This is a genomic window from Microbacterium aurum (assembly GCF_016907815.1).
In the GTDB taxonomy this organism is placed as follows: Bacteria; Actinomycetota; Actinomycetes; order Actinomycetales; family Microbacteriaceae; genus Microbacterium; species Microbacterium aurum.
In genome coordinates this window covers 2,027,902-2,081,878 of record NZ_JAFBCQ010000001.1, presented here as the reverse complement: position 1 = coordinate 2,081,878, position 53,977 = coordinate 2,027,902, and the positions used below count along the sequence as shown (strand labels likewise).

60 protein-coding genes, 1 tRNA gene and 1 other RNA gene (2 of these 62 running past the window's edge) are annotated in these 53,977 nt (G+C 70.8%); 11 read left to right on the top strand and 51 right to left on the bottom strand.

Annotation, left to right across the window (positions count from 1 at the left end):
- A protein-coding gene (locus tag JOD60_RS10340; RefSeq protein ID WP_076690535.1) for an MFS transporter crosses the window boundary here: on the bottom strand, positions 1-52 show its start. Its footprint begins 1,496 nt before the window's first position; the window shows 52 of its 1,548 coding nt (coding positions 1-52); the start codon lies at positions 50-52; the stop codon falls past the left edge of the window.
- Positions 53-118: 66 nt separating this feature from the next.
- On the opposite strand from JOD60_RS10340, the gene JOD60_RS10335 reads away from it, so the two are divergent.
- Complete coding sequence (locus JOD60_RS10335) at positions 119-673, top strand: TetR/AcrR family transcriptional regulator (protein ID WP_076690534.1); 555 nt, start codon at positions 119-121, stop codon at positions 671-673.
- Positions 674-705: 32 nt separating this feature from the next.
- On the opposite strand, the gene serA is transcribed toward JOD60_RS10335, so the two are convergent.
- The 9 genes from serA to JOD60_RS10290 form a co-directional block, all read right to left on the bottom strand.
- Positions 706-2,310 (bottom strand): phosphoglycerate dehydrogenase, encoded by a 1,605-nt coding sequence (gene serA / locus JOD60_RS10330; protein WP_076690533.1) that lies wholly within the window; start codon positions 2,308-2,310, stop codon positions 706-708.
- 169 nt (positions 2,311-2,479) lie between these two features.
- Complete coding sequence (locus JOD60_RS10325; RefSeq protein WP_076690532.1) at positions 2,480-2,833, bottom strand: bacitracin resistance protein; 354 nt, start codon at positions 2,831-2,833, stop codon at positions 2,480-2,482.
- Positions 2,830-3,333 (bottom strand): DNA polymerase III subunit gamma/tau, encoded by a 504-nt coding sequence (locus tag JOD60_RS10320; protein ID WP_076690531.1) that lies wholly within the window; start codon positions 3,331-3,333, stop codon positions 2,830-2,832. Before JOD60_RS10320 ends, JOD60_RS10325 begins: the two co-directional genes overlap by 4 nt.
- 158 nt (positions 3,334-3,491) lie before the next feature.
- Complete coding sequence (gene ilvC / locus JOD60_RS10315) at positions 3,492-4,517, bottom strand: ketol-acid reductoisomerase (protein ID WP_076690530.1); 1,026 nt, start codon at positions 4,515-4,517, stop codon at positions 3,492-3,494.
- 33 nt (positions 4,518-4,550) lie between these two features.
- Entirely contained in the window at positions 4,551-5,060 is a 510-nt protein-coding gene (ilvN, locus tag JOD60_RS10310) for an acetolactate synthase small subunit (RefSeq protein ID WP_076690529.1), read from the bottom strand.
- 1 nt (position 5,061) lies between these two features.
- Positions 5,062-6,864: an acetolactate synthase large subunit gene (locus JOD60_RS10305; RefSeq protein ID WP_076690528.1), complete on the bottom strand. Its 1,803-nt coding sequence runs from the start codon at positions 6,862-6,864 to the stop codon at positions 5,062-5,064.
- 63 nt (positions 6,865-6,927) lie between these two features.
- Positions 6,928-8,634, bottom strand: coding sequence for a dihydroxy-acid dehydratase (ilvD, locus tag JOD60_RS10300; protein ID WP_076690527.1), 1,707 nt, complete (start codon positions 8,632-8,634; stop codon positions 6,928-6,930).
- Between the two features lie 9 nt (positions 8,635-8,643).
- On the bottom strand, positions 8,644-9,429 hold the full coding sequence (otsB, locus tag JOD60_RS10295; protein ID WP_076690526.1) for a trehalose-phosphatase: 786 nt from the start codon (positions 9,427-9,429) through the stop codon (positions 8,644-8,646).
- Complete coding sequence (locus tag JOD60_RS10290; RefSeq protein WP_076690525.1) at positions 9,426-10,844, bottom strand: alpha,alpha-trehalose-phosphate synthase (UDP-forming); 1,419 nt, start codon at positions 10,842-10,844, stop codon at positions 9,426-9,428. Before JOD60_RS10290 ends, otsB begins: the two co-directional genes overlap by 4 nt.
- Before the next feature lie 43 nt (positions 10,845-10,887).
- Between JOD60_RS10290 and JOD60_RS10285 the strand changes: the two genes are divergently transcribed.
- Entirely contained in the window at positions 10,888-11,142 is a 255-nt protein-coding gene (locus tag JOD60_RS10285; RefSeq protein ID WP_076690524.1) for a hypothetical protein, read from the top strand.
- 3 nt (positions 11,143-11,145) lie between these two features.
- Here the strand turns inward: JOD60_RS10285 and JOD60_RS17395 are convergent, their stop codons facing one another.
- Genes JOD60_RS17395 through JOD60_RS10270 form a run of 4 tightly spaced genes read right to left on the bottom strand, consistent with a single transcriptional unit; the run spans position 11,146 to position 13,953 of the window.
- A complete protein-coding gene (locus JOD60_RS17395; protein ID WP_502709214.1) occupies positions 11,146-11,265 on the bottom strand; it encodes a DUF8730 family Cys-rich protein in 120 nt (39 codons plus the stop codon).
- A 51-nt stretch (positions 11,266-11,316) separates the two neighbouring features.
- Positions 11,317-12,501, bottom strand: coding sequence for an acetyl-CoA C-acetyltransferase (locus JOD60_RS10280; protein ID WP_076690523.1), 1,185 nt, complete (start codon positions 12,499-12,501; stop codon positions 11,317-11,319).
- Positions 12,498-13,151, bottom strand: a complete 654-nt coding sequence (locus JOD60_RS10275; RefSeq protein WP_198159155.1) for a 3-oxoacid CoA-transferase subunit B — start codon at positions 13,149-13,151, stop codon at positions 12,498-12,500. Before JOD60_RS10275 ends, JOD60_RS10280 begins: the two co-directional genes overlap by 4 nt.
- A 1-nt stretch (position 13,152) precedes the next feature.
- Positions 13,153-13,953 (bottom strand): CoA transferase subunit A, encoded by an 801-nt coding sequence (locus tag JOD60_RS10270; RefSeq protein ID WP_076690522.1) that lies wholly within the window; start codon positions 13,951-13,953, stop codon positions 13,153-13,155.
- A 119-nt stretch (positions 13,954-14,072) separates the two neighbouring features.
- On the opposite strand from JOD60_RS10270, the gene JOD60_RS10265 reads away from it, so the two are divergent.
- On the top strand, positions 14,073-14,864 hold the full coding sequence (locus JOD60_RS10265) for an IclR family transcriptional regulator (RefSeq protein WP_076690521.1): 792 nt from the start codon (positions 14,073-14,075) through the stop codon (positions 14,862-14,864).
- A 1-nt stretch (position 14,865) separates the two neighbouring features.
- On the opposite strand, the gene JOD60_RS10260 is transcribed toward JOD60_RS10265, so the two are convergent.
- Genes JOD60_RS10260 through JOD60_RS10220 form a run of 9 tightly spaced genes read right to left on the bottom strand, consistent with a single transcriptional unit; the run spans position 14,866 to position 23,551 of the window.
- Entirely contained in the window at positions 14,866-15,771 is a 906-nt protein-coding gene (locus JOD60_RS10260; RefSeq protein ID WP_076692171.1) for an alpha/beta fold hydrolase, read from the bottom strand.
- Positions 15,768-16,520, bottom strand: coding sequence for a 3-hydroxybutyrate dehydrogenase (locus tag JOD60_RS10255; protein WP_076690520.1), 753 nt, complete (start codon positions 16,518-16,520; stop codon positions 15,768-15,770). The genes JOD60_RS10260 and JOD60_RS10255 overlap by 4 nt, the downstream gene beginning before the upstream one ends.
- Entirely contained in the window at positions 16,513-17,208 is a 696-nt protein-coding gene (locus JOD60_RS10250; protein ID WP_084201981.1) for a TetR/AcrR family transcriptional regulator, read from the bottom strand. Before JOD60_RS10250 ends, JOD60_RS10255 begins: the two co-directional genes overlap by 8 nt.
- Entirely contained in the window at positions 17,205-18,764 is a 1,560-nt protein-coding gene (locus JOD60_RS10245; protein ID WP_076690519.1) for a class I adenylate-forming enzyme family protein, read from the bottom strand. Before JOD60_RS10245 ends, JOD60_RS10250 begins: the two co-directional genes overlap by 4 nt.
- Positions 18,761-19,921 carry a branched-chain amino acid ABC transporter permease gene (locus JOD60_RS10240; RefSeq protein ID WP_076690518.1) on the bottom strand — a complete coding sequence of 387 codons (1,161 nt, stop codon included), beginning with the start codon at positions 19,919-19,921 and terminating at the stop codon, positions 18,761-18,763. Before JOD60_RS10240 ends, JOD60_RS10245 begins: the two co-directional genes overlap by 4 nt.
- Complete coding sequence (locus JOD60_RS10235) at positions 19,918-20,793, bottom strand: branched-chain amino acid ABC transporter permease (RefSeq protein ID WP_076690517.1); 876 nt, start codon at positions 20,791-20,793, stop codon at positions 19,918-19,920. The genes JOD60_RS10240 and JOD60_RS10235 overlap by 4 nt, the downstream gene beginning before the upstream one ends.
- Positions 20,790-21,548, bottom strand: coding sequence for an ABC transporter ATP-binding protein (locus JOD60_RS10230; protein ID WP_076690516.1), 759 nt, complete (start codon positions 21,546-21,548; stop codon positions 20,790-20,792). The genes JOD60_RS10235 and JOD60_RS10230 overlap by 4 nt, the downstream gene beginning before the upstream one ends.
- Positions 21,545-22,312 carry an ABC transporter ATP-binding protein gene (locus JOD60_RS10225; protein ID WP_076690515.1) on the bottom strand — a complete coding sequence of 256 codons (768 nt, stop codon included), beginning with the start codon at positions 22,310-22,312 and terminating at the stop codon, positions 21,545-21,547. The genes JOD60_RS10230 and JOD60_RS10225 overlap by 4 nt, the downstream gene beginning before the upstream one ends.
- Before the next feature lie 24 nt (positions 22,313-22,336).
- The gene (locus tag JOD60_RS10220) at positions 22,337-23,551 is read right to left on the bottom strand and encodes a substrate-binding domain-containing protein (protein ID WP_076692170.1); all 1,215 of its coding nucleotides are present in this window, start codon (positions 23,549-23,551) and stop codon (positions 22,337-22,339) included.
- Positions 23,552-23,704: 153 nt separating this feature from the next.
- Here JOD60_RS10220 and JOD60_RS10215 point away from each other — a divergent pair, with 153 nt between their 5' ends.
- Positions 23,705-24,136, top strand: coding sequence for a MarR family winged helix-turn-helix transcriptional regulator (locus JOD60_RS10215; protein WP_076690514.1), 432 nt, complete (start codon positions 23,705-23,707; stop codon positions 24,134-24,136).
- Positions 24,133-25,356: an MFS transporter gene (locus JOD60_RS10210; RefSeq protein WP_076690513.1), complete on the top strand. Its 1,224-nt coding sequence runs from the start codon at positions 24,133-24,135 to the stop codon at positions 25,354-25,356. The genes JOD60_RS10215 and JOD60_RS10210 overlap by 4 nt, the downstream gene beginning before the upstream one ends.
- A 251-nt stretch (positions 25,357-25,607) precedes the next feature.
- Here JOD60_RS10210 and JOD60_RS10205 read toward each other — a convergent pair.
- Positions 25,608-25,683, bottom strand: a tRNA-Lys gene (locus JOD60_RS10205).
- A 104-nt stretch (positions 25,684-25,787) separates the two neighbouring features.
- Between JOD60_RS10205 and JOD60_RS10200 the strand changes: the two genes are divergently transcribed.
- Positions 25,788-26,627, top strand: a complete 840-nt coding sequence (locus JOD60_RS10200; RefSeq protein WP_076690512.1) for an inositol monophosphatase family protein — start codon at positions 25,788-25,790, stop codon at positions 26,625-26,627.
- 9 nt (positions 26,628-26,636) lie between these two features.
- On the top strand, positions 26,637-27,227 hold the full coding sequence (locus JOD60_RS10195; RefSeq protein ID WP_076690511.1) for a hypothetical protein: 591 nt from the start codon (positions 26,637-26,639) through the stop codon (positions 27,225-27,227).
- A 78-nt stretch (positions 27,228-27,305) separates the two neighbouring features.
- Here JOD60_RS10195 and ssrA read toward each other — a convergent pair.
- Positions 27,306-27,675: a transfer-messenger RNA gene (ssrA, locus tag JOD60_RS10190) on the bottom strand.
- Positions 27,676-27,775: 100 nt separating this feature from the next.
- Here ssrA and JOD60_RS10185 point away from each other — a divergent pair.
- Positions 27,776-28,438: an SIMPL domain-containing protein gene (locus tag JOD60_RS10185; RefSeq protein ID WP_076690510.1), complete on the top strand. Its 663-nt coding sequence runs from the start codon at positions 27,776-27,778 to the stop codon at positions 28,436-28,438.
- A 12-nt stretch (positions 28,439-28,450) separates the two neighbouring features.
- Here the strand turns inward: JOD60_RS10185 and smpB are convergent, their stop codons facing one another.
- The 4 genes from smpB to prfB all read right to left on the bottom strand — a co-directional run bounded on the left by smpB (position 28,451) and on the right by prfB (position 32,206).
- Entirely contained in the window at positions 28,451-28,927 is a 477-nt protein-coding gene (gene smpB, locus JOD60_RS10180; RefSeq protein WP_076690509.1) for an SsrA-binding protein SmpB, read from the bottom strand.
- A gap of 83 nt (positions 28,928-29,010) precedes the next feature.
- A complete protein-coding gene (gene ftsX, locus JOD60_RS10175) occupies positions 29,011-29,925 on the bottom strand; it encodes a permease-like cell division protein FtsX (RefSeq protein ID WP_076690508.1) in 915 nt (304 codons plus the stop codon).
- Complete coding sequence (gene ftsE, locus JOD60_RS10170) at positions 29,922-31,013, bottom strand: cell division ATP-binding protein FtsE (RefSeq protein WP_076690507.1); 1,092 nt, start codon at positions 31,011-31,013, stop codon at positions 29,922-29,924. The genes ftsX and ftsE overlap by 4 nt, the downstream gene beginning before the upstream one ends.
- An 80-nt stretch (positions 31,014-31,093) precedes the next feature.
- Positions 31,094-32,206: a peptide chain release factor 2 gene (gene prfB, locus JOD60_RS10165; protein WP_076690506.1), complete on the bottom strand. Its 1,113-nt coding sequence runs from the start codon at positions 32,204-32,206 to the stop codon at positions 31,094-31,096.
- 61 nt (positions 32,207-32,267) lie between these two features.
- Between prfB and JOD60_RS10160 the strand changes: the two genes are divergently transcribed.
- Positions 32,268-33,506, top strand: coding sequence for an MFS transporter (locus JOD60_RS10160; RefSeq protein WP_076692169.1), 1,239 nt, complete (start codon positions 32,268-32,270; stop codon positions 33,504-33,506).
- A gap of 30 nt (positions 33,507-33,536) precedes the next feature.
- Here the strand turns inward: JOD60_RS10160 and JOD60_RS10155 are convergent, their stop codons facing one another.
- Genes JOD60_RS10155 through JOD60_RS10125 form a run of 7 tightly spaced genes read right to left on the bottom strand, consistent with a single transcriptional unit; the run spans position 33,537 to position 37,435 of the window.
- Positions 33,537-33,947, bottom strand: a complete 411-nt coding sequence (locus JOD60_RS10155; protein ID WP_076690505.1) for a pilus assembly protein TadG-related protein — start codon at positions 33,945-33,947, stop codon at positions 33,537-33,539.
- Positions 33,948-33,955: 8 nt separating this feature from the next.
- Entirely contained in the window at positions 33,956-34,483 is a 528-nt protein-coding gene (locus JOD60_RS10150) for a TadE family protein (protein ID WP_307823864.1), read from the bottom strand.
- Positions 34,467-34,856 carry a TadE/TadG family type IV pilus assembly protein gene (locus JOD60_RS10145; protein ID WP_076690503.1) on the bottom strand — a complete coding sequence of 130 codons (390 nt, stop codon included), beginning with the start codon at positions 34,854-34,856 and terminating at the stop codon, positions 34,467-34,469. The genes JOD60_RS10150 and JOD60_RS10145 overlap by 17 nt, the downstream gene beginning before the upstream one ends.
- Before the next feature lie 34 nt (positions 34,857-34,890).
- Positions 34,891-35,070, bottom strand: a complete 180-nt coding sequence (locus JOD60_RS10140) for a hypothetical protein (protein WP_076690502.1) — start codon at positions 35,068-35,070, stop codon at positions 34,891-34,893.
- Between the two features lie 54 nt (positions 35,071-35,124).
- A complete protein-coding gene (locus JOD60_RS10135) occupies positions 35,125-36,042 on the bottom strand; it encodes a type II secretion system F family protein (RefSeq protein WP_076690501.1) in 918 nt (305 codons plus the stop codon).
- Positions 36,039-36,896, bottom strand: coding sequence for a type II secretion system F family protein (locus JOD60_RS10130; protein WP_076690500.1), 858 nt, complete (start codon positions 36,894-36,896; stop codon positions 36,039-36,041). Before JOD60_RS10130 ends, JOD60_RS10135 begins: the two co-directional genes overlap by 4 nt.
- Positions 36,893-37,435 (bottom strand): CpaF/VirB11 family protein, encoded by a 543-nt coding sequence (locus JOD60_RS10125; protein ID WP_232321746.1) that lies wholly within the window; start codon positions 37,433-37,435, stop codon positions 36,893-36,895. Before JOD60_RS10125 ends, JOD60_RS10130 begins: the two co-directional genes overlap by 4 nt.
- Between JOD60_RS10125 and JOD60_RS10120 the strand changes: the two genes are divergently transcribed.
- Positions 37,427-38,959 carry a recombinase family protein gene (locus JOD60_RS10120; RefSeq protein ID WP_084202150.1) on the top strand — a complete coding sequence of 511 codons (1,533 nt, stop codon included), beginning with the start codon at positions 37,427-37,429 and terminating at the stop codon, positions 38,957-38,959. The two genes, JOD60_RS10125 and JOD60_RS10120, sit on opposite strands and share 9 nt — an antisense overlap.
- 231 nt (positions 38,960-39,190) lie before the next feature.
- On the opposite strand, the gene JOD60_RS10115 is transcribed toward JOD60_RS10120, so the two are convergent.
- The 9 genes from JOD60_RS10115 to JOD60_RS10075 all read right to left on the bottom strand — a co-directional run bounded on the left by JOD60_RS10115 (position 39,191) and on the right by JOD60_RS10075 (position 48,605).
- On the bottom strand, positions 39,191-39,805 hold the full coding sequence (locus JOD60_RS10115) for a hypothetical protein (protein WP_157127928.1): 615 nt from the start codon (positions 39,803-39,805) through the stop codon (positions 39,191-39,193).
- Positions 39,806-39,812: 7 nt separating this feature from the next.
- A complete protein-coding gene (locus tag JOD60_RS10110) occupies positions 39,813-40,250 on the bottom strand; it encodes a single stranded DNA-binding domain-containing protein (protein ID WP_076690499.1) in 438 nt (145 codons plus the stop codon).
- A gap of 72 nt (positions 40,251-40,322) precedes the next feature.
- A complete protein-coding gene (locus JOD60_RS10105; RefSeq protein ID WP_076690498.1) occupies positions 40,323-42,098 on the bottom strand; it encodes a type IV secretory system conjugative DNA transfer family protein in 1,776 nt (591 codons plus the stop codon).
- Entirely contained in the window at positions 42,095-42,652 is a 558-nt protein-coding gene (locus tag JOD60_RS10100; RefSeq protein ID WP_232321745.1) for a hypothetical protein, read from the bottom strand. Before JOD60_RS10100 ends, JOD60_RS10105 begins: the two co-directional genes overlap by 4 nt.
- The gene (locus JOD60_RS10095; protein WP_076690497.1) at positions 42,652-44,199 is read right to left on the bottom strand and encodes a VirB4 family type IV secretion system protein; all 1,548 of its coding nucleotides are present in this window, start codon (positions 44,197-44,199) and stop codon (positions 42,652-42,654) included. The genes JOD60_RS10100 and JOD60_RS10095 overlap by 1 nt, the downstream gene beginning before the upstream one ends.
- Positions 44,196-45,368, bottom strand: a complete 1,173-nt coding sequence (locus JOD60_RS16765) for a hypothetical protein (RefSeq protein WP_232321744.1) — start codon at positions 45,366-45,368, stop codon at positions 44,196-44,198. The genes JOD60_RS10095 and JOD60_RS16765 overlap by 4 nt, the downstream gene beginning before the upstream one ends.
- Before the next feature lie 38 nt (positions 45,369-45,406).
- Positions 45,407-46,867 (bottom strand): SCO6880 family protein, encoded by a 1,461-nt coding sequence (locus JOD60_RS10085; protein WP_076690496.1) that lies wholly within the window; start codon positions 46,865-46,867, stop codon positions 45,407-45,409.
- A gap of 6 nt (positions 46,868-46,873) precedes the next feature.
- The gene (locus JOD60_RS10080) at positions 46,874-48,295 is read right to left on the bottom strand and encodes a TrbL/VirB6 family protein (protein WP_076692165.1); all 1,422 of its coding nucleotides are present in this window, start codon (positions 48,293-48,295) and stop codon (positions 46,874-46,876) included.
- Positions 48,296-48,335: 40 nt separating this feature from the next.
- Positions 48,336-48,605 (bottom strand): DUF6112 family protein, encoded by a 270-nt coding sequence (locus tag JOD60_RS10075; RefSeq protein ID WP_076690495.1) that lies wholly within the window; start codon positions 48,603-48,605, stop codon positions 48,336-48,338.
- Between the two features lie 102 nt (positions 48,606-48,707).
- On the opposite strand from JOD60_RS10075, the gene JOD60_RS10070 reads away from it, so the two are divergent.
- Positions 48,708-49,322 carry a class I SAM-dependent methyltransferase gene (locus tag JOD60_RS10070; RefSeq protein ID WP_076690494.1) on the top strand — a complete coding sequence of 205 codons (615 nt, stop codon included), beginning with the start codon at positions 48,708-48,710 and terminating at the stop codon, positions 49,320-49,322.
- Between the two features lie 16 nt (positions 49,323-49,338).
- Here JOD60_RS10070 and JOD60_RS10065 read toward each other — a convergent pair whose 3' ends face one another.
- The 6 genes from JOD60_RS10065 to JOD60_RS10040 form a co-directional block, all read right to left on the bottom strand.
- Entirely contained in the window at positions 49,339-49,605 is a 267-nt protein-coding gene (locus JOD60_RS10065; protein WP_076690493.1) for a DUF6112 family protein, read from the bottom strand.
- Positions 49,605-50,771 (bottom strand): M23 family metallopeptidase, encoded by a 1,167-nt coding sequence (locus tag JOD60_RS10060; RefSeq protein ID WP_076690492.1) that lies wholly within the window; start codon positions 50,769-50,771, stop codon positions 49,605-49,607. Before JOD60_RS10060 ends, JOD60_RS10065 begins: the two co-directional genes overlap by 1 nt.
- A 15-nt stretch (positions 50,772-50,786) precedes the next feature.
- Positions 50,787-51,488, bottom strand: coding sequence for a hypothetical protein (locus tag JOD60_RS10055; RefSeq protein WP_076690491.1), 702 nt, complete (start codon positions 51,486-51,488; stop codon positions 50,787-50,789).
- A gap of 99 nt (positions 51,489-51,587) precedes the next feature.
- A complete protein-coding gene (locus JOD60_RS10050; protein WP_076690490.1) occupies positions 51,588-52,667 on the bottom strand; it encodes a ParB/RepB/Spo0J family partition protein in 1,080 nt (359 codons plus the stop codon).
- Positions 52,664-53,530, bottom strand: coding sequence for a hypothetical protein (locus JOD60_RS10045; protein WP_076690489.1), 867 nt, complete (start codon positions 53,528-53,530; stop codon positions 52,664-52,666). Before JOD60_RS10045 ends, JOD60_RS10050 begins: the two co-directional genes overlap by 4 nt.
- A 79-nt stretch (positions 53,531-53,609) precedes the next feature.
- A protein-coding gene (locus JOD60_RS10040) for a hypothetical protein (RefSeq protein ID WP_076690488.1) crosses the window boundary here: on the bottom strand, positions 53,610-53,977 show its 3' portion. It continues 94 nt past the right edge of the window; 368 of the gene's 462 nt are visible here — the last part of the coding sequence; its start codon lies off the right edge, out of view; the stop codon is at positions 53,610-53,612.

Genomic DNA, 53,977 nt, shown 5'->3' with positions numbered 1-53,977 from the left:
CGACCCGCTTCCCCTGAGCGTCGGCGAGGGTGATCTCTTCAGTCAAAGTCATGATATCTATACCGTCCAGCCGGTATAGTAACAGATGACCGCGTCCCGACGCGAGAGGATGGAGAACATGTCCCGCCCACCCCGTGCCCGCGAGAGCGTGCTCGACGCGTTCGAGGCGCTGCTCATCGCCGAGGGACCGAAGGCGGCGACGATGGATGCCGCCGCGCAGGCCGCCGGCGTCTCGAAGGGCGGCCTGCTCTACCACTTCGCGTCGAAGGAAGCGCTGGAGACCGCGTTGCTGGAGCGCATGGAGCAGCTCGCGCGCGAGGACGTCGCCGAGATGGAGGCGGAGCCCGAGGGCATCGTGTCGGCGTTCCTGCGGTCGTCGGTGATGGACGACTCCCCCATCGACCGCGCGCTCATCGCGGGATCGCGCCTCGCGCAGGGAGGCAGCGCGGCGGCCGTCGAGGCGCTGCGGCGCGTGCGCGAGCTGTGGGAAGAGGCGCTGCGTCCCCACACCCGCGACGAGACGGCGCTGCAGCTGGTGCTGCTCGTGAGCGACGGGCTCTACTTCAACAACGCCCTGGGCGTGCAGACCCCCGGCGCCACCGTCCCGGGGCCGGTGCCCGAGGGCGCCGCGATGGATGCCCTGATCGCGCTCGTCGAGGCATCCGCCCGCTGAGGACAGCCCGCGGCGCGGCCCGCCGCGGCAGGTCAGGCCTCGGTGATCTCGATCTGACGGAACAGGTCCGCGCCGACGGCCTCGCGCATCTGGTCGAGGATCTCGTCGGGCACGGGCTGGTCGACCGTAAGCACCGACAGCGCGCGGCCGCTGGCATCGGGGTGAGCGACGAACAGCCCCGCGATGTTGATGCCGGCCTCGCCGAGCTTCTGGCCGTAGATCGCGACGATGCCGGGACGGTCGGCGTAGCGCATGACGACGTGGTGCTCCTCGATCGGCACCTCGATCTCGTACCCGTTGATGCCGACGATCTTCGGCACCATGCGGGTGCCCGCGAGCGTGCCCGCGACCGTCAGCACGGTGCCGTCCGACAGCGTGCCGCGCAGGATCGTGATGTTGCGGTAGAGCGGGCTCTCCGCCTCCACGACCAGGCGCGTCTCGATGCCGCGCTGCTCGGCGAACAGCGGCGCGTTCACGTAGGAGACGTTCTCGCTGACGATCTTCGTGAAGATGCCCTTGAGCGCCGCGAGACGGTAGACGCTGACGTCGTAGGCGGCCAGCTCCCCGCGCACCTCGATGTCGAGGCTCGTGAGGGCGCTCGTCGCGAGGCCCGAGAACACCTGGCCGAGCTTCTCGACGAGGGCGATGCCGGGGCGCACGAACGGGTCGATGACGCCGCCCGCGACGTTGACGGCGTCGGGCACGAGGTCGCCCTCGAGGGCGAGCTTGACGGAGCGGGCCACCGAGATGCCGGCCTTCTCCTGCGCCTCGTCGGTGGATGCTCCGAGGTGCGGCGTCACGATCACGTTCGGCAGTGACAGCAGCGGGAAGGCGGTGCCGTCCTCCTTCGGCGGCTCGGACGTGAACACGTCGAGGCCGGCGCCCGCGATCTCGCCGGTGGTGAGCGCCGTGTACAGCGCCTCCTCGTCGATGAGGCCGCCGCGGGCGACGTTGACGACATACGCCGTCGGCTTCATGGCGCGGAACTGCTCCGCCCCGATCATGCCGGTCGTCTCAGGCGTCTTGGGCATGTGGATCGTGACGAAGTCGCTCTGCGCGAGCAGCTCGTCGAGCGACAGCAGGGTGACACCGAGCTGCTGTGCGCGCGCCGGGGTGACATACGGGTCGTACGCGACCACCGTCACGCCGAAGCCCTGCAGGCGCGCGGCGATGAGTGCGCCGATGCGGCCGAGTCCGATGATGCCGACGGTCTTCTCGAAGAGCTCCGTCCCGGTGAACGAGCTGCGCTTCCAGGCGCCGGCGGCCAGCGACGCGTGCGCGGCGGGGATGTGGCGGGCGAGACTCAGGATGTGTCCGACCGTGAGCTCGGCGGCGGAGATGATGTTCGACGTCGGCGCGTTCACGACCATGACACCCGCCGCGGTGGCGGCCTTGATGTCGACGTTGTCGAGGCCGACGCCCGCACGCGCGACGACCTTGAGGCGGGATGCCGCGGCGATCGCCTCGGCATCCACCTTCGTCGCCGAGCGGATGAGGATCGCGTCCGCGTCCGCGATCGCGGTGAGCAGCGCCGGGCGGTCGGTGCCGTCGACGTTGCGGACGTCGAAGTCGGGCCCCAGGGCGTCGATCGTGGCGGGAGAGAGTTCTTCGGCGATGAGGACGACAGGCTTGGACACGGCGGCAGACCTTCTGGAGTACGCGCGGGCGCGAGCGGGTGGAGTTCCACGCCGCACACCACCGGGAGGAGGCGGGGCGTGTCGGGACTCAGCCTACCGGGGCGCAGAGCGCGGTCCTGACCGTGTGACGCCGGCGGTCACGACCGCCACGACGTCGCGTCCCGGCGACTCAGCCGAGCATGGCTGCGCCGGCGACGGCGCTGTAGGCGACGATGTTCAGCCAGAACACCGCGACGACGGCGAGACCCGTCACCAGCACGAGGGCGAAGTGCCACCACACCCGGCGCCAGCCGAGCGCGAACGCGATGCCGAAGGCGATCAGCGGGAAGACGACCGCCAGCAGCAGCACGAACCAGCCGTAGGCGTTGAGCGACAGCGCTCCCGTGGCCTGCGCCACCAGGAAGTCGACGGCGTTCCACACCGCGTAGGCGTAGAAGAGCCCGAACAGCGCGGCGATCGTGACGACCGCCCACGTGGGCGTCTGCGGCGCGCGCCGCGGCGCGGCGGTCGTGTCGGCGGTCATTGTCCCACCGCTCCGATCATCACGAACGGCCACGGGACGAGGAGGGCGAGCCCGCCGATCAGCCAGACCAGCCGCAGCCACGGCTTCGACAGCCGCGTGAGCAGGTACACCGTCGCGAACCACAGCGCCGGCGCGATGACGGCGAGCCAGAAGGCGAAGCGATACCCGACGGGGCTCACGAGGAACTGCGCGGTGCCCTCCAGGCGCAGCCCACCGATGATCCAGCCGATCGTGAAGAGTGCGTAGACGCCGCCGAGGATGCCGAGGCTCACGAGCATGATGTTGCCGAGCGGCGCCGGCTCGCCCGGCATCGTCACCGTCCCGTCGGGCTCGATCCGGCCGACCTCGTCGCTGCCGCGTCCGACCGCGGTGTAGCCGTCCGGCAGCGCCACCGGATCTGCCGCGGGTTCCGGGTCGGCCGCGGGTCGGGTCCCGACGTCGAGCGTGGGATCGTCATCGCCGTCCCAGCTGAGGGCGTCGTCGTCGCGTCCGGTGCTCACCCGTTCAGCGTACCGGCGACCGCCGCCGCGGCGGCGGCGACCTGCTGCGGGTCGGTCGACGCTAGCAAAAGCCGAGAGCCCGGCCCCCTTGTGAGGGAGCCGGGCCTGGTGTGGCTTTCGCAAGCCTGCTCGGCGGATGTGCCGAGGATTGTGGGAGGTCAGCGCGCGGCGCTGCCCTCGGTGTAGTCGCTGTCCTGCTGCTTCCAGGCGAACAGGGAGCGCAGCTGCTTGCCGGTCGTCTCGATCGGGTGCTGCGCCTCCTTCTCGCGCAGGGCCAGGAACTCGGGGGCACCGGCATCCTGATCGGCGATGAAGCGCTCGGCGAACGCGCCGGACTGGATGTCGGCGAGGACGGCCTTCATGTTCTCCTTGACCGACGGGTCGATGACCCGGGGGCCGGAGACGTAATCGCCGTACTCGGCGGTGTCGGAGATCGACCAGCGCTGCTTGGCGATGCCGCCCTCCCACATGAGGTCGACGATGAGCTTCAGCTCGTGCAGGACCTCGAAGTAGGCAATCTCCGGCTGGTAGCCGGCCTCGGTGAGCGTCTCGAAGCCGTACTGCACGAGGTGGCTCATGCCACCGCAGAGCACCGATTGCTCGCCGAACAGGTCGGTCTCGGTCTCCTCGGTGAACGTCGTCTTGATGACGCCGGCGCGCGTGCCGCCGATCGCCTTCGCGTACGACAGCGCGGTCGCCCACGCGGTGCCCGAGGCGTCCTTCTCGACGGCGATGATGTCGGGGATGCCGCGGCCGGCGACGAACTCGCGGCGCACCGTGTGGCCGGGGGCCTTCGGGGCGACGAGGATGACGTCCACACCCTCGGGCGCGTCGATGTAGCCGAAGCGGATGTTGAAGCCGTGCGCGAAGGCGAGCGTCTTGCCCTCGGTGAGACGGTCCTTGATCGACTCGCTGTAGATGCCGCGCTGGTGCTGGTCGGGCGCGAGGATCATGATCAGGTCGGCCCACTCGGTCGCGTCGGCGACGCTCTTGACCTCGAAGCCGTCCTCGGTCGCCTTCGCGGCGGACTTCGAGCCGTCCTTCAGCGCGATGACGACCTCGACGCCAGAGTCGCGCAGGTTCTGCGCGTGCGCGTGGCCCTGCGAGCCGTAGCCGACGATCGCGACCTTCTTGCCCTGGATGACGGACAGGTCGGCGTCGGCGTCGTAGAAGATCTCAGCCATGTGTGTGTTTCTCCTTCGTGATGGTGTGGGAAGTCAGTTGCGCAGAACGCGTTCGGTGATGGACTTTCCGCCGCGGCCGATGGCGACCATGCCGGACTGGGCGAGCTCTTTGATGCCGAACGGCTCGAGGGCGCGCAGCAGCGCGTCGACCTTGCCGCGGTCTCCGGTGACCTCGACGACCAGCGCGTCGGTCGCGTAGTCGACGACGGAGGCGCGGAACAGGTTCACCACCTCGATCACGTTCGAGCGCGTCTGATTGTCGGCACGCACCTTGATGAGCATGTGCTCGCGCTGGACGGATGCCGCCGGCTCCAGCTCGACGATCTTGATGACGTTCACGAGCTTGTTCAGCTGCTTGGTCACCTGCTCCAGCGGCAGCGCGTCGACATCGACGACGACCGTGATGCGCGACAGTCCCGGCACCTCGGTGACGCCCACCGCGAGCGAGTTGATGTTGAAGCCGCGACGGGCGAACAGCCCCGCGACGCGGGTCAGCAGACCCGGCTTGTCCTCGACGAGGAGGCTCAGCACATGAGTCGACATCTCAGTCCTCCTGGTCGAAGCTCGGGGCGTGGTCACGCGCGTACTGGACGTAGCTGTTGCTGACGCCCTGCGGCACCATCGGCCACACCATCGCGTCGGCCGAGACGACGAAGTCGATCACGACGGGGCGGTCGTTCGTGGCGAGCGCGGTCGTGATGGCGGCATCCACGTCCTCCTCCTTCTCCACGCGGATCGCGAGGCACCCGTAGGCCTCGGCGAGCTTCACGAAGTCGGGGATGCGGACGGTCCCGGCGCCGGTGTTGAGGTTGGTGTGCGAATACCGGCCGTCGTAGAACAGGGTCTGCCACTGGCGGACCATGCCGAGGCTGGAGTTGTTGATGATCGCGACCTTGATCGGGATGTTGTTGATCGCGCAGGTCGCGAGCTCCTGATTGGTCATCTGGAAGCAGCCGTCGCCGTCGATCGCCCACACATCGCGGTGCGGCTCGGCGACCTTCGCGCCCATCGCGGCGGGCACCGCGTAGCCCATGGTGCCGGCGCCGCCCGAGTTCAGCCACGCGTTCGGGCGCTCGTACTTGATGAACTGCGCCGCCCACATCTGGTGCTGGCCGACGCCCGCGGCGTAGACGCCCTCGGGGCCGGTCAGCTCGCCGATGCGGGAGATGACGTACTGCGGCGACATGAGGCCGTCGCTCGGCTGGGTGTAGCCGAGCGGGAACTCGGTGCGGAGCCCGTCGAGGTAGGACCACCACTCCGCGATATCGGGAGCCGCTGCGGACGTCGCGGCACGGAAGGCGCCCTCGAGGTCGACGAGCACGTCGCGCACATCGCCCACGATCGGCACGTCCGCGGTGCGGATCTTCGAGATCTCCGCGGGGTCGATGTCGACGTGCACGACCTGGGCGTGCGGGGCGAACAGCGCCGCCTTGCCCGTGACGCGGTCATCGAACCGGGCGCCGAGGGCGACGATGAGGTCGGCCTCCTGGAGCGCCAGGACGGCGGGCACGGTGCCGTGCATGCCGGGCATGCCCAGGTGCTGCGCGTGGGAGTCGGGGAAGGCGCCCCGCGCCATCAGCGTCGTCACGACCGGCGCGCCGGTGGTCTCGGCGAGCGTCAGCAGCTCGGCGGAGGCGCGCGCCCGGATGACCCCGCCGCCGACGTACAGCACGGGCTTGCGGGCCGCGGCCAGCAGCTGCGCGGCCGCCTGGATCTGCTTGCCGTGCGCCTTCGTCACCGGGCGGTAGCCGGGAAGGTCCACCTTCGGCGGCCACACGAACGGCGCCTCGGCCTGCTGCGCGTCCTTCGTGATGTCCACCAGCACGGGACCGGGACGCCCCGTCGAGGCGATCTCGTAGGCGGCCGCGATCGCGCCGGGGATCTCCGCGGCGTCCTTCACGAGGAAGGAGTGCTTCGTGATCGGCATGGTGATGCCGACGATGTCGGCCTCCTGGAACGCGTCGGTGCCCATGAGGTTCGAGAACACCTGACCGGTGATCGCGACGATCGGCACCGAGTCCATGTACGCGTCGGCGATGGCCGTGACGAGGTTGGTGGCGCCGGGGCCGGAGGTCGCGATGGCGACGCCGACCTTGCCGGATGCCGAGGCGTATCCCTCGGCGGCGTGACCGGCGCCCTGCTCGTGGCGCACGAGGATGTGACGGAGGTCCGTCGAGTCCATCAGGGGGTCGTAGACGGGGAGGATCGCGCCGCCGGGGAGACCGAACACGTCGGTCACCCCCAGCATTTCGAGCGAGCGGACGACCGCCTGCGCGCCGGTCAGCACCGGAGCGGCGGATCCTCGGGCGGGTGGACGCGGCACGGCCGCGGCGGTGTCGAGAGACATAGGGGTACCTCGGGTGTCGGATGCGTGTGAGGGCGGCTTCCTGCAGGGCGCGGCACTCCGGGCTCAGCCCGTGGTCGCGCCTTCGGCAGCGGAGCGCACGAGCTTGGAGTACTTGGCCAGAACGCCACGGGTGTAGCGCGGGGGAAGCGGCTCCCAGCCGTCACGGCGGGAGTTCAGCTCTGCGTCATCGACGAGTAGGTCGAGAGTGCGAGCCGCGATATCGACCCGTATCAGATCACCATCGCGCACGAAGGCGATGGGACCAGCGTCCACCGCTTCGGGTGCTATGTGGCCGATGCACAGGCCGGTTGTGCCGCCTGAGAATCGTCCGTCCGTCAAGAGTAGTACATCTTTTCCGAGCCCCGCGCCCTTGATGGCGGCGGTGATCGCGAGCATCTCACGCATACCGGGGCCGCCCTTGGGGCCCTCGTAGCGGATCACCACGACGGTGCCGGGCTCGATGCTCCCCTCGGCGAGGGCGTCGATCGCGGCGCGCTCGCGCTCGAACACCCGGGCGGGACCCTCGAACACGGCGGCATCGAACCCGGCCGTCTTCACGACGGCCCCCTCCGGTGCCAGCGAGCCGTGCAGGATCGTCAGGCCGCCGGTGGCGTGGATCGGGTTGTCGAACGTGTGGATGACCGTGCCGTCGATGGGGTCGGGGGCGAGCTCGGCGAGGTTCTCCGCGAGGGTCTTGCCGGTGACCGTCAGTGCGTCGCCGTGCAGGAAGCCCTCGTCGAGCATCGCCTTCATGATGACGGGGATGCCGCCGTGACGGTCGACGTCGTTCATGACGTACTTCCCGAACGGCTTCATGTCGGCCACGTGGGGCACCGTGTCGCCGATGCGGTTGAAATCGTGCAGGCTCAGCTCGACGTCGGCCTCGCGGGCGATCGCGAGCAGGTGCAGCACGACGTTGGTCGAGCCGCCGAGCGCCATCGCGAGCGCGATGGCGTTCTCGAACGCCTCCTTGGTGAGGATGTCCCGCGTCGTGATGCCCTGGCGGAGCAGGTTCACGACGGCTTCACCCGAGCGGTGCGCGAAGTAGTCGCGGCGACGGTCGGCCGACGGCGGCGCGGCCGAGCCCGGCAGGCTCAGCCCGAGCGCCTCGGCGACGGAGGCCATCGTGTTCGCGGTGTACATGCCGCCACAGGCGCCTTCACCGGGCGCGATCGCGCACTCGATGCGCTTGAGGTCGGCTTCGCTCATCTTGCCCGCGAGGCACGCGCCGACGGCCTCGAAGGAGTCGATGATGGTGACGTCCTTCTCGGTGCCGTCCGAGAGCTTCACCCAGCCGGGCGCGATCGAGCCGGCGTAGAGGAAAACGCTCGACAGGTCCAGGCGCGCCGAGGCCATCAGCATCCCCGGAATGGACTTGTCGCACCCGGCCAGCAGCACCGTGCCGTCGAGGCGCTCGGCCATGACGACGGTCTCGACCGAGTCGGCGATGACCTCGCGGCTCACGAGTGAGAAGTGCATGCCCTCGTGACCCATCGAGATGCCGTCCGAGACCGAGATCGTCCCGAACTGGAGCGGGTAGCCGCCGCCGGAGTGCACGCCCTCCTTGGCGCCCTGCGCGAGCCGGTCGAGGCTCAGGTTGCAGGGCGTGATCTCATTCCAGCTCGAGGCGATGCCGATCTGGGGCTTGTCCCAGTCCTCGTCGCCCATGCCGACGGCCCGGAGCATGCCGCGGGAAGTGGTCGCCTCGATGCCGTCGGTGACGACGCGGCTACGGGGTTTGATGTCGATGTTCGGATCGCTGGCAGGCATTCTCGAAGTCTATTCCCGCGTGCGGGTGCGCTCGTGCGCGAGCCGTACAAGCATCTCGGCCAGTTCTGGGATGCCCGCCACACGAACGGATGCCGCGGTCTCCCCCGCCCCGACACGCACGCCGACGTCGCCCGGCCCGAGCGAGCCGAGCGCGTCTTCGTCGGTGACGTCGTCGCCGGCGAAGAGCACGGCGGTCGCGCCGGTGTGGGCGCGCAGCCACGCGATCGCCGTGTCCTTGCCTTCCTCGCGGAAGGCGTACTCGACGATGTGGTGGCCGGTGCGCCGGCGCCAGTGCGGCGCCTGCGCCGCCATCAGCGCGTCCACGCGGGCGTGCAGCTCGGCGCGCTCGTCGGCCGGGACGGTGCGCGAGGGCACCGCGAAGCCGAACGTCTTGGGTTCGATCCACGCCCCCGGTACGCCGGCGACGAGCGCTTCCGCCTCGGCGCGCAGCCGGTCGCGCTCTGCCTGCTCGGCGGCCGTCGGCTCGCCGGCGGCGGGGTGACGCGTCCCGTCGGCGGGCGTCCAGTGCTCCGCGCCGTGGGAGCCGGCCAGCAGGAGGATGGAGTCATCGCCGTGCTCGGCGATGACGCGGAGGTCGGACAGGCTCCGGCCCGAGACGAGCGCGACCGTCGTGTCGGGACTCGACGCGATGGCGTCGACGGCATCCCGGGCCGCCGGGGCCATGCGGGCGCTCATGGGATCGTCGACGAGCGGAGAGAGCGTCCCGTCGAAATCCAGGGCGACGAGCAGCCGGTCGGCGCCGGCGAGGCTCGCGATGGCGTCGTCGATCGTCATCGGCTCCCCCGCACGGCGTCGAGGTCGGTGAGGAACCGGCGCGACCAGTCCGCGACGTCGTGGTCGCGCACCCGGCGACGCAGCGCCCGCATGCGACGCGCCTGCTCGGCGGGCGGCATCTGCACCGCGGTCATGATGGCGTCCTTGAGACCCTCGATGTCGTGCGGGTTCACCTTGACCGCCTGCGCCAGTTCGTCCGCCGCGCCGGTGAATTCGCTGAGCACCAGTGCACCGCGACCGTCGATGCGGCTGGCGACGTACTCCTTGGCCACGAGGTTCATGCCGTCGCGGAGGGCGGTCACGAGCATGACGTCGGCCGCGAGGTAGAGGGCCACCATCTCCTCGCGGGGATACGAGTGGTGCAGATACCGGATGGCGGTGTGGCCGACGGTGTCGTGGTCGCCGTTGATGCGCCCCACGGTCAGCTCGATCTCGTCGCGCAGCTGCATGTACGCCGCGACACGCTCCCGGCTGGGGCTGGCCACCTGCACCAGCGTGACGTCCTCGACGTCGAGGCGATGCTCGGCGAGCAGCTCCCCGTACGCCTTCAGTCGGTGCATGATCCCCTTGGTGTAGTCCAGGCGGTCCACCCCGAAGAGGATCGTGCGCGGGTTGCCGAGGCTCTCGCGGATCTCCCGGGCACGCTCCTGCACCTCGGGCCGACGGGCGATCTCGTCGTAGAGCGCGGCGTCGATCGAGATCGGATACGCCTTCGCCACGGCGCGGCGCTCCGAGCCGTCTGGCCCGGGGACGCGCACCACGCCCGATTTCGTCTCCAGTCCCAGCTGTCGGCGCACGGCGGTCGCGAAGTTCCCGGCATCCGTCGTCCGCTGGAAGCCGATGACGTCGGCGCCGAGCAGTCCCTCCAGCACCTGGCGACGCCACGGCAGCTGCGAGTAGATGCCGTATGCCGGGAAGGGAATGTGGTGGAAGTAGCCGATCACGACGTCGGGACGCAGCTCCCGGAGCAGGCGCGGCACGAGCTGCAGCTGATAGTCCTGCACCCACACCGTGGCACCCGGTGCCGCCACGGATGCCGCGGCGTGGGCAAAGCGCTCGTTCACCCGCACGTAAGCGTCCCACCACTCCCGGTGATAGGCGGGCGGCGAGATCACATCGTGGTACAGCGGCCAGATGGTGTCGTTGGAGAAGCCCTCGTAGTACTGCTCCACGTCCTCTGCGCTGAGCGTGACGGGCACGAGGGAGATGCCGTCGAAGGCGAAGGGCGCGACCTCGAGGTCGGCGGTGCCCGGCCAGCCCACCCAGGCTCCGCCGGTGGACTGCAGCACGGGCTCCAGCGCGGCGACCAGACCGCCGGGCGAACGGCGCCAGCCTCCCTCGGCATCATCGGAGTGGTCGACGGGAAGGCGGTTGGACACGACGATGACGTCGGCCTCGGCTGTGGTGTCGCTCACGCGGCTCCTCTCGGCAGGCGTGGTTCCAGGCTAACGTGGACGCATGCGCAAGTACCTGTTCGGGACCGGGATCATCTCCGCCGTGACGAGCGGACTGAGCTTGCTGCGCAGTGCGCGCGGTGATGTGCCGTTCACCTGGCGGCAGGCGCTTGCCTGGCTGAACTGGGGGATCACGCTCGCGCTCGCGATCGGCACGATCGTCGACACCCGCCGGGCGGAGCGCGGGGCGCTCATCGCAACCGACTCCCCCGTGCACGGCAAAGAGAAGAAGCTGCTGAAGCAGCGCGTGACGCGCTGAGGGTCAGCGCGGGCAGGTGCAGCGGTCGCCCGCCGCGACGCCCGCCAGTGCGGCGTCGATGTGCTCGCCGCAGCCGGCCCACGTCGTCTTGCCGCAGGTGTCGCAGCTCACCGGATAGCACATGAGGATCCTCCGTCGTCGTCGGTGACCATGCTAACCGCCGCGCGCCGGGCCTCAGCGCGTGAGGATGAGCGCCTCGCCCTGACCGCCCCCGCCGCAGAGGCCGACCGCAGCCGTTCCGGACCCGCGCCGCACGAGCTCGTGCACGGCGTGCACGACCAACCGTGCACCGGATGCTCCGATCGGGTGCCCGATCGCGATCCCGCCGCCGTGGATGTTGACGACGTCATCGGGCAGCCCCAGCTCGGACTGCGACCGCGCGACGACGGCCCCGAACGCCTCGTTGATCTCGACGAGATCGAGGTCGGATGCCGTGAGTTGCTGCCGCTGCAGTGCCTGTTCGATCGCGCGCGCGGGTTGGGCGTGCAACGAGTTGTCGGGACCGGCGACCTGTCCGGCGGCTCCCACCGCCGCCAGGACCGTCCAGCCGTTCTCGTCGGCGTGGGCACGCATGGTGAGCACGACCGCCGCGGCGCCATCGGAGATCTGCGACGAGTTGCCCGCCGTGATGGTGCCGTCCTTCGCGAACGCCGGGCGAAGCCCCGCGAGCGTCTCCACCGTGGTCTCGGGGCGGATCCCCTCGTCCACCGTGACGGTCACGGCCGGCCCCCGCCGCTGCGGGACCTCGATCGGGACGATCTCACCGTCGAAGACCCCCGCGTCGTATGCCGCGGCGGCCCGCTGGTGGGAGAGCGCCGCGACGCGATCCTGCGCGTCGCGGGTGATGTCGAACGACGGATTCAGTCGCTCCGTCGACGCGCCCATCGACTCCCTGTCGTAGGCGTCGGTCAGACCGTCGTACGCCATGTGGTCGAGCACCTCGACCGAACCGTAGGTCCAGCCGTCGCGCGAGCCCATGAGCAGGTGCGGCGCGCGCGTCATCGACTCCATGCCGCCGGCGACGACGACCTTCGCGTCGCCGGAGGCGATCATGCGCTTCGCGTCGATGATGGCCGTGAGGCCCGATAGGCACACCTTGTTGACGGCGGATGCCGGCACGTTCCACCCCAGGCCGCCGGCGATCGCGGCCTGGCGGGCCGGGTTCTGCCCTGACCCTGCGGGCAGGACCTGCCCGAGGATGACCGCGTCCACGGCATCCGCCGGGATGCCGCCCTGCGCGAGCGCGCCTGCGATGGCGAAGCCCCCCAGCTGCGGTGCCGTGAACGAGGCGAGCTGCCCCTTCAGCCGCCCCTGCGGCGTGCGGGCGGCGGCCACGATGACGATGTCGTCGGTGCTCATGCGATCTCCTTCAGGTGCTCGGCGATGATCAGCTCAGGTTCGGTGGCAGCCACGATCTCGTCCACCGTGACGCCGGGCGCCGTCTCGATGAGGACGAGCCCCTCGGGGGTGACGTCGATGACGGCGAGGTCGGTGATGATGCGGTCGACGACGCCGCGGCCGGTCAACGGAAGCGAGCAGTCGTTCACGATCTTCGCCGACCCGTCACGGGCGACGTGCTCCATCAGCACGATGACGGTGCCGGCACCGTGCACGAGGTCCATCGCCCCGCCGGGCCCCTTGACCATCTTCCCGGGGATCATCCAGTTCGCGAGGTCACCCGTGGCCGACACCTGCATCGCGCCGAGGATCGCGGCATCGATCTTTCCGCCGCGGATCATGCCGAAGCTCAGCGCCGAGTCGAAGAAGGCGGCGCCGGGGAGCGTGGTCACCGTCTCCTTGCCGGCGTTGATGAGGTCGGGGTCGACGTGATCCTCGGTCGGGTAGGGCCCGACGCCCAGGATGCCGTTCTCGGATTGGAGCACGACGGTGACGCCGTCGGGCACGTAGTTGGGCACGAGCGTCGGCAGGCCGATGCCGAGGTTGACGTACGAGCCGTCGGCGAGTTCGGCGGCGGCGCGGGCCGCCATCTCGTTGCGGGTGAGTGCCATCTCAGGCTCCTTCCGGGATGTCGCGCGAGAGTGCCTCAGCGACTGACACGGTGCGTCGCTCGATCCGCTTTTCGATGTCCGTGCCGACCTCGACGATGCGGTGCACGTAGATTCCGGGCAGATGGATGCTGTCGGGGTCGAGCTCGCCAGGGGCGACGAGCTCCTCGACCTGGGCGATGCACACCCGGCCGGCCATGGCGGCGAGCGGGTTGAAGTTGCGCGCCGACTTGTTGAACACGAGATTGCCGTGGGTGTCGCCGCGGAGGGCGTGGACGAGGGCGAAGTCGGTGACGATCGCCTCCTCGAGCACGTATTCGCGCTCGGTGCCGTCCGGCGCGAACGCCCGCACGTCCTTGCGGGGCGATGCGACGGCGATGCCGCCCTGCCCGTCGTACCTGCGCGGGAGGCCGCCCTCGGCGACCTGCGTGCCGACGCCCGTCTGCGTGTAGAAGGCGGCGATGCCCGCTCCCCCGGCCCGCAGCTTCTCGGCGAGGGTGCCCTGCGGCGTGAGCTCGAGTTCGAGCTCGCCGGAGAGGAACTGCCGCTCGAACTCCTTGTTCTCGCCGACGTAGGACGACGTCATCTTGCGGATGCGCTTCGCGTTCAGGAGCACGCCGAGCCCCCAGTCGTCGACGCCGCAGTTGTTGGACACGATCGACAGGTCCCGCGTGCCCTGCGCGAGGAGCGCCTCGATGAGCGCGATCGGATTGCCCGAGAGACCGAACCCGCCGACGGCCAGCGACGCGCCGTCCGGGATGTCGGCCACCGCCTCCGCCGCCGAGGCGTACGTCTTGTCGATCACGTGTCACTCCTTCGTCCACCGGCCACGTCGTCGTGCCTGTTCCCATCGTGCGCGCCGCCGGCGCCGCCGCGCACCCCGGCGCTTGCGATGTGGATGCCGAGCTGCGTACTGTCCACATCATGGACACCTCACCCGCCCGCACGATCCCCGGCGCCCAGTCCGTCGCGCGTGCGGCGGCACTGCTGCGACTCGTGACCGCAGCCGGCGAGGACGGTCTCACCGTCGCCGATCTCGCGCGCCGGGCCGACCTCACCCGCCCCACCACGCACCGGTTGCTCACCGCGCTCCGACACGAGGGGCTCGTGGATCAGGACGAGAGGAGCGGGCGATGGATGCCGGGACCCGAGCTCTACCTGATGGGCACCGTCGCGGCATCCCGCTACGACATCACGGCGATCGCCCGCGACATCGTGCGCTCGCTCGCGGTGCGGACGGAGGAGAGCGCGTTCCTCTCGGTGCGACGCGGAGATGAGACCGTGTGCCTCATCCGCGAGGATGGGGCGTTCCCGATCCGCTCGTTCGTCCTCTCCGAGGGCGTGCGGTTCCCGCTCGGCGTCGCCTCCGCGGGGCTCGCCATCCTCGCGTTCCTGCCTCCCCACGATGTGGACGCGTACTTCGAGCGGCATCCGGAGCTCGCCGAGCGTCACGGCGCCGCGCACGCCGAACCGCGCCTGCGTGCGCGACTGCGCGAGACGCACGCGCGCGGCTACGCGCTGAACCCCGGGCTCATCGTGGCCGGCAGCTACGGCATCGGCGCGGCGGTGTTCACCAGATCCGGGCACCCGCAGTGGGCGCTCAGCCTGACCGGCGTGGATTTCCGCTTCTCCCCCGAGCGCATTCCCGAGCTCGGCCGCGCGCTGCTGGCCCACGCTCACCAGCTGACGACCCGCGTCGCCGCCGGCACTCGCTGACCTACGCGACGGAGAGCGACAGCTGTGCGGTGACGAGCTCGGCCAGACGCGCGGCGCCCCGGCGACTGAGGACGACCGTGTAGTGGTTGAACTCCGGCCACGCGACGTGCTCGACCGCCGGGTACCGGGCGAGCAGCGCCGCCAGGTGCGCGGGTGGGTACAGTCCGGGCGTTTCGTTCTGCAGCCCGCGCGGGACGGTGACGAGCACGGTCGGCACGGCGAGGTCGTCGAGCGCCTCGGTCACGGTGGGGCGCGTGTTCATGTCGACGGTGTCCTCGACCGTGGTGGCATAGCTCGTGGCCGGGCGCAGTGCGGCCCCGCCGTCGGCGACGGGGACGAGGTCGTAGACGAGATAGTCCTCGAGCTCGGGCGACCAGTCCGCCGCGAAGGCCGGGTGATCGCGCCAGAAGCGCAGGTAGGCGGCGGTGTCGGCGAACCTCATCGACAGTCGCGCCGCCGTGGGGCCGAGGATGGCGGCCACCAGTTCGTCGGGACTGAGGTCGGCGGGCGCGGAGAGCGGCAAGCCGCCGTCGACGAGGAGGAGACGCCGCACGAGAGCAGGATGCCGGTGCGCGAAGACCACGGCGACGAACGCGCCCATCGAGTGGGCGACGACGAGGGCGGGAGCGATGTCGAGGTGAGCGCACACCGCGGCCAGGTCGTCGGCGTGCGCGGCCATGCCGGCCGGCCCCGCGACGGCGTTGCTCTGCCCGCGACCGCGCAGATCGGGAGCGACGATCCGCACGCCGGGGAGTTCCTCGGCGAGCAGCTGCCACGCCAGGTGCGACGAGGTGACGCCGTGCACGGCGAGGATCGTCGGCGCGTCGGGGGCGGCATCCCACACGCCCACCCGCAGCACGCCGCCGGCGACGGGGACGTCGACGGCTCGCGCGGTGCGGGCCGTCATCGCGCCGTCCACCCGCCGTCCATCGTGTAGCTCGCGCCGGTGACCATCCCGGCGTGGTCGGAGACGAGCCAGCCGGCCAGCGAGGCCACCTCCGCAGGCTCGATCAGCCGCTTCACGACGGTCTCGGTGAGCATGATCTTCTCGACCACCTCCGACGCGTCGATGCCGTGGAGCTTCGCTTGGTCGGCGATCTGCTTCTCGACGAGCGGCGTGCGCACGTACGCCGGGTTGATGCAGTTGCTGGTGACGCCGTGCGGGCCGCCCTCGAGCGCCGTCACCTTCGACAGCCCTTCCAACGCGTGCTTGGCGCTGACGTACGCGGATTTGAACGCGCTCGCCCGCAGCCCGTGCGCGCTGGAGATGTTGACGATGCGCCCCCACCCGCGCTCGTACATGCCGGGAAGGACGGCGCGGATGAGGAGGAACGGCGACTCGACCATGAGCCGGTGCATGAACCGCCAGCGGTCAGGCTCGAACTCGGGGATCGGGGCGACCGTCTGCACCCCGGCGTTGTTGACGAGGATGTCGGCGTGCAGGTCGAGATTCTCCTGCGCGGTGGTGTCGGAGAGGTCCGTCACCCACGCCTCCCCGCCGATGTCGGATGCCGCGGCCTGCGCCGCCTCGGCGTTGAAGTCCGCCACCACGACGTGCGCGCCGCGGCCGGCGAACTCGCGCGCGCACGCGAGACCGATGCCGCTGGCTCCGCCGGTCACGATCGCCCGCCTGCCGGCGAGATCCTGCTCAGTCATGGGTTCGTCCCTTTCCGTTCGTCGCCGTCAGCGCGTTGCGGATGAACCGCATCATGCTGTCGATCACGTCGTCGCCGATCTCCGCCGGCGGACGGCCCTCGCCGTCACGCTCCCAGAGCAGATACCGCATGCCGATCAGCTCGCCGGCGCCCATGAGCGCCCAGGCGGTCACCTCCGGGTCGAGCGCCGCATCGACGTCGCCGTCGGACTGCGCGGCGCGCAGCCCCGCCTCGTAGCCCTCGACGATGCGGGTGTAGTGCAGTCTCAGCATCTCCGGCGACACGAACTCCGCCTCCCGCACGACCCGGTACAGCGCCGGGTGGGCCGCGGTGAAGCGGAAGAACCCTTCGAATCCGGCGCGCTCAGCGTCGATGCGGTTGGCCGAACCGGCCATCGCCTCGGCCATCGAATGCCGCACGCGTCGGTTGAGGTCGACCACCAGTTCCTCGAAGATCTGCTGCTTGCTGTCGAAGTAGAGGTAGAACGTGCCGAGTCCGATCCCGGCCCGCTCGGTGATCTTCACGATCGACGCCTCGTGATACCCGAGATCGGCGAAGACCTCCTCCGCCGCCTCGAGGAGCTTGCGGCGCGTCGCCTCACCGCGCTTGGTGAGCGGCTTTCCGGTCGCCGACAGCGCGGCACCGGGCTCTGCCACGGCGCTGCGTCCGAACGTCTCAGCTGTGCTCATGCGCGATTTCCCTCCACCAGACGTGCGGCACGCTCCCGCAGGCGCGAGCGTGCCAGTTTCTCGATCGTCGACCGCGGCAACTCGTCGACGAACACGACGCGCACGGGAACCTTGAATCCGGCCAGTTCCGCCCGCGCATGAGCGAGGACCTCGTCCTCGCCGAGCAGCGCACCCTCGACCCTGACCACGAACGCGACGCCCCGCTCGCCCCACACGTCATCGGGCACGCCGACGACGGCGGCCTGCGCGACGGCGGGATGCAGTTCGAGCGCGCGTTCCACCTCGGCGGGCGCGACGTTCTCCCCGCCGGAGATGAAGATGTCCTTCAGACGGTCGACGATGCGATACACGCCCTCGCCGTCGCGGTGCACGATGTCTCCGGTGCGGAGCCACTCCCCCTGACGCACGCGCGCCGACGCGGCCGCATCGTGGAGGTAGCCGGCGAAGACGCTCGGCCCGCGCACCCACAGCTCCCCCGTCGCGACGCCGTCGAGCACGAGGCCCGTGTCCGGGTCGGCGATGCAGACATCGACGTGCGGGTACGGCCGCCCGACGGCACCGGGATGGCGCGTGGATTCCGATGCCGGCAGGCACAGCACGTTGGGCGCCGCCTCGGTCAGGCCATATCCCTGCGTGAGCGGGATCCCCGCCGCCGCCCAGCGCGCGGCGAGCTCCGGCGGGGTCGTCGCGCCGCCCACCAGCGCCTGCCGCAGCATCCCGCCGGCGACGTCGGCGAACGCGGGGTCGTCGGCCAGCAGCCGGTATTGGGTGGGGACGCCCATCATGGCCGTCACCCGCCGATCGACGAGCAGCTGCAGAATGCGCTGCGGCTGGAAGGAGCGCTCCAGCACGACCGTGGCGCCGACCCACCAGGCCAGCAGGGGTTGGCAGTTCCAGGCCGCGACGTGGAACTGCGGCAGCATCGACAGCACGACGTCGTCGCCGGTCAGCTGCGCCGCGCCCGCGAGCGCGAGGTTGTTCCAGAAGCAGTTGGCGTGGGTGAGCACGACGCCCTTGGGTGCCGACTCACTACCGGAGGTGTAGATCACCAGCAGCGGGTCGTCGTCGCGCACCCCGCGCGCCGGCGTCGGCGCTCCCGGACGGGGCGGCACGCCCGCCTCGATGCCCGTCGTCCCCAGCAGCGCCATCGTCGGCGGCGTCGCGACGCGCCGCAGCACCTCTGTCGCGACGCCGATGTACTCGTCCTCGACGAGCACGAGAGCCGGAGACGACTGCGTCAAGACCTCGCTCAGCTCACGGGAGGACAGCCGCCACGACAGCGGCACGAACGCGACGCCGGCCTTGGCGCACGCGAAGAACACCACGACGTGGTCGATCGAGTTGCCCGAGATCGTCGCGATGCGGTCTCCCGGGCCGTACCCGGCGCGGCGGAGCGACAGGGCCAGCTCCCGTGCCCGGTCCTCGAGGTCGGCGTACCCGATGCGCACACCGCGATCGTCGATGGCGATGTGGTCCGGCGCGCTCGCCGCGCGATCGGTGAGCCAACGGCCGAGCGTGTGCGGCCCGTCGGCGCCGAGGCCGGTCGGGTCGTTCATCCGCGCACCTCCGCCGGCTGAGGCTCGCCCGTCGCGGTGTCAGCGGCATCCTGCGCATCGGCGAGCTGCCGCAGCTGCGAGCGCGTGCGTTCGCCGCGACGACGGCGCACCCACGCGTCGATCGTGCCGGCGATGCCGCCCGGCAGGAACATCACGACCAGGATGAACAGCACCCCCAGCAGGAACAGCGGCTCCGACAGCGGGATCCGCAGCACATCGGGCAGGCCCGCGATCGCGTCGGACCGCGCCAGCACCGTGAGGCGCTGGTCGAGGATCGTGTAGAGCACACCGCCCACGATCGCACCCCAACGGAACCCGACGCCACCGAGCACGACCATGACGAGCACGGTGATGGTGAGGTCCGCGCCGACCGTGCTGGGCTGGGTGCCCGACTGCAGCAACATGTACGCGATGCCGGCGAGCGAGGCGCACAGGGCCGCGACGACGAAGACGATGAGCTTCGCGGTGTAGGGGCGAAGACCCAGCACCTGCACGCGCAGCTCGTTCTCGCGCGCCGCCTGGGCGAGGTGACCGAGCCGGGAGCGGTCGACCCACAGCACCACGAGGTACACCACGACGAGGACGACGAGCGTGAGCCAGTAGAGATTGCGGGTGTTCACGACGCCGACCAGCCAGTCGGGCACGTGCTCGACGGGCAGCCGCAAACCCTCTTCACCGCCGGTGACCGCCTGGTTGCGACGGACGAGCACCGAGCCGGCCTGCGCGAAGGCGAGGGTGACCATCGCGAACGGGATGCCGCTGACCCGCATCGAGATCGCCCCGGTGAAGGCCGCGATCACGAGTCCGCCGACGAGCGCGATGAGAGCTCCCGGCCACAGCGGCACGCCGAGGTACTTCAGGGCGAGCCCCAGCCCGTAGGCCCCGGCGCCGAAGTACAGCGCATGGCCGAACGACAGCATGCCGGAGGTGCCCAGCAGCAGGTTGTACGACAGCGCGAGGGCCGCGAACACCATGCACAGCGACAGCAGCGCGAGCGTGCCGGGGGTGTAGGTCGGTCCGGGCAGGATGCCGGGGAGCTGGATGTTCAGCAGGGGCAGCACCGCCATCATGACGACGAGTGCTGCTCCGACGACGAAGGGCAGGGAGCTGCCGGTGCGGCCCGGAACGAGGGTGGGGACGCCGGTGGTGACGGTCATGCTTTCCTCCCCATGAGGCCGCGGGGCCGTACCAGCAGCACGACGGCCAGCAGGACGACGACGATGAAATCGCCGGTCCCGCCGAGATACACGTTGGCGAACTGCTGCAGGACCGCGACCAGCACCGACGCGATCGCGGCTCCCGTGAGCGAGCCGAGGCCGCCGATGACGGTGACGATGAACGCGAAGATCAGCAGGGTGGCACCGAGGTGCGCCGAGACGAACGTCGTGTAGTGCATCGCGAGCACGCCGCCGATGCCGGCCGCGGCACCGCCGATCGCGAAGACCAGCGTGAAGCTCTTGCGCACGTCGATGCCGAGCGCCGTGACCATCGCCCGGTTCTCGACACCGGCGCGGATGATCATGCCGTAGCGCGTCCGCTTCAGGAACAGCACGAGGGCGCCGAGCACGAGCGCCGCCGCCAGCATGAGCACCCAGTAGGTGTTCGGGATGCGGGCGCCGAGCACCTCGGTCGTTCCCTTGAGCCACGGGGGGCCGGCGATGTTGACGGCATCCGTCCCCCAGATCCCCTCGAACAACGCCACCGCGGCGAAGGAGAGACCCACCGTGACGAGGACCTGCTCGATGTGCCGCTCGTACAGCGGCCGGATGAGGATCAGCTCGGTGAGCGTCGCGAAGATCGCCCCGACGGCGGCGCCGACGAGGATCGAGACGAGGAACGATCCCCACGATGCCGTGCCGAGCGCCTGTGCGACCTGCCACCCGACGAAGGCGCTCAGGGTGAGGAAGGCGCCGTGCGCGAAGTTCAGCACGTGCATGAGGCCGTAGATGAGACTGAGGCCGGATGCGACCAGGAAGTAGAGGGCGCCGAGGCCGACGCCGGTGAGGAGGATGAGGACGACGCTGCTCATGCCGACGCGCTCCGCTCGCTCTGCGCCTTGCCCGGGTGGGAGGCGCCCGGGTGGGTCTCGGCGCTGACGCCCAGCAGGCGCGTGGTCAGCGCCTCGTCGTCGAGGATCTCCCGGGCGCTGCCGGTGTGCACGACGCGACCGCCCGCGATGACGACGGCGTCGTCGGCGAGGCGGCGCACCACCTCGAGGTTCTGCTCGACGAGGAGAATCGGGACGACCTTGGCCGCTTCGGCGAGGGCGTCGGCGACCTGGCTGACGATCTTCGGCGCAAGACCCTTCGTCGGCTCGTCGACGAGAAGGATGCGGTTCTCGTTGAGGAGCGCCCGCGCGACCGAGACCATCTGCTGCTGGCCGCCGGAGAGCGTGCCTGCCAGCTGCCCGCGCCGCGCGACGAGGTCGGGGAAGAGCTCCGCGACGAACTCGCGCCGCGGCGAGCGGTCGCGTTCGGCCAGCGCGAGGTTCTCGGCGACCGTGAGACCGGCGAAGACCTCGCGGTCCTCGGGCACATAGCCGACGCCGCGCTGCACGATGCGATGGGTCGGCAGGGTGTCGATCCGCTCCCCCGCGAGGGTCACTTCGCCCTGCCGGTGGATGAGGCCGAGGATGCCGCGCAGGGTCGAGGTCTTGCCGACGCCGTTGCGACCGAGGACCGCGGTGATCCCGGTGGGTGCGACCGACAGCGAGACGTCCTCGACCACCTGCTGCCCTGCGATCGACGCGGACAGGTGCGACACGGTGAGGATCGGGGCGCTCATGCGGCCGCCGTCCCGAGGTACGCGCTCTGCACGAGGGGGTCGGCCATGATGCGCTCCGGGGTGTCGAACGCGATGATCGAGCCGGCGTACATGACGGCGACCTTCGCCACGAGACCCATGAGGACGTCGATGTGGTGCTCGACCATGAGCACCGTGCACTGCGTGTCGCGCTGCATGTCGCGGATGTTCGCCACGAGGCCCGGCACATCTCCCGACGCCACGCCGGCCATCGGCTCGTCGAGCAGCACGACCTCGGCATCCGTCGCGAGAAGCACCGCGATCTCGAGCTTGCGCTTGTCGCCGTGCGAGATGTCGCCGGCGGCGGTGTCGAGCTTGTGCGTCAGACCGACTTTGACGAGCTGCGCGAGGGCGAGCTCGGTCGCCGGGTCGCTGCGACGCGGAAAGCGCAGCAGCGAGTAGTTGCCGCCCAGGCGTGCCTGGGCCGCCAGTCGGACGTTCTCCAGCACGCTCAGGCGAGGGAACAGGCTGGAGGTCTGGAACGTGCGCCCCAGTCCCGCCCGCGCCCGCTGGGGCACGGACGAGCGGGTGATGTCGTCGCCGTTCATCAGGATGCGGCCCGCGGTGGGACGGGCGACTCCGGAGATCACGTTGAACAACGTGGTCTTGCCGGCGCCGTTCGGCCCGATCACGCCGACGATGCTGCCGGGCGCGATGTCGAGGTCGACATCCTTCAGGATGGTGGCTCCGCCGATCTGCAGGCCGAGGCCTTCGATCTTCAGCGCGGACGGGACTGGGGTGCTCATGGGGTGTTCCTTCGGCGGTCCGGCTTACTGCTCTGCCGGTGCGACCTCGTCGGCCGGGACGGTGTCCACGAGCTCCGGGACGAAGCTGCCGCCTTCGGCGACGAGCTTCACCTGGTACATGTCCTGGATCAGCGCGTGGTCGCTCGCCCGGACCGTGAGGGTGCCCTTGGGCCCGTCGAACTCGAAGCCCTCGAGGGCGGCCACCATCGCGTCGACGTCGCCCTTGCCCTCGCCGATCGCGTGGACGAGCATGATCGCCGCGTTGAAGCCGTCGGGCGTGAACAGGTCGGGGGTGCCGCCGGCGGCTTCGACCGCGTCGATCATGGCGGTGTTGACGTCGTTGTCGGGGGCTCCGGGGAAGTAGTAGTTCAAGAAGCTGATCTTCTCCGAGGCCTCGCCGTAGGCACCGAACGTCGCGGCGTCGCCGAGACCGGTGACCACCGGGACCGCGTCGAGGACGCCCTGCTGGCTCATCGCCTGCCACATCGCGCCCGACGTCGCTCCGGCCCACGCGACGAAGACGAGGTCAGGGGTGCCGGCGAGCACCTGCTGGGCGAACGGCGTGAACTCGGTGACGTCTTCCGCGACGAGCACGCTGTTCACCGTCGCGCCCTTGGCGCCGAGGATCGCCTTGACGGCGGCCTCGTTGCCCTGGCCGAAGGCGTTGTTCTGTGCGAACACCGTCACCGTCTTGCCCTCCAGGTCGCCGAGGAACGTGCCGGCGGTGGCGACGTCCTGCGCGGACTGCCGACCACTGCGGAAGGTATAGCCGTTGATGCCGGTGAGGGCGTCGGCGGCAGCCGGTCCGGAGATGAAGAGGACCTTGTTCTGCCCCGCCTGCTCGGCCATCGCTGCGGCGACGCCCGACGACGCGCTGCCGGCGAGGATGTTGACGCCGGCGCCGATCAACTCCTTTGCCGCACCGACCGCGGTGTCGGGGTCGCCGGCGTCGTCGCGGTACTCGACCGTGATCGTCGTGCCGTCGACCTCGTTCGTGCCGTCGGTGGCGTAGTCCAGACCGGCCCTGAAGCCGTCGAGATACTGCTTGCCGTAGCCGGCGAGCGGACCGGTCTCGCTCGTGATCACGCCGACGGTGATCTCGGCCGGTCCGGCATCCGCCGTCCCGTCGGCGCCGGGTGCGGCGGACTGAGGTGCGCAACCCGTGAGGGCGAGAGCCGCCGTGGTGACGACGGCGGCCACCAGCGCCGGGGTGGGGAGCAACTTCTTCGTAACCCGCATGTGCGTGCCTTTCACCATTGGAAGGTAGACCTGAGATGTGATTCAGGTACTGAAAGTTTGTTCAGGTTTGGTCCCGCTGTCAAACGATGCGCGTGTGCGGCCGATCACGATCCGATAACCCGCCGTTGCATACCTCTGGTATATACGTGCGGTATGCAACACGCCGACGACATCCTGCGTCTCCTCGTCGGCGCGCACGCGCTCACGCGCGTCGCGTCGCTGGAGACCCGAAACGAAGCCCCCGCCGCCCAATGGCGCACCCTCGTCCTGCTGCGCGATCACGGCCCGCAGCGCATCGGCGACCTCGCCGCCCTCAGCCGGGTGACGCAGCCGGGAATGACCCGACTGGTGGCGCAGATGGCGGATGCCGGACTGGTGGACCGCGGCGCCGACGCCACTGACTCGCGTGCCACCGTCGTGTCGGCCACGGACGCGGGCCTCTCCGCGCTCGACGACTGGTTGCGGGTGCTCAGCGAGGCACTCGCCCCCCGCTTCAGCGACCTGGACGAGAACGAGTGGGAGACGATCCGGCGGGCCGCCGACATCGTCGGGGCGCGGACGCGGACCGCGGAGGTCGCGCGATGAGCGGGGCGAAGGTGAGCGTGTGGCGCCAGCCGGCGCAAGTCTGGGCGGTCGCGTTCGCCTGCGTCATCGCCTTCATGGGCATCGGGCTGGTCGACCCGATCCTGCCGGCCATCGCCGAATCGCTCGAGGCGTCCCCGGTCGAGACGGAACTGCTCTTCACGAGCTACCTCGTCGTGACGGGCCTGGCGATGCTGGTGACGAGCTGGATCTCCTCGCGCATCGGCACCAAGGCGACGCTGCTCACCGGTCTCGCGCTCATCGTGGTCTTCGCGCTGCTGTGCGCGCTCTCCGGCAGCGTCGACGCCGTCACCGGGTTCCGCACCGGCTGGGGACTCGGCAACGCCCTGTTCATCTCCACCGCGCTCGCCACGATCGTCGGCGCCGCCTCCGTCGGCAGCGCGGCGGCGATCATCCTGTACGAGGCCGCACTCGGGCTCGGCATCGCGATCGGACCGCTCCTCGGCGGCATCCTCGGTGAGATCAGCTGGCGCGGACCGTTCTTCGGTGTCGTCGCGCTCATGGCGATCGCCTTCATCGCCGTCATGGTGCTGCTGCGCGGTGGCGAGGAGAAGCGCACACCTGTGCCGCTGTCGGCGCCGTTCCGGGCGCTGCGCCAGCCGGCTCTCGCCGTGCTCGCGATCGCGGCGCTGTTCTACAACATCGGGTTCTTCGTGCTGCTCGCCTTCTCGCCGTTCCCGCTCGGGTTCGGCGCGATGGGGATCGGCCTGACGTTCTTCGGGTGGGGCGTGGCCCTCGCGGTCACGAGTGTGTGGGTTGCTCCGCTGCTGCTGCGGGGTCTGTCCCGCAGCACCGCGATGCTGATCGTGCTCCCGCTGCTGGCGATCGACCTGCTCGTCGCGGCGCTCGTCGTCGCGAGCCCCGCCGCGCTGGTGACCTGCATCATCGTCGGCGGCCTGCTGCTCGGCCTCATGAACACGATCCTCACCGAGTCGGTCATGGAGGCCACCGACCTGCCGCGGTCGGTCGCATCGTCGGCGTACTCGGCCGTGCGGTTCCTGGGCGGTGCGGCCGCTCCCCCGATCGCGGCGGCCCTGTGGCACGCCTTCAACGCGTCGGTGCCGTTCGTCTTCGCCGCGGTGTCGGTGCTCGTCTCGGCGGCGACGATCCTGTTCGGGCGCCGCGCACTGGCGCGGATCGACGCGCACGAGGCGGATGCCGCGGAGAAAGCCGCCGCCGTGCTCGTCGGCGACGCGGCGTAGCGGGGTGCTCCGCGCGGGCGGACCCGCGCATCCGTCATCCGGCGCATCCTTCATCCGGCGCACATCGTCGCGATTCCTCCGGGAAACGGCGATCTGCGTCGGATGAACGCGCGGCGGCATCCGTTCATCCGACGCGAATCGTCGCCATCAGCGGCGATGTCCGCCATCTGCGTCGGACGAACGCCCGCCCGGCGCCGGCGCCGCACAGCGAAACGCCCCTCCCGACGAGTGTCGGGAGGGGCGTTTCCTGGTGGTGCACCCCCTGGGACTCGAACCCAGAACCCACTGATTAAGAGTCAGTTGCTCTGCCGATTGAGCTAGAGGTGCGTTCCGTGGCCGCCGCTTTCGCAGGGGCGAACCGAGGAGCAACGTTACCATCCCGATGCGGTTCATCGCGAATCGAGCATGCCGTGCCACGTATCCTTGACCACGTGACCTCCCCCGCTGCGACACCCTCCTGGAGTGCGCCCTTCGACGGCGATCTGTCCGATGATCTCGCGCTCGCACTGCAGATGGCCGACGCGGCGGATGCCGTCACGATGGCACGCTTCGATGCCGCCGATCTCGACGTCCAGCTGAAGGCCGACGCCTCGCACGTCACGGAGGCGGATCTCGCCACCGAGCGGGCGATCCGCGGCATCCTCGCCGCGGAGCGCCCCGCAGACGGCATCCTCGGCGAGGAGTACGGCACGAGCGGTGACAGCGCGCGGCAGTGGATCATCGACCCCATCGACGGCACCGCGAACTACCTCAAGGGCATCCCCATGTGGACGACGCTGATCGCCCTCGCGATCGACGGCGTCCCTCGCGTCGGCGTCGCGAGCCAGCCGGCGCTCGGACGCCGCTGGTGGGCGGCGACGGGCCTCGGCGCGTGGACGAACACGCCGGAGGGCGATCCGCGACGCCTGGCGGTGTCGACAGTGTCGACGATCGCGGAGTCGAGCGTCAGCTTCCAGTCGATCGCCCAGTGGGACGAGGTGGGCCGCAGCGAGGACCTGCTCCGCCTCAGCCGTGCCGTCTGGCGCGACCGCGGCTACGGCGACACCTGGCCGTACATGCTGCTGGCCGAAGGGCGCCTCGAGTTCGTCGCCGAGTTCGGCGTCAAGGAGTACGACATCGCCGCCCTCGTCCCGATCGTCCATGAGGCCGGCGGACGGTTCTCCGACATCGACGGCTCCGACAGCATCGCGTCGCGCTCGTCGCTGGCGACCAACAGCATCCTGCACGACGACTTCCTCACCCTGCTCTCCTCCCCCGCCACCACGAACTGAGAACGCCACATGACGACTTCCCGCCGCCTGTCCCTCACCGCCACCCTCGGCGCCGCCGTCCTGCTGCCGGTCCTGCTCACCGGCTGCGGGGGCGGCAGCGCGCAGCCGGCGCCCACCGCGACCGGCAACGCGGTCTCACCGACCGCCGCGGCGACCACCGCCGCTCCGACCCCGAGCGCCACGGCCACGGCGGGCGCGGCGGAGGCGTCGTGCGAAGACCTCATCGGCAGCGACATCCTCGCCGACCTGAAGGCGCAGAACTGGACCTACAAGGAAGATGTCTTCGCGGTCGCGGGTGAGACGCTCGAGGGCGGCATCACGTGCACGTGGGCGGACTACTCCGTCGCGTCGGGCAATCTGCTGCTGTTCGGCTGGGCGCCGATCACGGCGGAGGAGGCGGATGCCGCGGTCAGCCGTCTGGAGTCGCAGGGGTGGACCCGCGAGGAGGCCGCCGAGGGCTATTACGTCACGGAGGACGCCACGCAGTCTCCCACGACCGACGAGGACGGCTACGGCATGACGTACGAGTTCGGCGACGGCTGGGTGACGGTGGCCGACACCAAGCAGGGGCTTCTGCTGATCCAGCGCCCCGCGAGCTGAGGACGACCGGACGGCGAAGGCCCCGGCATCCGTCGCACGTCGTGCGGGATGCCGGGGCCTTCGCCTGATGACAGCGGCTGGTGGAGCTGGGGGGAATCGAACCCCCGTCCAACGCTGGGATACTGCGTCTTCTCCGGGCGCAGTCTGTAGAGACGTTCTGCTCGGCTCCGACCTTTGTCACAGACACCTAAGTCGACGAGCCCAGCCTCCGAAGAGTCCCGCGTGACGTCGAGGCCCCGTCACGCGGCAAGATCCCTAGATGACGCCAGGGTCCGTAGCGGGATCACCTACGGTCTGACGGACTATCGGGCTCGCTTAGGCAGCGAGGGCGAAGTCAGTGCGCTTTGCATCGGCACTTATTGTTTCGCAGAGATCGTTTACGAGATAACCCTGCATCCTCGGCCCGCTTCTCGCAGATTCCCAGACGCTGTCGAAACCGATCAGCCCCTGGAGCCTCGGACCATGTGGTCCGGCGGCGAATCGAGCCACTGTCACCCTGTGGAGTTGTCCTCGGGAGCCGCGGGCACCCGAGCATTACAGTTTAGCGTATGACCGACGTGATCATCACCGTCCGCGGCGAGAGCCAGACCCTCCTCGCCCCCGAACGCGCCGTCGCCCAGGTGACGGCCTCGCTCGACGGCCCCGACCGCGGCGGCGTCGTCGAGCGCCTCGCCGCCCTCGCCGGGCCGGTGCGCGCCGACCTCGACGCGCGCAAGGCGGCCGGGACCGTCGCCGACTGGGCGAGCCAGCGCGTCTCGGTCTGGGCGGATCGGCCGTGGAACAACGAGGGACGCCAGCTCGACCTCGTCCACCACGCCTCGGTCGAGGTCACCGCGACCTTCACCGACGTCCTGGCGCTCTCGGACTGGCTGAACGGAATCGCGGCGACGGAGGGCCTGCAGGTCGGCGCCGTCGACTGGCAGCTCACCCCCGAGACGCGCGCACGGGTCGAACGCGAGGTGGCGACGGATGCCGTCGCGGTCGCCGTCGAGCGTGCCACCGCCTACGCGAGCGCGCTGGGCCGCGCGACGGTCGTCCCGATCGAGATCGCCGATCTGGGACTGCTCGGCGACCACGGCCCGGCACACCCCGCGCCGCGCATGTTGGCGCGCGCGGCGAGGGCAGCCGACGCGGCGTCGCCGGCCGTCGATTTCCGCCCCGACGACATCGTCGTCACCGCGGCCGTCGAGGCCCGCTTCACCGCGAGCTGACGGCGCGGCGCGTCACTCGCCGAGGCGGTTTCGGCTGCGCATGGCCCGCTCGGCCTCGCGCTTGTCCTCACGCTCGCGGATCGTCTGACGCTTCTCGTACTCGCGCTTGCCCTTCGCGACCGCGATCTCCACCTTGGCGCGTCCATCGGAGAAGTAGAGCTTCAGGGGCACGAGGGTGTACCCGCCCGCGCTGATGGCGTGGGAGAGCTTGATGATCTCCTCCTTGTGCAGCAGCAGCTTGCGTGTGCGCTTGGAGGAGTGGTTCGTCCAGTGCCCCTGCGCGTACTCCGGGATGTGCACAGCGTCGAGGAACGCCTGTCCGCCGTCGATGTACGCGTACCCGTCATTGAGGTTGGCCCGCCCTTCCCGCAGCGACTTCACCTCGGTCCCGGTGAGCACGAGTCCCGCCTCGTACGTCTTCTCGATGGCGTACTCGTGACGTGCGCGACGGTTGGTCGCGACGACCTTCTCCCCGCGTTCCCTGGGCATTGTGCGGACTCCTCCGGGCCTGGACCCGTGTATCGACGGATGCCGCGGTCGCGGCAGCCCGTCAGTCTATCGTGCCGCCGGGATCAGGCGCGCAGCCAGCGGCGGATCGCGAAGCCCGCCGACAACGCGGCGAGCACCAGCCCGATGATGATGATGACGGGGATGACGATCGCGGCATCCGACATCCCCACCCAGTCCGTGATGAAGGTGACCCGGTCGTGGAGGTACTGCCCCACGCCGAAGTGCACGCCCAGCACGATCGCCGCGCCGGCCAGAAGCGAACCGATGAACGCCGCGGCGACGCCCTCGAGGATGAACGGCGTCTGGATGAAGCGGTTGGACGCGCCGACCAGTCGCATGATGCCGACCTCTCTGCGGCGCGCGTAGGCGGACAGCCGGATGGTCGTCGCGATGAGCAGGACCGCCGCGATGAGCATGAGGACGGCGATGCCGACCGCGATGTAGGTCGCGACGGTGAGCGCCGAGAACAGCGGCTCGAGGTACTGCATCTGATTCTTCACGCCCTCGACGCCGGTCATGCCGTTGAACGCCTCGGTGATCACGTCGGACTTGCCCGGGTCGACGAGGCCCACCCAGTACGTCTCCCCCAGCTGAGCGGGGGTGACGTAGTCCTTGTACTCGTCGCCGTAGAGCTTCAGGAGGTTCTCGTACGCCTCATCGGCCGACTCGAACCGCACGTCGCGCACGATGTCGGCCAGCGCCGGGCTCGCCAGTCGCGTGGCGACCTCGTCGAGCTGCTCCTGCGTCGCCGCCCCCTCGGCGCACGTGGTCACGGTGGAGTCATCACGGCACATCACGATCGAGACCTGCGCGCGCTCGGCCCAGTAGGCGCTCATCTTGCCGATCTGCATCTGCATCAGCATCGCGGCGCCCACGAAGGTCAGCGAGACGAATGTGACGAGGATCACCGAGATGACCATCGACGCGTTGCGGCGCAGTCCTGTCAGCGCTTCGGAGAGGATCAGTCCCGCCCTCATGAGGTCGGCCCCACTTCGTCGTCCTGCCGTTCATCGAGCCGATCGGCGACGCCGAGCTTTCCGAGGTCGATGTCACCGAGACCGAGCTCGCCGAGGTCGACCTCGGGGGCGTCGATGGCGATCGGTCGCGTCAGCGGCGCGGGCTCGGCCGGGACCGGGGCCGGCGCCTGGGCTGGGGCCTGGGGCGGGGTCTGCCGCGCGGCAGGGACGTCGGTCGCGGCGGAGGCAGCGGGGCGCGCCGGCGTGGATGCCGGGGTCCCGGCATCCGTCGCCGGCTCGGTGAGCACGGGGACGGGCTGGACCGGAGCGGACGCGATCTGCCGCTGCAGCTCGAGGACCGCGGTGAGAGCGGCTGTCGCGGCCGCGCCCTTCTCCACCTGGGGCGTGAGGCTCGGGATCGCGGAGGTGTCGCCGTAGCCGCCGTGACGATCGTCGCGGACCATGACGCCGCCGCGCAGCTCGATCACGCGGCGCTTCATCTGATCGACGAATCCGGCCTCGTGGGTGGCCATCACGACGGTCGTGCCGCCGGCGTTGATGCGAGCCAGCAGCTGCATGATGTCCACCGACGTGGCGGGGTCGAGGTTGCCGGTCGGCTCGTCGGCGAGGAGGATCTGCGGGCGGTTGACGAGCGCGCGGGCGATCGCGACGCGCTGCTGCTCACCGCCGGAGAGCTCGTGCGGCAGTCGCTTCTGCTTGCCGTCCAGGCCGACCAGGGCGAGCACCTCCGGGACCGCCTGCTGGATGAACGCGCGGGACGAGCCGATGACCTGCAGCGTGAACGCGACGTTCTGGAAGACGGTCTTGTTCGGCAGCAGGCGGAAATCCTGGAACACCGAGCCGATGTGGCGGCGGAAGTAGGGGACCTTGCGGGTGGAGAGGGTCCGCAGATCTCGCCCGAGCACGACGACGCGGCCGTCGCTCGGATTGTCTTCGCGGAGGATCAGCCGCAGGCAGGAGGACTTCCCCGAGCCGGACGCGCCGACCAGGAAGACGAACTCTCCGCGCTGCACCTCGAAGTCGACGTCGCTCAGCGCCGGCTTGCTGGTCCCGCGGTATCTCTTGGTGACGTGCTCGAACCGGATCATGACCTGTCGAGCCTAAGCGCGGGCGCCGCGGATGCCGGGTGCGACACCCCTGGCGCGCTCGTCCGGCGCAATCTGCCGGATCAGTCGTCGTCGTCTTTGCGCTTGCGCCAGCGGATGCCGGCCGCGATGAGGCCGTCGAGATCGCCGTCGAACACGACGGCGGGGTTGCCGACCTCGTATCCGGTGCGCAGATCCTTGACCAGCTGCTGGCCGTAGAGGAAGTACGAGCGCATCTGGTCGCCCCAGCTCGCGGTGATGGTACCGGCGAGCTCCTTCTTCTTCGCGGCCTCCTCCTCGCGCTTGAGCAGCAGCAGGCGCGTCTGCAGCACGCGCATCGCGGCGGCGCGGTTCTGGATCTGGCTCTTCTCGTTCTGCATGGAGACGACGAGACCCGTCGGCAGGTGGGTGATGCGCACGGCGGAGTCGGTCGTGTTGACGGACTGCCCGCCGGGGCCCGATGACCGGAACACATCGACGCGGATGTCGCTCTCGGGAACCTCGACCTCGACGGCCTCCTCGAGCGCGGGGATCACCTCGACAGCCGCGAAGGAGGTCTGCCGCTTGTCGGCACCGCCGAACGGGCTGATGCGGGCGAGGCGGTGGGTGCCGGCCTCGACCGACAGCGTGCCGTACGCGTACGGGGCATCGACCTCGAAGGTCGCCGACTTGATGCCGGCCCCCTCCGCGTAGGACGTGTCCATCACTTTGACGGCGTACTTGTGACGCTCCGCCCAGCGCAGGTACATGCGCAGCAGCATCTCGGCGAAGTCGGTGGCGTCGTCGCCGCCGGCTCCCGAGCGGATCGTGACGACGGCGGGCCGGTCGTCGTACTCGCCGTCGAGGAGCGTCTGCACCTCGAGCTGGCCGATGACGTCCTGCAGCTCGGCGATCTCCTTGCGGGCCTCGTCGGCGGTGTCCTCGTCGTCCATCTCGTGGGCGAGCTCCACGAGCACATCGAGGTCGTCGAGGCGCTGTTCGACGTCGGTGACGCGCTTGAGGTCGGCCTGGCGGTGGCTGAGCGCACTCGTCACCTTCTGCGCCTTCTCGACGTCGTCCCAGAGATCGGGAGCGCCGGCCTCCTCGGACAGGCGCGCGATCTCGGCACGCAGCCCCTCGACGTCGACCACCGCCTGGATGTCGGCGAAGGTGGAGCGCAGGGCCTGGATGTCGGCGGAAGGATCGAAATCAAGCATGACAGTCCAGACTAACGTGAACAGGGTGAGCACCGCCGACCCCGCACCCGAGATGGGGCGGATGCTGTGGCGACTCGCTCCGATGATCTACGGCCCCACGGTGCTGTTCGCCCTCGGCGAGGGCGCCGTCGTGCCACTGCTTCCGGTGATCGCGGCCGAGCTCGGCGCCGACGTCCCCACCGCAGCGCTCGTCGCGGCGGCGTTGGTTGTCGGGCAGCTCTGCGGCAACATCCCCGCAGGGTGGGCGGTGGCGCGCGTCGGCGAACGCGTGACGATGGCCGGCGGCGGGGTCCTCGCCCTCGCCGGCGTCGCCGGGCTGCTGCTCGCACCGAGCCTCCCGGTGCTCGCAGCAGCGGTTCTCCTCATCGGGTTCTGCGCCGCGGCCTTCGGCCTTGCCCGCCACTCGTTCATGACGACACGCGTTCCGCTGGCGTTCCGGGCGCGCGCCCTGTCGTTGCTGGGCGGGACGTTCCGACTCGGCATGTTCGTCGGGCCGTTCATCGCCGCCGTCCTGCTCGCGATCTTCGGCGACGAGCACGCGACCGTCTGGTTCTTCGGCGCGTGCCTCGTGGCCACCGTCGCCCTCGTCGTCTTCGGTCCCGACCCCGAGACGCAGGTCGCGGCTCCCGCGACCCGCGATGCGCGTCTCAGCGAAGACACCGGCGAGGTCGTCACGGGCGCGATCCCGGTGCCGGGCCGCGCCGGCGTGTTCCGCACCATGTGGCGCCATCGTGATGTGCTGTCACGCCTCGGGCTCGCCGCGGCATCCCTGTCGGCTGTCCGCTCCGCCCGCCAGGTCGTACTGCCCCTGTGGGGCGTCTCCATCGGACTGGACGCGCAGACCATCGCGCTCGTCGTCGGCGTCTCGGGAGCGATCGACTTCGCTCTGTTCTACGCGAGCGGCCAGGTCATGGACCGCTTCGGCCGGCTGTGGGCGGCGCTGCCCGCGATGGTGCTCATGGGCGCCGGATTCCTCGCCCTCTCGGTGACCCACGACCTCGATGACTCCGCGATGTGGTTCGCGCTGTTCGCCGCGGTGCTGGGCGTCGGCAACGGGCTGTCCAGCGGCATCCTCCTCACCCTCGGCGCCGACGTCGCGCCCCAGGACGATCCTGCACCGTTCCTCGGATCGTGGCGGACGTTGACGGATGCCGGCGGCGCGCTGTCTCCGCTCCTCGTCTCGGCGATCGCGGCGGCGCTGTCCCTGTCGGCGGCCACGGGCGTCGTCGGCGTGATCGGACTGGCCGGCGCCGCCGCGTTCCTCCGATGGGTGCCGCGCTTCGTGCCGCGCGCCCGGTGAGACGGGCGGCGCACTCCGGCAGCGGTTCTCTCAGCGCAGTGCGGTGCGGCTCGTAGCGGTCGCCTGCAGCGTCCATCCCTCGGGGACGAACAGCGTCAGCACCGGCGGGTGCCACTGCGTCTGCACCGTCACCTCCGCGGAGGTCCCGTCGGGGGTGCCGGCGCTCACGAGCGTCGCGGTGCCGGTGGCCGCCAACAGCGCGGCGGCCTGCTCGGCCACGCCGTCGTCGGTGAGCTCCGCGGTGGCACCACCCGCGGTGACGGTCAGGACGAACCCGTCGGCGCCCGCGAGCGCGGCGGCGTCGGCCGCGGCATCCGCCCGCTTCTGCGCGAGATACAGGCTCGTGGCGTCGACGCAGACGAGCACCAGCACGAGCGCGAGGATCGCGTAGCCGAGCGTGAGCAGCAGCACGCTCCCCTCGTCGTCCGCCGCGGAGCGCACCGGCCGACTCACGGTTCCACCCAGAAACGCGAGACCTTCTGCACCGAGGTCGCCTCGACCGGGACGCGCGCGAACTGATCCAGGCCCAGGATCGGCGGGACGAGCGGCAGCGGGATCTCGGTCCGGACGATGACCGAGAGCAGGGCGCCCGCGGCCGGACAGTCCGGGGATGTGTCGACGCAGCGAACGTCGACGTCGACGGCACTCGGATCCAGCCCGTACTCCGCGACGATCGCGGCGAGCACCCGCTCGGCACGCTGGTCGGCGGTGACCGTGTCGGGCGCCGAGGCGATGGTCCGGGCGATCTGACGGGCGCCGGTCTCGACGCCGAGCGACTGCCCCTGGATCGCGCCGAGCGCCACGATCAGGTACACGATCGGCACGAGCAGCACGAGGCCGACGAGGATGAACTCGAGCGCCGCCGAGCCGGCGTCGCCGGCGAGACCGGTTTCCACTCCCCCGTCAGCTACGGCGTCGCTCCGGGGGCGGACGCCGCCGCGGTCGGCGATCGCGCCGGCGTCAGTCGAAGCTCTCACGCGGGGCACGCGCGGTTACCTCCATTCCGCCGGGCACGCCGAGCAGCCCGATGAGCGGCAGGGTCGCGACGACGGTGACCTCCACCTCCGCGCCGCGGTCGCCGTCGGTGTCGGCTGCGCTGACCTCGGCATCCAGCGCCCCGCCCACGGCCGTCGAGATCAGCGCTGCCGTACGCGCGGCGCCGGCTGCGGCGTCGGTATCGGCGAGTGCGCCGTGATACGCCCCCTCGACGGCGGCGTCGTGGACGACGTTGCGGATGTAGACCGCGAGCGCCAGCTGCAGCACCGCGAGCGTCAGCAGGGTCAAGAGCGTCCCGACGAGGACGAACTCGACGGCACTGGAGCCGTCATCGTCGTCCCGCAGCCGTCGCATTCTCCCGCTCACACCCACGTCCGATCGCGCGAGGTCAGAAGCCTGACACGCGCTCCAGCGCCTGCTCGAACAAGTCCGCGAGCGCGGGCCCGGCGAGAGTCCAGATCGCGACCACGAGGCCGGCGGTCATGAGCGTCACCAGAACCCATCCCGGGACATCTCCGGTCTCGTCGTCGACGACGTCGCGGACGATCCAGCGGATTGCCTTTCTCATACCCCGCAGTGTGCGCGAATCCCGCCGGCGCCGCGCAAGTTATCCACAGGCGGGTCAGCCCAGGCCGAGCCGGAGCATCACGATGCCAGGGAACACGGCGAACAGAACCGACAACGGCAGGATGAGGAACACCAAGGGCAGGAGCATCAGGATCTCCTTGCGGCCCGCCGCCTCGATGAGCGCCCGCTTGGCGTCCTCGCGGGCGTCGACGGCTTGATCCTGCAGGACGTGCGCGAGCGGGGCGCCGCGGTCCATCGCCGCGACGAGGTGCTCGATCGCTCGGGACAGCGCCGGCACATCGAGCGCCTTCGCAACGGCAAGCAGCGCGTCCGGAAGGCTCGACCCGGTGCCGCTGGCGAGAACCGCCCCGCGGAGCTCCGCCGTGAGCTCGCCCGAGCCGACGTCGCCGACGCGGCGCAGCGCGTCGCGCAGACCCTCACCGGCCGCCAGGCACAGGGAGAGGAACTCCAGCACGGTCGGAAGCTCTTCCTCCACTCGCGCGGTGCGGCGCCGCGCCGCCCGGCTGAGCCGGTGATCCCACCCCACGAGCCCCGCGACGGCCAGCAGCGGCGGCAGCAGCGCGAGGACGGGTCCGCCACGCCCGGCGAGGGTGAACGCCACGGCGAGCACCCCGCCTGCGGCGAGACCGCCGACACCCCAGGCCAGCTGCGTCGCGCGGAACGCGACCACGTCAGGGGCCCACCCCGCCTGCCGCAGTCGGCGTGCGAGGGCCTCGCCGCCGCCCCATCCCGCCGCGATCCGGTCGCGCAGCGCGCGCCAGGTGCCGAACACGGGCGTCGGCGCGAGCGGCGTCAGCCCACGCGGGTCGGCGATGTCCCGCAGGTACGGCGCGATGCGGCGCGACAGCGTCGGCGCGGACCAGCGCGGCACCCGCACCGCGGCCAGGAGGACTCCGGCGGCGAACGCCGTGCCGAGCACGACGGCGCAGGCGGCGAGGCTGACGAGGTTCATCCGAACCACCGCTGCGGTTCGGGGAGCCGGCCGAGCCGCAGCGTCAGCCGGTACGCCACGACGGAGACGGCGGCCCCGATCAGCACGACCATGACGCCGCCCGCGGTCGCGTACGCGGCGGCTCCCTCCGGCCGGATCGCGAGCAGGCCGAGCACCACCCACGGCGCGACGACGCCGACCACCGCCGCACCCCGCACCCAGGACTGCCGCGCCTCGACTTCGGCGCGCAGCGTCGCGTCGGCGCGGACGGATGCCGAGAGCGCACGCAGCACGCTGACCAGCTCGGTCCCGCCCACCTGTCGCGCCATCCGGAGCGTCTCGATGATCCGATCGGATGCCGGGTCGGCCAGAGCCGCCTTCAGCCGGAGCGCGCTGGAGTCGAAGTGGCCCGAGGCCGCCATGTCCGCGGCGAACCGCGCGAAGGCGCCCCGGAGCGGCGGCGGTCCGTTCGCGGCGAGCGCGGAGACCGCATCCGGCAGCGACATGCCCGCGCGCGCGGACGAGATCAGCAGCTCGCACACGTCGGACCACAGCGCGCGCCGCGAGCGGCGCAGACGGCGCCCCCGCGCGCGCAGCCACGCGAACGGGCTCCAGCCGGCCGCGACGGCCGCGACGAGCGCGACCGCGGGGAGGCCGGTGACCAGCCACGCCACAGCGGCACCGACGGCGGCGAGCACGACCGCGATGAGCACCGGGCGCCCCGCGGGCGCGTGCGCGAAGCCCGCCTCCTGCAGCATCCGGTTCACCCGGCCGTCCGACGACGCGGGGCCGCGGCGCATCCCACCCGGCCACAGCCACGGCGAGATCATCAGCAGGATGCCGGCGGCCAGCACCGCACCCCAGACGATCGTCACGACTCGGCCCGCCGGTACACCGGCCGCGTCTGGATCGTGCCGTCGACGACGCGACCGGTGGATTCCACGATCTCCGCGACGAAGCGGCTCCCGTCGGCCGCACGCCGACAGTGCACGACGAGGTCCACACCGGTCGCGATCGCCGGGAGCACGAACCCGGCGTCGATGTTGCGCCCGGCCAGCAGCGGCAGCGTCGCCAGCCGGCTCAGCGCGTCTGTGGCCGAGTTCGCGTGGATGGTGGCGGCACCGGGCACCCCGGTGTGCAGCGCCAACAGCAGATCCAGAGCCTCGGCATCGCGCACCTCGCCGACGATCAGCCGGTCGGGCCGCATCCGCAGCGCCTCCTTCACAAGCCGGCGCAGACTCACGGCGCCGGTGCCCTCCAGACTCGGCTGCCGGCCCTGCAGCGCGACGATGTCCGGCGCATGCACGGCGAGCTCGAACGTCTCCTCGACCGTGATCAGCCGCTGCTCCGGCGGACATGCGCCGATCAGCGCCGCGAGCATCGTCGTCTTCTCCACTTGGTGCGAATGACGCACCTGTTGAGTGGAGGTGTCGAGATGGCGATGAGTGAGTTGGAGAGGCCGCGGACGGGCGAGGTTACTGGTGTCGCGGAGCAGGTGCTGGTGTATCTGCGGATCAGCGAGGACCGGACGGGCGAGGAGGCCGGCGTCGAGCGGCAGCGCGATGACTGCCTGGCCCTGTGCGGTCGCCTTGGCCTGGATGTGGCCGCTGGGGACGTGTTTATGGACAACGACACGTCGGCGTATCTGAACAAGAAGCGCCCCGAGTTCGAGAAGATGCTGGCTCGTGTCAGGCAGGGTCCGTCGCGGGTCGTGGTCTGGCATGTGGATCGCCTCTACCGGCGCCCGCGCGAGTTGGAAGACTTGATCGACTTGGTGGAGTCGCACCCGATCCGTATCGAGGCGGTGATGGGGGGCGCGTTCGATCTGAACACGCATGAGGGCCGGTTGATGGCTCGCCAGCTCGTCGCGATGGCCGCGTACGAGTCCGGGCACAAGGCCGACCGGATCAGGCGCGCGAACCGGCAGAAGGCCGAGCGTGGTGATTGGCATGGGGCGGCGAAGTTCGGGTACGGCACCGGCGGCGTGTTGATCCCGGAGCAGGCGGCGGTGATCCGTGAAATGGCTGACAGGTTCCTGGCGGGCCAGTCGTTGCGGTCGATCACGGCGTGGCTGAACGAGGAGTCGGGGTTCCCGGCCCCGCAGGCGCACACGGGCAAGACGCTCGGGGTGTGGCACGCGACGACGGTGAAGTCGATCCTGGTGTCCGCGCGTATCTCGGGTCAGCGCGCCTACGAGCCGGCACGGAAGCGTGGGGATGCTCCGGCGGGGCGGGAGATTCTGGGTCCGGGGAGCTGGGAGGCGATCATCACCCCAGAGGAGACGACCCGTATCCGGGCGATGCTCTCCCACCCGGACCGCCGGGTCGGGGCGTCCTCGATCAACCTGTTGTCGGCGATCGCGACGTGCGGGAAGTGTGGCTCCGGGCTGGTGTCGGGCAAGAACCGTCGCGGCCCCTCGGATGCGAAGCGCCGCTACTACCGTTGCATGCCCGTCCCCGGCCACCCAGAACGCGGCGGCCTTTCGGTGACGGCGACCGGGTTGGAGACGGTGGTGTCTGAGGCGGTGATCGCCCGGCTCGCGGCGACGACCCTGCCCGCCGATGACGGCAAGACGGGCGGTGCGGTCGCGGAGGCGATGGGGCGGATCATGGCGGCACGGCACCGGATGGAAGACCTAGCCCGCGACTACGGCGCGGGGCTGCTGGCCCGCAGCGAATACCACGCGGGCCGTGTCGCGGCGCAGAACGCCGTCAGAGAAGCCGAAACCACCCTCGGCACCCTGAACCGCGGCGACGCCCTCAAAGGACTCCCCATCGGCGACGAGGCCGCTCTGCGGCACGCTTGGTACGAGGAGTGGACGGTCGGGCAGAAGCGGGCGATCCTGAACGCGCTGATCGACACGCTCGTTGTCCTCCCGGACCCGAACTGCGGCTCCCGGTTCCGGCCCGGACGGGTCCAGCTCACCTTCAAAGCCTGACCGGCAGCCGCCCGCGCACGGCGGGCGGGCATCATCCGGGGTGGGCAACGAGCGCGCGGAGCCGGTCGAGTGCCACTGGATCGGTGACCGCGAAGGACACCCCGGATGCCTCGCACGCCTGCCGCGTCCACTCTCGAATGTCGAAGTCCCCGGCGAGTGCCGGCGTCCGCGGGGCCGCGCCAGCACCGTCTGGTATCGCGTCCAGGCGAGGCTCGGGCCGCAGGGTGGTGGTCACGGCAACTCTCCGGTGTCCGGGTTGAGGCCGGCGTAGAACTCGTCCTCGGCCTGACGGCGGGCGGCGATATCCTCCCCCGTGAACTGTGCGAAGTCGGCATCGCGGTGCGGGATGACGATGTCCTCGACGGATGGGGCGGGCTTCTCGCCGGGCCAGGCGGTCTGCCGTGTGGGACGGTCGCGGTCCAGGCGGGTGCCGGACGCGGCGACCCACTCCCGCAGTCGTCCTCGTGCCTCGGCGAAGTCGCGGTGCCAGCCCAGCGGCGCGGACCCGTTCTCCTCCGGGTCATACGCGCACAGCCAGTGCAGATGCAACGCGCTCAGCTCCCATACCAGCTCTGCATGCCGGTGCCAGAACGGCGGGAGGACGCTGGCGGGAAGCCCGTAGGTGCGGCGCAACCAGTTCACCCACTTATTCAGCTCCCGCCACTCGACCTTGGCCTCGTCGGCGGTGAGCAGGTTCCAGTTGACCGGATGCGGCGGCTCGGGCAGTTCCTCGCCCTGGCCGCTCTCATTCGACTCCTCCGCGGCGTCCTCGGTTTCGGCGTCGATGTCGGTGGGAGGCTCTGGCGCGTCGTCGGGTTCAGGCGCGGTAGCGGTGTGCTCGGTCATCTCAGCCTCACAGAGCCGGGGCGGGTGCGGACGGGCGGGTGCTGCGTGGTGCGGTGAACTGCACGGGCAGGTCGCGGTGCCGGGTGGGCTGATCGGTCGGGACGTCGGGGACGGCGGCGGTGGGGCGGCGTCCGACCTTCCACATCTCGAACTCCTGCCCGGTGATCGTGGCTGGGTCGGTGCGGTCCCGGACCGGGCGGAACCGGCCCTCGGCGACGAACCCGGTCCCCTTGGACAGCAGCGCGGCCGCTTCCTCGGCGGCGTCGCCGTAGGCGACGATAGGGACGTACTCGGTGGGCAGTTTCGTGTAGGTGCCGTCCCGTTCCCGGCGGCCCTGCCGCTGGCCGGCGCGGGCGTAGAAGCGGGGCGTGCCGTCGCGGGCCGGGTCCGTGGACGGCTCCGTGGCGACATACCCCGACAAGGACTGGTGAGTGCGGACAGCCATCAGACTTCCTCCTGACATCAACGACCCCGAGAATCCGGGGCCTCCATGCCAGGCAGGTGCGCTCACCCGCCCCTACGGTCGCTGTTGCAGCAGTGCCTCGACCTCCGTGCGGTCCGCGCGCAGCCTGGTCGCGTCGGGTCGCTGGGTCCAGGTGCGGAGCCTGGTGACGATGGGCGGGGCGGATCGGAGTAGGACGAGGGCGGTGCCGAACGGGAGGGTGCGGATCGCGTCAGGTGGCATGATCGGCACCCGCCGGATGGAGCGTTGCGCGGTGCGGGACCCGTGGTCGCCGACGGTGGTGGAGTCGGTCACCTCGTCCCGCTCGCCGATGAGGGTGGTGAGGTCGTGGAGGTCTTTCGAGTTCGATGCGCCGCCGAGGATGATCTTCACAATGCTGGCGTCCCAGATGGCACCGGCGGCGTTCTCGGACCACTTCTCGCGAGCTTGGGCGAGGCTTTGGAGGACGGGCATGGTGGTGATCCCGGTGCCGCCTCCTTCGGCCATCAGGGTCGGCAGCGACGGGAGCGGGGCGAGGTTGCCGACCTCATCCAGCGCGAGCAGCAGCGGCGGGTCCAGGCGTGCGCCGGGGCTGGTCGCGGCGATCCGGCGTGCGGCTTCCACGACATCCTCCACGAATGCCGCGACCAGTGCGGCGGAGTTGTTGGCTCCCGCGCCGGTCGCGAGGAGGTAGAGGGTGCCTTTGGCGCGGAGGAACGCTTCGGGGTCGAAGTCCTCGCCCTCCCGTGGGGATACGGCGTCGAGGACGCGGGGGTCTGCGAGGGCGGCCAGGGCGAGGGAGACGCCTTGCCAGATGGAGTCGCGGGTGCGGGGGTCGGAGTCGATCATCGCTTGCAAGCCTTCCGCCCACCCGACTGCCGCGTTCGGGTTCGCGGTGAGGATCGCGACCGCGTCCGCGGCGGCGGACGGGTCGAGGGTCCACCGGAACAGCTCGCCCGGTGGACGGTGGTCGAGGGCGGCGGCGTGCAGGAGGGCTTGGAGAGCGGTGCGGGTCTTCCCTTCCCAGAATCCGCCGCCTTCGACACCGCCGGCGGACAGGCCGGTGCCGGCGGCGAGTCCGGTGGCGCGGATCATCGCCGTCAGCGGGTCCTCGCATCCGCGGATCGGTGACCAGCGCAGGCCGGCGGGGACGCCTTCGGCGAGGTGCTGAGGGTCGAACACCGCCACCGGCCCGCCGCGGCGCTCACGGGCGCGGAGGGTCGCGGCGAGGTTGTCCGGGCGGGTGCTGGTGGTGACCACCGCGCCGGGCGCGTCAAGGATCGCGTTGATGACGATATGGGCGCCTTTGCCGGACCGGGGCGGGCCGAGCAGGAGAATCGAGTCCTCCACCGACGCCCATACTCCGTGCCCGCGGGACGCGCCGATCCGGTATCCGACATCTGTGGGTTGCGGGGTGTCCAGGGAGGGGCGCAGGTGTCCGGCCCGGTGCAGCAGCGCCTTCTCGGAGCCGGCGCGTGCGACCTCGGTGCGGGTGGCGATCCCGGCGATCCGGTACGGGTCGGTCTTCACCTGCCGGCCGTGATCGCGCAGCAGCCGCCACCCCCACCACCCGGCCGCGCCTGCGGTGAGGATGAGGACGCTCGCGGTGATCCAGTACGCGACCGCGCCCAGACCTGGGGCGTCGAGCGCGGTGGCCGGGTCGCCGGGGTTCAGCAGCACGCCCAGGCCGGCCTCGATACCGCCGGCGGGTTGGGTGGTGCCGGTGATCCAGGCGGCGACGGACCCGGCGCCGCGGAGGATGGCGGCGAGGATCGCGGCTGAGATGAGGATGCCGATGCCGAGGTTGCTGAGCTCGTCGCCGAGGGACCCGGATGGCCTGGGGGTGCTCATCCGGGGTGCCCGATCGTGAGGGTGCCGGAGACGCGGCCGAGCAGGATCACCTCGCGGGTCGGAGACGCGCCAGCCTGTTCGGCGGTGAGCAGGGCGCGCATGGTCCCGTCCGGGGCGGCATCGCCGTGCGCGATGACCACCGCTATGGCGACATCCTCACCGGGCACGAAGCCCGCCCCGTGCAGGACGACCAGCTCCGGCATCGCCTGACGTGCAGGGCGGTCCGGGGTAGGGTCGGGTGCGGGCCGGCGGCGGCGTGTGCTGGGGGTGATGATGTCGGTGAACACCGTTCCGTCCGCCTCACGGACCTCGACCCTCACCGCCGAACGGTGCGTGTCGGTGAGCTGGTCGAGCACGCGGGCGAAGTCCTCCCGCCGCCACGCTGGTGCGAACGGTTCCGGCGCCACCGGCTCCCCGTCCACGGTGACCGTCAAGGTCCCGGTAGGCGCGACGGTGATGACCACTTGTGGCAGCACGACCGGGACCGGCGGTGTCTCGCTCTCACGGTCTGGGTCGGGGTTGGGGGTGGTGCGCTTGTAGCGCGGGCGGGCCATCAGGATTCCTGCCGATCGTTCGAGATTCCCGAAGAACCGTCGAGATTCCTGAACTCGCGGCCTTTCTGGGTCATGCGTCCGGTGGTGTCGAACGCGGCGAGTTCGGCGGGGTGGAGCTGGTGCTGGACGACGAAGGAGCGGTCCTTGATCCGCCACAGGCCCTGCCCGGTGCCGAGCCCGGGGAGCAGCTTCTGCTCCGTGCCGGTGAGCCCGAGCGCGGTCGCGGTCGCGCCGAGCTGGTCGGGCTCTTGCCGGTAGATGATCCTGGTCTCGGCGTTCGCCAATAAGGACGAGGCGAGGGCGCGCATGGCGGAACCTTGGTCGCCGACGTTGTCGAGGTCGGTGAGCTTGTGGAAGATCAGCATGTTCGCGATCCCGAAATGCCTCGCGAGCCTCCATTGGGCGTCCATGCGGCGCAGCAGGGCGGGGTATTGCATGAGGCGCCAGGCTTCGTCGTAGATCACCCACCGTTGGCCGCCGTCCGGGTCCGACAGCGCCGACTCCATCCACGCGGAGGAACACGTCATCAGCACGGAGATGAGCGTGGCGTTCTCCGCGACCCTCGACAGGTCCAGGGACACCATCGGCAGGGACGGGTCGAACCGGACCGTCGAGGGGCCGTCGAAGAGTCCTTGGAGGTCTCCGGCGACCAGGCGACGCAGAGCATGTCCGACCAGGCGGCCGTCTTCGGCGAGGCGCCCGTCTTCGTCGTCGGCGGGGTTGGGGGCGAGGATGCGGTCGACGACCATCGGCAGGATCGGCACCTCCGCCGACCTCACGGCGTCCCTCAGGGCGAGGTCGATGGCGGTGTGCTCCAGCGGCGAGAGCGGCCGGTCCAGCACGGTCTCCGCGAGAGCGCCGATCAGGTCGCGGCGGCGGGAGGCGACCTGCATCGCCCATTCCGCATCCGACACGGCGGAAGGCCGGTGTCCCTCATCGAGTGGGTTGAGGCGGTTCGACAGGCCGTGGCCGAGGACGATCGCTCGTCCGCCGACTGCTTCGGCGACGGCGGTGTGCTCGCCTTTCGGGTCGCCGGGAACGTACACGCGACGGCCGAACGGGAGGGAGCGGGTGTAGAGGGACTTCGCCAGCGACGACTTCCCCGACCCGACGATCCCGGCCAGCACGACATTTGGGGCGGTGATGAGGCCCCGCTGGTAGAGCACCCACGGGTCGTACACGAACGACCCGCCGGAGTAGAGGTCTTGGCCGACGAACACCCCTTGGCTGCCGAGGCCGCCTTCGGCGAGGAACGGGTACTGGCCGGCGAGGGTCGCACTCGTGTCTTGGTGCTTGGGGAGTCGGAACCGGACCGGTGTCCGCAGCGCCGCCGGTCCCGGCTCGCCGGCGGCGGGCAGGTAGGTGGTGGCGCGTTTCTCGGCCTGCTCGGCCTGCCAGCGGGCTTTCGCCTGCGCCTTCCGCATCTCGCGGGCGGTGGTCTCGATCCGGGTCGCGGCCTGTCTGCGGGCCTTGCGGTGCCGGCGGCGTTCGCCTTCCGGGCCGACCAGCACCGCCGTATGCAGCCGGCCCTCCTCCTGCCCGGTCACAGCGCCAGCCCCCGCCCCTGCGACGCAGACGCGCCCGGCCGGCGCGCGAACCAGTCCTTCCCCTCCGATCGCCGCGTCCGCGCCTGCGCACGCTCCGACGTCCCCGCGGCCGATACCGACGCCGAGGCGGGGGCCGGTGCGGCGACCGCGCCCAGCTCCGGGTCGGGGGCAGCGTGGTGGGCACGCAGCAGGGAGACGTGGCTGAGGAAGGGACTGTAGGTGAGGGTGTAGGTGCCGTGGGTCGCGGTGCGGTCGAGGGTCCCGACAGGGGGTGTGTCGTAGACGTATCCGTTCTCGAGCGCGGCCTGGGTCGTCTCCTCCCCGAAGTCGTAGCCGGTGAGGTGGTCGATCGCGGCGTCCGTGCCGTCTCGGTCGATGATGTCGAGCACACGGTCCGCGTCCTCCCCTTGGAGGAACACGACACTCACCCATCGCCGGTCGGTCGTGTCGGGCAGGTCGGGGTCGTGGTCGATCAGCTCGGCCAGGCTGTCGGGGTCGCGGCGGGCGGCGTCGGCCACCCATTCGGGGAACGCCCCGTCGTGGTCGGTGTGGTCGCCGGGGTGATCGAGCGCGTACTGGCGGGAATCGCCGGCGGCGGATAGGAACACCGCGAGCTCCCGCAGCGCCCGCGCCGGGGACACCGGCGCTCCGGTCCCGGTGAACAGGTCCCGCCCTTCGATGCTCTGCCCGGTGGCGGGGTGCTGGATCAGGTACGCGTACCGCTGGTGCTCACCCAGCGGCACGTCCGGCCACACTGTCAACGTCAGCTCCCCGGCCTGCACCGTGGCACGCACGGCGCCGGAGGTGTCGAGCGGTTCCGGTGCGGGGTGCCAGGCGATCCGCCCGGACTGCGACATTGCCGCGTCCACCCGGTCATGCACCGCATCCAGCAGGGTGCCGGCCTGGTGCAGCTCGTCGGCAGCCGCCAGCGCAGCGGTCGCCCCGGCGGTCTGGTTGCCGGCGTCGTCATGCGCGCGGGACCGACCGCCGATGTGGGCGGCGGCGAGCTGGTCGAGCACCTGCCGCAGCGACCGCACCCCCGCCAGCAGATCACCGAGCACCGCGTAAGTGTCAGCCGGGTCGGCGAACGTGCGAGTCGCGTGGGCGAGCCCCCGCAGCGCCTGGGATGCCTCGGCGGCGTCGTCTACCGGATGGGTGAAGGTCGGCATGATCGGAACTCCTCGCAAGTGCGGTCGGGTGGGGGTGGTCAGACGTTTCGGCACAGCGGCAGCGCGGCGGCGGTGAACGCCTGGGCTTGCTGGCCGACCAGGCGGCGGGTTTCGCAGGACGCTTGGATCGCGGACTGCTCGACCGCGGCGACCGCGGCGTCGAGCTCATCGACGGTGGGCGCGGAGATGCTGATGAGGCCGGTGACGCGCAGGACGCCGTGCCCGGCGGTCAGATCGGCCTCCTGTTGCAGCACGTCGTCCAACTCGGCGGATGCGCCTGCGTCTTCGATCTGCCCGATCTTGCGGCGCTGGGCGGCATCGCTGATGAGTTCGGTTTTCTTCTTCCGCAGGTCGCGGGCGGCCTGGTCGGCGCGGACGGGGGTGTAGTGCAGGGAGAGGGTGCGCAGGATGCCGCCGGTGAGCACGAGCGGGGCCAGGAACCCCGGATAGACCTGGGAGCGGGGCCATTCGGTGATCCACAGCACTGCATGGTGCGCGGAATCCGACCGCAGCCGTTCCCACGTCTCGGTGACCGCGACCGGGCCTGCGGTGGCGAGGTCGCGGCCGAGATCGCCGTGTCGTTCCAGGGCGGGCGCGGCGGCGGGGTCGTAGGCGGAGCGGAGGATGACGGCGACCTCTCCTGGCGTGAGCCAACCGGTGCTGGACAGCTCCGCCGCGCGCAGCGCCGTCGTGAGCGTGGTCATCTCCTGCCGCAGCACCGCCGCGGCGCCTCTTATCCCGCCGCCGGCGGTCCTGATCTGCCGGGCGGCGGCTTTCATGTCGAGTGCGAGGCTGATGGTGGTGGCGTGGCGTTCCCCGGCGGGGCCGGCCCGGTCGATGAGTTCGGCGTAGGTGGTTGCAGCCCACGAGCCGTCGTCGGTGCCGTGGGTGGCCCACCACTCCGCGAGCCCGGTCCCGGAGTCGGGCAGGGTCCGTTCGGACACCTGAATCCGCGCGATTCGTCCGGACCGGCACGAGGCGGCCAGCACGCGCCCCCACCCGGACACGCGGCGCTGCTGCTCGCCGGGGTCCAGGAGCACGAACGCGGGATGGGAGACGCCGAGGATGACGGTGAGGGTCTGCGCGTGGGGGTCGTGGATCATGCCCGCCCCGGTCTCCGGGTCCTCCCACTCCCGCAGGGCCGCGGCATCCCCGGGCAGGGCGAGGGTTCCGGCTGGGCGCGGGGCGATGACCCGGCGGCGGTGGATGAGCTGCCCGAGATAGGTTCGCGCCGCCCAGCGGGCAAGGATGGGCACCCACTCGATCACCTTCCGCCCGCCGGCGGGGATGACCGCGAGAAGCGCAGCGCCGGCCCAGACAGGGGAGGTCCAGGCCAGACCCATGCCCCCTGCCGTGTAGAGGGAGGCGACGACGATGAGGATCGCGATGCCGAGGACGATCAGTTGCGGCAACGACAGGCCCAGCAAGATTCCACGGCGCGTGAGACGAGAGAACTGCACCGGGGCCAGCGGGTAGTCGGCGTGCGTAGTGGTGGCCATCAGGGGTCACTCCTTCCCAGAAGCGGCAGGCTTGGTCGACGGCGGCGGTGCCGGCTGGGAACGGCGCGGCGCAGACCCGGAGGAGGGCGGCACGGTCGGGGCGGGGTTCGCGGTGGCGGGCGGGACCGGCGGCGGAGCGGCCTGCTCCGCTGCTGCCCCGGCGTGGCCGTCGGCGGCTCCGCCGACGGCGGTCCCGGCCTTCGGCCCGGCGGTCGCGGCGCCCTTGACGACCGCGCCCCCGACGATCACGGCCGCACCGACCGGACCAGCCGCCGCCCCAGCACCCGCAGCGCCGGCCCCCGCACCCGCGCCGGCGCCAGCGCCGGCACTCGCTCCGCCGGATGCAGCGGTTGTGCCTGCGGCGGTCCCTGTCGTTCCCGCGCTGGCCGTGGTCCCGGCGGCGCCCTTCGGAGCCGCCCCGCCTCCACCGGCACCGCTGGCGCCGGTGCCGGGGTTGCCGCCGTCGAGGACTTTCTTGGCGGTGTCGCCCTGCGGGGCGGACGGGACGGGGACGGGCCGGTTCAGCGCCGACTTCGCCTCTTGTTCCGAGCTCATCGCGTGGTACATGTCGAACCCCACGAACGACAGGAACTTGTAGGTGATGTACGGCGCGAACGCCGCAACGAACATCAGCACCACCCCCGCGATCGGGTCGCTGATCGAGGCAAGGTCCGCCTCGATCGGGGCGGACACCTGGCCGATGGCGACCAGGAAGATCACCACCAGGACGAGCTTGGAGAGAATCAGCGCGATCACGAACGCCGCCCACTTGCCGAACCAGCCCTTGGTCGCATCCCACGTCGCCCCGGCCAGGGCGATGGGTCCGAACACGATCGCGACCAGCAGCAGCGCCTTCCTTATGAGGAGGGAGAACCAGACGATTGCCGCCGCACTGATGGCAAGGCCGGCGAGGAAGATGGTCAGGATCGCGCCGACGCCAGGGGCGGCGATGTTGATCCCGGCAAGTCCCGTGGCGAGGAGCCCGATCTGGGTCCCCATCCCTTCCATCGTGTTCCCGGTCGCCTGCACGATCCCCACCGCGAGCTGATCGGTCACTTCCAGCAGCAGCGCGGTCAGGGTGATGACCAGGAACGACCCGAGCACGCTCTTGGCGAGGCCGAGGGCGGCACGACTGAGCGCGGTGGGGTCGCGGTGGATGAGGCCGGTGATGAGCTGCAAGCAGAAGAACACGAGCATCACGAAGATCGCGACACCGAACAGGACGTTGTAGACGCCGACATACTCCGCGGACGTGACGTCGACGAGAGTGGTGGTATCGAACACCCACCACACCGCCTCGAACAGCCACGCGGCAGCACCGGCCATCGCCTGCCCGAGCCAGTCGAACGGTGCCGCGATCAGCGACGCGGTGCCCTCGCCGACCGCATCGCAGACCGAGGAGATGACCGGGACATCGCAGATGCTCACCGCACCCACCCCCACGGATGGTGCCTTGCTCGGGTGGTCATCAGACGGCCTGCCCGACGCTCCAGAAGAAATTGATGAGCGTCACCGCGGCACCGCAGATGATCGCCGCCCCGCACGACACGAGCACACCGACCTTCCCGCGGGAGGCGAGGTGCGGGTTGGAGGAGTTGGCGCCGAACCCCCACACGATCGCCGAGACGATCAGCGCGAGGACGGAAAGGATCAGGCCCACGGTCATCACCGCGCCGACGATGATGCGCAGTTGCTCGATACCGGGAAGGCCCGAGCTGTTGGGGTCGATGTCGATCACGAGGGTGCTCCTGACTGTTCACGAGACGTGTTCTCGACGGTCAGGTGCACCCCGTCACCCCGCACCGAGAGCAGCGCGGATGGTGGCTCGTATCGTGGAGACGTGTCAGTGAGTCGAGTGGGGGCCGCGTATGCGAAGCGTGCGGGCGAGTACATCGACGCCCTAGGGTTCATCGAGGCCACGGCCGAGCAAGACAGGGAACTGATCGGGGAATGGGCGGAGGACGTCCCCGGCCTGATCCTCGATGTCGGGTGCGGGCCGGGACACTGGACGGCGTGGCTGCACCAACGAGGTCACGACATCGAAGGCATCGACCCGGTGCCCGCATTCATCGACCACGCCACGGCGACCTACCCGAATGTCCCGTTCCGTGTCGGACAAGCCGAGCACCTGCACGTCGCGGACGCCAGTCTCGGCGGCATCCTGGCCTGGTACTCGCTCATCCACACCGACCCCGCCCGTGTCCCGGCCGTGCTCGGCGCCCTCGCCCGCGCCCTCACTCCGGACGGGTCGCTCGCACTCGGATTCTTCGACGGCCCGGTGGTCGCCGCGTTCGATCACGCGGTGACCACCGCCTACGTCTGGACTATCGACGCGCTCGCACAAGCGGTGGAGGAAGCCGGGTTCACCGTGACTGCGCGGTACACGCGCACGGACCCCGGCGCCCGGCCGCACGGGGCGATCATCGCCCGTCGAACCCGGTCCGGCTCGGACTGATCGGCTGCGTCCGCGGTCAGAGCTGTTCGCCGACGCCGAGGAGGAAGTTGACCCAGGCGACCCCGGCGCCGGCGAGGGCTGCGGCGCCGAGGGAGACGAACAGGCCGGTGCGGGCTTTGGTGGCGGCCTGGTAGTTGCCGGAGGATGAGGCTATTGCCCAGACGATCGAGCAGACGATCAGCATCAGCACGGCGATCACGAGGACGAACATCAGCAGCGCGCCGACGATCGCGCGTAGGTCGCTCGCGCCGCCGACGCCGCCGAAGTCGGGGAACACGTCCATCAGAGCCCACCGCCTGCCGTGCAGGAGGCCAGGGTGGTGGCGCCGCCACTTATGCCTTCCGCGCCGTGGTCGGTCAACCAGGCGTCCCCGTCGACGGGTTCAGCGCCTCGCCCGCCGGGGTAGATCTCGAAGTGCAGGTGCGGCCCCGTGGACTGGCCGGAGGAGCCGACATCGCCGATGTGCTGCCCGGCGGTGACCGTCTGCCCTCCGGTGACGTGGATGCCGTGCTCCCACATGTGCGCGTAGTACGACGCGACCCGCTGCCCGCCCACGGTGTGCTCGATGACGATCAGGCCGCCGTAGCCGCCGGAGAACTCCGCCAGCACCACGACGCCGTCTGCGGCGGCGAGGATCGGGGTGCCGTCCGCGGCGGCGAAGTCCGAGCCGGTGTGGAAGGAGCGTTCCCCGGTGGTCGGGTGTGTGCGCCACCCGAACGGGCTCGTGCGCACCCACGTCCCCTCCGGCAGCGGGAACACGATCCGGGTGGTCTCCGGCACCACCGGGGCACCACCGACCCCGGTGGGTGCGGGGCGGGTGAGGGCGGCGAGGATGGCTTCGGCGACCGGTTGATAGTTCTGATACCTGTCCGGGTACGCGGAGACTTCGACGGCTTGCGCGGCTTCGCCGGGGTCCATGCTCTGCCAACCGGGGATGTCGAGCAGGCCGCGCGGCGAGGGGTAGTTGGGGCCGGTGGGTCCGCCGTAGAACGCGCGCGCCTGATAGGTCGGGTCCATGAGGTCGGCGACGGTGCCCCACCCGGATTGCGGGCGCATCTGGAACAGGCCCAGGCTGTCGCGGTCACCGCCGTTGCCGTCGTTCGGGTAGTCCGCCGATTCGGGGTAGGTGCCGGTGTTGGCGAGCATCCGCAGCGTGGACTCGGTCAGCGCCGCCATCAGCGCGATCACCACGCCGGGCCGGCCGACTCCGGCGGTCTGGGAGCCTGTGGTGATGATCGTCGCCGCGTGCGTGAGCTGCGTCTTGTTCAGGGTGATGGTCTCCCCGTTGCGGGTGGTGGCGGTCAGGGAATCCGGGATCGGGCCGACGATCAGCGATCCCGGCGCGCAGGCGGTCATCGCTGGGTTGACCACCGCAGCGACCCCGACGAGCACGACCGAGGGGGCCAGAAACAGCAGAACGATCGCGGCGGCGGCGAGCTTCTTCCACATCAGGACACCGCCCGTCTATCGCAGGGGGTTGTCGAGCTGGGACAGCCGCAGCAGCTCACAGTGCGTGCCGGTGATCCCTCGGTTGGTGACAACCGGGGCACAGACGATGAACACCGTGAAGACGATCGGGCGGGAGGCCTCGACGGGTTCGGTGCCCCAGGTGCCGTCCCGATGCCGGGTCCCCTCGATGGTGTAGGCAACGGCCCCTTCGGGTATCTGGCCGGGGGCTGCCTGCGAGGTCGCGGTCTCCCACGCCTCCGGCACGAACATCTCCTGGATGCTCAGCCATTGCCGGGTCTGGTGCTGTCGGAGCTGCGCCCACGCCTCGGCGCCGGGCAGGTAGGCGCGGACGTCGCCGGCCAGCGCGTCCGCCTCTTCGCCGGCGGCGACATCCACGATGACCTGGGCGTAGTCGGCCGGGCCGTACCCGTTGGTGGTGTCCCAGCCGAATAGTGCCTGGGCGACCTGACGGGCGAACGTCTCCGGCCCGCCGAGCTGTGACACGGGCGCTGGCCCGGCCGGGGACGTTCCGGTTGGCGGGGCCGTGATGGTCGGGGCCGCCGTGCCGGTGGGGGCGGGTTCTGTGCGGGGTGCGGGGCCGCGCAGCAGCCCGTAGATGCCGACACTGACCAGCAGGGCGAGGACGAGACCTGCGGCGATCAGGGCGATCAGCACACGGCGGCGGCGACGATCATCGGCAGGGGCGGTGGGGTCCATGCGAGGGTCCTCCCAGAAGGCGACAGAAGTGGTCGCCAGGAAGGTGCACCCCGCCACCCCGAGAGCCGATCAAATCGGCGCCGGTCAGGTCGGTGCCGGTCAGGCGATGTGTTCGCCCAGGCGCTGTGCCTGCCGGGACGCGCGTGCGGCGTCAGCGAACGCGACGGTGCCGGCGATGGTGTCCTCGAACCGCGCCCATTGCTCGTCGGTGAGCGCCGGGCCGACCTCGGCGGGGTCGTGGTGGGTCCACCAGCCGGCGAGGTCGTCCCAGATCGCGAGGAAGACGGTCAGCGGGTACGGCACCACCTCGCCCGGCTCGACCGCTGTGAGCCGGGGACGGGGTTTGCGGCCCGTCTTCTTCGCCGCTCGCACGCGGGCGAGCGCGTCTTTGGCGAGGTGCTCCAGCTCCACAGCGCGCGCGTCCCGTTCCGCGGCCCGCACACCGGCGGCCTCCGCCCTGGCCTGCTCGCACAGCTCCGCCGGCTGGGTGGGGTCGGCGGCGAGCTGGTCGAGCTCGGCGAGGGACAGTTCGGCGTTCATGCGCAGGTGAGCGGGGTAGACCTTCCCGCCGGCTCTGATCCGCTCCACCTCCTCCGCCGCACGCTGCCGGACAGCGTCGGGCTGGTCGGGGTCGGCGGCGAGGTCTTCGAGGCGCACGATGCGTTCCATCGTGGTGTGGGAGTCGCGGCCGGTGACCATCTGCGCGGCCTGCACCGCCGCCTCCCCAAAGCCCGCCCACGGTGCCGTTAAGTTAACGGCACCGTTCTTCTCGTTCGCGCCGGCGGGCTGGAATCGGGTGGCCTCCTGTCGCAGCGTGGCCCCTTCGGTCAGGAGGGCTTTGAGCTCCCGGTAGAGGGCGGCGGCTTCGAGCTGGGTCAGCGGTTTGTGCAGCAGGTTGTCGTCCTGCTCGGCCAGGAGTTGCCCGAGCCGGTCGGACACCCCGGACCGGACCCACACGTTGACGGTCTTCCACCCGAGCTGGCGGATCGCCGCGAGGCGGCGGGCACCGCAGATCAGGTGCCCGTCGAGGGTGATCGTGATCGGTTGCAGCAGCCCGTTGCGGCGGATCGACTCGACCAGCGGTGCCAGGTCGCCGTAGTCCTGCCGGTGCCGAGACCCGACGCCGATGGCATCGACGGCCCGCTCCAGCTCGATGTGTCCGCCGGGCGTGGTGCTCATGGCAGATCGTCCCCGGTGTCGGGGGCGGCGAGCCCTGCGGTGAGTACGAGGTCGTCGTCGCGCAGCAGCGCGCGGAGGGGTTCGCCGTTCAGCAGCCGTAGCAGCAGGCCGCGCCCGGTGTTGGTGCCGGACAGTGCAGGGTCGGGGTGGCCGAGCACGATCCGCAGCAGCGTCGTCCACGACGAGCCCGGCAGGTCCAGCAGGGCGCGGGCCTGCCGGTCGCGGCGCAGCGTCTCGAACGCCGACGCCCGCGAGACGGACTCCGCAAGCCGTCCGGTGATGTACTCCACCGCGGCTCGTGCCGTCGCCGGCTCCCAGCCCACCCAGGACAGCAGCGCAATCGTGTCCTCCACCGCGGCGGTGACGTTCACCGCACGCTCCGGCACCACCTCACCACCGTTCTCCTCATCGTCGGTGTCGGTGTCGGCGAAGGGGGCGATGTGAAAGGCGGGGTGGTAGTCGGGCAGCGGGTTCTCCCGGTCGCTGAACCGCTCGGCGTCGTGGAACACCGAGTAGCGGGGGCGGCGTGCCTGGTGCACCGAGCACAGCAGCCCGTTGCCGCGTTCCTCGCCGATGCAAGTCACCTGTACCGCGCGGGTGACCACCGCCCACGGGTCATCCGCGCGGCGGGTCGCCGCTCCCCGCATAGCCTCGAACGCGGCCGAGGCAGCCTCCCACGGGTCCAGACCGTGCTTCTTGGCGAGCGCGGCGTACTTGTCGGCGGCGTGCCGCATCAGCAAGGCGGCCTCCGGGTCGTGCCGCCACGCGCCCTTGCCCGCCTCGTGCAGCCGGTTCAGGAGCGCGCGCAGCGCCTCCGAGTCCTCGAATCTCGCCCGCTGTTCGCGGGGGCTTTCCGGTGTCATCACACAACCTCCTGCACAGCAGGTGCACCAGGACTCCCACCCGACGCCGTGCGCGTCGACCGATCCGGGGTGGACACGGCTACCCCAACCCGATTCCGGACCGCGACACCCACGAGTGCCGGGGGCTCCCGCCGCGACCGAATGCAGTCACCGGGGGCAGGCGACGTGCCCTCTCGCTCACCACCCGTGCCCCTGAGCGGGCGACGGTGCGCGCACCCCGGTACGCCTGTCCGGGGGCCCGGCGGGCTCGGCGGGCGAGCTCGGCATGGAAGTCGATGCCCTGCTCGGCGACCCTGCCCGTCCGCGCGGCCAGCAGATCGGTGGGCCGCACCCACTCCACCCCCGACCGTCGCCGCCCCGCCTCCGCGTCGGCCTTCGGCTTCGTCACGGACGGGTCGCCATGCCGGGCCAACTCCGACACCTCCCCGTCCCCGCCTCGCCTCGGCT

Excerpts from the sequence above, each read along its gene's own strand:
- JOD60_RS10215 (WP_076690514.1), top strand. The coding sequence starts at position 23,705 with ATGCAACACGCCGACGACATCCTGCGTCTCCTCGTCGGCGCGCACGCG.
- JOD60_RS10225 (WP_076690515.1), bottom strand. The coding sequence starts at position 22,312 with ATGAGCACCCCAGTCCCGTCCGCGCTGAAGATCGAAGGCCTCGGCCTG.
- JOD60_RS10230 (WP_076690516.1), bottom strand. The coding sequence starts at position 21,548 with ATGAGCGCCCCGATCCTCACCGTGTCGCACCTGTCCGCGTCGATCGCA.
- JOD60_RS10145 (WP_076690503.1), bottom strand. The coding sequence starts at position 34,856 with ATGCGACGGCTGCGGGACGACGATGACGGCTCCAGTGCCGTCGAGTTC.
- JOD60_RS10050 (WP_076690490.1), bottom strand. The coding sequence starts at position 52,667 with ATGAGCACCACGCCCGGCGGACACATCGAGCTGGAGCGGGCCGTCGAT.
- JOD60_RS10210 (WP_076690513.1), top strand. The coding sequence starts at position 24,133 with ATGAGCGGGGCGAAGGTGAGCGTGTGGCGCCAGCCGGCGCAAGTCTGG.
- JOD60_RS10285 (WP_076690524.1), top strand. The coding sequence starts at position 10,888 with ATGCGCAAGTACCTGTTCGGGACCGGGATCATCTCCGCCGTGACGAGC.
- otsB (WP_076690526.1), bottom strand. The coding sequence starts at position 9,429 with ATGACGATCGACGACGCCATCGCGAGCCTCGCCGGCGCCGACCGGCTG.
- JOD60_RS10110 (WP_076690499.1), bottom strand. The coding sequence starts at position 40,250 with ATGGCTGTCCGCACTCACCAGTCCTTGTCGGGGTATGTCGCCACGGAG.
- JOD60_RS10115 (WP_157127928.1), bottom strand. The coding sequence starts at position 39,805 with ATGACCGAGCACACCGCTACCGCGCCTGAACCCGACGACGCGCCAGAG.
- ftsE (WP_076690507.1), bottom strand. The coding sequence starts at position 31,013 with ATGATCCGGTTCGAGCACGTCACCAAGAGATACCGCGGGACCAGCAAG.
- JOD60_RS10085 (WP_076690496.1), bottom strand. The coding sequence starts at position 46,867 with ATGGCCACCACTACGCACGCCGACTACCCGCTGGCCCCGGTGCAGTTC.
- JOD60_RS10305 (WP_076690528.1), bottom strand. The coding sequence starts at position 6,864 with ATGTCTCTCGACACCGCCGCGGCCGTGCCGCGTCCACCCGCCCGAGGA.
- JOD60_RS10160 (WP_076692169.1), top strand. The coding sequence starts at position 32,268 with ATGCTGTGGCGACTCGCTCCGATGATCTACGGCCCCACGGTGCTGTTC.
- JOD60_RS10120 (WP_084202150.1), top strand. The coding sequence starts at position 37,427 with ATGACGCACCTGTTGAGTGGAGGTGTCGAGATGGCGATGAGTGAGTTG.
- JOD60_RS10060 (WP_076690492.1), bottom strand. The coding sequence starts at position 50,771 with ATGTGGAAGAAGCTCGCCGCCGCCGCGATCGTTCTGCTGTTTCTGGCC.
- JOD60_RS10195 (WP_076690511.1), top strand. The coding sequence starts at position 26,637 with ATGACGACTTCCCGCCGCCTGTCCCTCACCGCCACCCTCGGCGCCGCC.
- JOD60_RS10220 (WP_076692170.1), bottom strand. The coding sequence starts at position 23,551 with ATGCGGGTTACGAAGAAGTTGCTCCCCACCCCGGCGCTGGTGGCCGCC.
- ftsX (WP_076690508.1), bottom strand. The coding sequence starts at position 29,925 with ATGAGGGCGGGACTGATCCTCTCCGAAGCGCTGACAGGACTGCGCCGC.
- prfB (WP_076690506.1), bottom strand. The coding sequence starts at position 32,206 with ATGCTTGATTTCGATCCTTCCGCCGACATCCAGGCCCTGCGCTCCACC.
- JOD60_RS10100 (WP_232321745.1), bottom strand. The coding sequence starts at position 42,652 with ATGGCCCGCCCGCGCTACAAGCGCACCACCCCCAACCCCGACCCAGAC.
- JOD60_RS10240 (WP_076690518.1), bottom strand. The coding sequence starts at position 19,921 with ATGACCGTCACCACCGGCGTCCCCACCCTCGTTCCGGGCCGCACCGGC.
- JOD60_RS10135 (WP_076690501.1), bottom strand. The coding sequence starts at position 36,042 with ATGAACCTCGTCAGCCTCGCCGCCTGCGCCGTCGTGCTCGGCACGGCG.
- ilvC (WP_076690530.1), bottom strand. The coding sequence starts at position 4,517 with ATGGCTGAGATCTTCTACGACGCCGACGCCGACCTGTCCGTCATCCAG.
- JOD60_RS10325 (WP_076690532.1), bottom strand. The coding sequence starts at position 2,833 with ATGACCGCCGACACGACCGCCGCGCCGCGGCGCGCGCCGCAGACGCCC.
- JOD60_RS10045 (WP_076690489.1), bottom strand. The coding sequence starts at position 53,530 with ATGACACCGGAAAGCCCCCGCGAACAGCGGGCGAGATTCGAGGACTCG.
- JOD60_RS10275 (WP_198159155.1), bottom strand. The coding sequence starts at position 13,151 with ATGGCACTCACCCGCAACGAGATGGCGGCCCGCGCCGCCGCCGAACTC.
- JOD60_RS10260 (WP_076692171.1), bottom strand. The coding sequence starts at position 15,771 with ATGACGGCCCGCACCGCGCGAGCCGTCGACGTCCCCGTCGCCGGCGGC.
- JOD60_RS10280 (WP_076690523.1), bottom strand. The coding sequence starts at position 12,501 with ATGAGCACCGACGACATCGTCATCGTGGCCGCCGCCCGCACGCCGCAG.
- JOD60_RS10185 (WP_076690510.1), top strand. The coding sequence starts at position 27,776 with ATGACCGACGTGATCATCACCGTCCGCGGCGAGAGCCAGACCCTCCTC.
- JOD60_RS10140 (WP_076690502.1), bottom strand. The coding sequence starts at position 35,070 with ATGAGAAAGGCAATCCGCTGGATCGTCCGCGACGTCGTCGACGACGAG.
- JOD60_RS10245 (WP_076690519.1), bottom strand. The coding sequence starts at position 18,764 with ATGAACGACCCGACCGGCCTCGGCGCCGACGGGCCGCACACGCTCGGC.
- JOD60_RS10235 (WP_076690517.1), bottom strand. The coding sequence starts at position 20,793 with ATGAGCAGCGTCGTCCTCATCCTCCTCACCGGCGTCGGCCTCGGCGCC.
- JOD60_RS10250 (WP_084201981.1), bottom strand. The coding sequence starts at position 17,208 with ATGAGCACAGCTGAGACGTTCGGACGCAGCGCCGTGGCAGAGCCCGGT.
- JOD60_RS10265 (WP_076690521.1), top strand. The coding sequence starts at position 14,073 with ATGGACACCTCACCCGCCCGCACGATCCCCGGCGCCCAGTCCGTCGCG.
- JOD60_RS16765 (WP_232321744.1), bottom strand. The coding sequence starts at position 45,368 with ATGCCGACCTTCACCCATCCGGTAGACGACGCCGCCGAGGCATCCCAG.
- JOD60_RS10065 (WP_076690493.1), bottom strand. The coding sequence starts at position 49,605 with ATGGACGTGTTCCCCGACTTCGGCGGCGTCGGCGGCGCGAGCGACCTA.
- ilvN (WP_076690529.1), bottom strand. The coding sequence starts at position 5,060 with ATGTCGACTCATGTGCTGAGCCTCCTCGTCGAGGACAAGCCGGGTCTG.
- JOD60_RS10105 (WP_076690498.1), bottom strand. The coding sequence starts at position 42,098 with ATGAGCACCCCCAGGCCATCCGGGTCCCTCGGCGACGAGCTCAGCAAC.
- JOD60_RS17395 (WP_502709214.1), bottom strand. The coding sequence starts at position 11,265 with ATGTGCTATCCGGTGAGCTGCGACACCTGCGGCAAGACGACGTGGGCC.
- JOD60_RS10255 (WP_076690520.1), bottom strand. The coding sequence starts at position 16,520 with ATGACTGAGCAGGATCTCGCCGGCAGGCGGGCGATCGTGACCGGCGGA.
- ilvD (WP_076690527.1), bottom strand. The coding sequence starts at position 8,634 with ATGCCTGCCAGCGATCCGAACATCGACATCAAACCCCGTAGCCGCGTC.
- smpB (WP_076690509.1), bottom strand. The coding sequence starts at position 28,927 with ATGCCCAGGGAACGCGGGGAGAAGGTCGTCGCGACCAACCGTCGCGCA.
- JOD60_RS10335 (WP_076690534.1), top strand. The coding sequence starts at position 119 with ATGTCCCGCCCACCCCGTGCCCGCGAGAGCGTGCTCGACGCGTTCGAG.
- JOD60_RS10055 (WP_076690491.1), bottom strand. The coding sequence starts at position 51,488 with ATGGACCCCACCGCCCCTGCCGATGATCGTCGCCGCCGCCGTGTGCTG.